The following is a 56,205-nucleotide window of genomic DNA, read 5'->3' on the forward strand; positions in this document are numbered from 1 at the left end:
GGCACGCAGCGCGCCCAGCTCGTACATGCCCCCGATGGGGCCGCCGCCGGCGATGGCCAGCCCGATCTTGCCGTTGTGGCCCCGCCGCCGCGCACTGTGGATCGAAAGCATGTACTACCCGTGGTGACCTTGCCGCCCGAGTGTAGCCGACCCGCCGCCGGGTTGCGGCGCCCGCAGCGGGCCCGGATCATGCCCGGCATGGCCTCAGGAAATCCCTTGATCGAACGCGTTGGCAGGCGCCTGGCCTGGCACCAGGCCCTGCATGATCCGGTGCAGGAGCCCCGCAACCGGCTGCGCTGGCTGCCGGAGCTGCGGCGCTGGCAGGCGGCACGGCTGGAGACCAGCTTCGAGCATTTCCTGAACGACCCAACGCGGCGCGCGGCGGCGATGTTCTTCCTGACCGACGTCTATGGCGACCACGATTTCAGCAAGCGCGACGCCAATGTCGCCAAGGTGATGCCGATGATGCAGCGCCTGCTGCCCGGTGCCGTGCTGGAGACCGTGGCGCACGGGATCGAACTGGGCGTGCTGACGCACGCGCTGGACATGCGGATGGCCGAGGCGCTGCATCGGCTGGCGCCGAATCGCCGCAAGCTGGACGCGGACCTGTACGGGCGTGCCTATCGCGAGGTGGGCCTGCCGCGCCTGCGCGGGCACCAGATCGACCTGATCGCCGAGGTGGGAGTGGGCCTGGCGCGGGCGGTGAAGACGCCCGGCGTCGCCACCCTGCTCAAGCTGTCGCGCGGCCCGGCAAAGGCGACCGGGCTGGGTGAGCTCCAGGGATTCCTGGAGCGGGGATTCGCAGCCTTTGCTGCACTAGGCGACGGCAAGGCTTTCGTGCGCGACATCGAGCGGGCAGAGCGCGCCGTGTCGCAGCGATTGTTCGAGGACGAGCCCGACCCGTTCCGCGACTGACGTTCAGTCGAACTTGTCGCTCAGGACCCGACGGATCTCGGCCTCGATGGGGCCTTTCATCGCCGACAGCAGGAAGCCCAGGTTGGCGGTGACGCGCAGCGTGTCGGCGAGCAGGGCGATCTTTCCGTCCACACCCGAACGGCTGAAGTTCAGCGTGTCGCCGTCCCAGCCGTACTCCATGTCGAAGCGCTCGGACAGTTTCTTTGCCACGTCTTCGACCGCCTTGCGCGCCTGCTTCGGCGACTTGGAATGCGGGTGCAGGATATCGATGCTGGCCATGCGGGGCTCCCTTTGTCCGGCGCTATTCTGCGCAGCGCGATGGGCGTATGCCAAGCCGGGGCTGCCGGATGCGCCTCAACCTGATAGGCTCCCGTGGCGTGCAGAACCTCAGACTTCACTTCGCAAATCGCCCTTCGCCCGACCGGCCGCTCACCACCGGCGTGCACCGCATCGTGCGTGAAGCGGCGGGCACGGTCGGCGTCGGCGATGCGCTGCAGGGTGCGCTGCTCGCGCAGATCTGCGTGGACCGGCGCGGCCTGTGGTTGCAGGTGGCCAACGGCATGCGGGGGGTGCACATCAACGGCCGTCCTGTGAAACGGATGGCGGTGCTGCGTCCGGGCGATGCGGTCTATGTGGAAGGCGTGGAACTGCTGCTGCAGTCGGGCTACCAGTCGGCCGCCGACCTCCGTGAAAGCGACGCCGGCCAGGGCGATGTCCGTGTGGTGCTGCGGGGCCTGGGCGGCAAGTACCACGGCAAGAGTGTGTCCCTCGAGCAGCCGCGCGTGGTCGGACGTGCGCGCGATGCCCATATCCGCGTGGACGACCCGGCGTTCGCCGAGCGCCATGCCCGGCTCGAACTGCGCGGTGAACGCGTCCTGCTGCGCGATCTGGGATCCGCCGATGGCACCCGGGTGAACGGTGTGGCGGTGCGCGATGCGCTGCTCGTGGCCGGCGACCAGATCGTCTTCGATGCCCAGCATCGTTTCGTGCTGGAGGTGCCGTGGGCGCCCAGCGCCAAGTCGGACGAGCCTGCGCAGCAGGACGAAACGGGGCCGACACCCGGCGCCGGCGACACCGCCCCGGCGTCATCGTCATCGGTGTTGCGTTGGCCCTGGCTGCTGCTGGCGGCCTTGCTGATGGCCGGCGCGCTCAGCGCGCTGTTGCTGTTCGGCGCAGGCTGATCTTCTTCCAGACGCGCCACCCCAGCAGCGCCGCCAGGATGCCCGCATACAGCAGCGGCTCGCGGATGTCCGACTTCACCAGCCACCAGAAGTGCAGCACGGCGAGCACTCCGATCGCATAGACGAGCTTGTGCAGCTGGCCCCAGCGCCGGCCGAGCCGACGCATCCAGCCCTGGGTGGAGGTGACCGCCAGCGGCACCAGCAGCAGCCACGCGGTGAAGCCGACGGTGATGTAGGGACGCTTGACGATCTCTTCGAAGATCTGCGTCCAGTAGCCGCGCAGGTCCAGCGCCAGGTAGGCCGACAGGTGCAGCGTGGCGTAGAAGAACGCGTACAGGCCCAGCATGCGCCGGAAGCGCAGCAGCACGGCCTTGCCCGTCAACTGGCGCAGCGGCGTGATGGCCAGGGCCACCATCAGCAGCCGCAGCGCCCACAGGCCGGTACGGTGCTCGACCTCCGCCACGGGGTCCGCGCCCAGCGCGTCGCTTCCTGTCTGCCATACGTCGAAGAACTGCCAGGCCAGGATCGCCAGTGGAGTGAGTGCCAGGGCATGGACCAGGGTCTTGGCGGCAATGAGGCGCGGGGTTGTCTTGGCCATGCGAGGGTCAGGTCGATGTCAGGAGGAGGGCGGGGCGGTGATCGGGTGCGGGAGGGCAGGAATCGGCACGCGGGATGCCATGGGTTGCGAGCCTGCCGGACCGCCCTTTATCGCAGCGCCCCTCAAGGACCTGCGTGCGGGCACGATCGGGCCATCAATACCACTTCTTCAGGTCCAGGCCTGCATACAGCGAGGCCACCTGGTCGGCATAGCCATTGAACATGCGTGTCGGGATGCGCTCGGCGAACAGCTTGCTCTGCTTGCCGGCGATGCGGCGCTCGGTCTTCTGGCTCCAGCGTGGATGGTCGACACTGGGATTCACGTTGGAGAAGAACCCGTACTCCGATGGCTGCAGGTCATGCCACGCGGTTTCGGGCATCTTTTCGACGAACTTGATCTCGACGATCGACTTGATGCTCTTGAAGCCATACTTCCACGGCACCACCAGGCGCAACGGCGCGCCGTTCTGCTGCGGCAGCGGCTTGCCGTACAGGCCGGTGGCCAGCAGGGTGAGGGGATGCATCGCCTCGTCGATGCGCAGGCCCTCGCGGTACGGCCAGTTGATCGAGCGGTAGCGCACACCGGGCATCTGCACCGGATCGGCCAGCGTGGTGAAGGCGACGTACTTGGCCTTGGCGGTCGGCTGGAACTTCTTCAGCACCTCGCCCAGTGGCACGCCCAGCCACGGGATCACCATCGACCAGCCTTCGACGCAGCGCAGGCGGTAGATGCGCTCCTCGGGCGTCAGCCCCTTCAGGAGGTCTTCGAGCGCGATCCGGCCCGGCTTCGCGCATTCGCCGCCCACCACCACCGACCATGGCGAAGTCTTCAATGTCTTGCGTGCGGTGGACGGGTCGGCCTTGCCGGTGCCGAACTCGTAGAAGTTGTTGTAGCTCGCCACGTCTTCGTAACGGGTCAGTTCCTCCGTCGTGCGGAATCCGGACCGGGCCTGCTCGGGCGTCACCGTCAACCTCGGGGGTGGAGGCGGCTCGGCCTCCGCGCAACCGGACAGGGCCAGCGCCGGCGCCATCGCGAAGGCACGCAGCAGGGCGCGCCGCTCCCGGTAGACGGACTCGTCGGTGATCTCGGAGGAGGGGATTCGCAAGGCGTCGCGCAGGGACATGGGGAAACTCCGGAACGTTGCAGGTGTTCTTGGACGCCTGTGCGGCGGGAAAATTCCCGGCCTGTGGACGATCTGCTGCAAGCCTGTACGTCCATGGCCCGGTGCGGGATGCAGTCCGCCCGCATTTCATGCCCCAACTTGCGCATGGTTGCCCATGCAACGGATGCCCTGCGGCATACTAGCCGTTCATTCTTCCAGGTGCCCCATGACGCGCGCGTTCAACTTCAGTGCCGGTCCCGCCACGTTGCCCGAGTCGGTGTTGCGGCAGGCCCAGGCCGAGATGCTCGACTGGAACGGCATCGGCGCGTCCATCGTGGAAATCAGCCACCGCAGCCAGGATTTCATCGCCGTGGCCGCACAGGCCGAGGCCGACCTGCGCGCCCTGGTCGGCATCCCGGACGACTACGCCGTGCTGTTCCTGTCCGGTGGTGCCACCACCCACCAGGCCCTGCTGGCACTGAACTTCGCCGCCCCCGGCCAGGTGGTCGACTACGTGGTGACCGGCCACTGGGGCAAGACCGCGATCAAGCAGGCCAAGCCGTACTGCACCGTCAACATCGCCGCCGATGGCGAAGCCGGCGGCTTCCGCGACATCCCGGCCCGTAGTACCTGGCAGCTCACACCGGATGCGGCCTACGTGCACATCACCGCCAACGAGACCATCCACGGCGTCGAGTTCCGCGACACCCCGGACGTCGGCGCGGTGCCGCTGTTCGCCGACTTCAGTTCGTCGATCGCCTCCGAGCCCATCGACATATCGAAGTACGGCGTGATCTATGCCGGTGCGCAGAAGAACCTCGGCCCGGTCGGCGTGGCGGTGGTCATCATCCGCAAGGACCTGTTCGAGCGCAGCGGGCAGCCGCGGGCCGACATCTTCGACTACCGCTCGCATGCCGAACGCGACTCCATGCTCAACACGCCGCCCACCTGGAACTGGTACCTGGCCGGGCTGGTGTTCAAGTGGATGCTTGCCGAAGGCGGCGTGGCCGAGTTCGCGCGCCGCAACGCGATGAAGTCGTCGCTGGTCTACGGTGCCATCGATGCGTCGGGCGGCTTCTACCGCAATGAAGTAGCCCCGGCCGTGCGGTCGCGGATGAATATCCCGTTCTTCCTGCCCGACGAGACGCTGACCTCGCGCTTCGTGGCCGAATCCAAGGCCGCCGGCCTGCTGGCGCTGAAGGGGCACAAGGCGGTCGGTGGCATCCGCGCTTCGCTGTACAACGCGCTGCCGGTGGACGGCGCGCAGGCGCTGGTCGATTTCATGCGCGATTTCCAGCAACGCAACGGATGAGTAGCGCTGTTGTAGGAGCGACGTAAGTCGCGACCGGACGTTTGACGGTCGCGACTTACGTCGCTCCTACAGAGAGCATTTTCAGGAAACACGAAACATGGCCTCCAAACCCAGCAAGCCCAAGAAAACCGCGCCGGCGAAAGGCAAGACAGCCGACGTCACGACCGCACCCGCTCCCGCCCTCTCCGACGTGCGCGCCAAGATCGACGGCATCGACCGCCAGATCCAGTCGCTGATCGCCGAGCGCGCGCGCTTCGCCCACCAGGTCGGCAAGGCCAAGGGCAAGCTCGCCGCTGCCGTCGATTACTACCGTCCCGAGCGCGAGGCCCAGGTGTTGCGCATGGTGGTGGACCGCAACGAAGGCCCGCTCAGCGACGAAGTGCTGGTGCATGTGTTCCGCGAGATCATGTCCGCCTGCCTGGCGCAGCAGGAGCCGCTGAAGATCGGCTACCTCGGCCCGGAAGGCACCTTCAGCCAGCAGGCCGTGCTCAAGCACTTCGGCCGCTCGGCGCACGGGCTGCCGCTGGCGAGCATCGAAGAGGTGTTCCAGGAAGTGGCCAGCGGCAACGCCGATTTCGGCGTGGTGCCGGTGGAGAACTCGGGGCAGGGCACCATCCAGATCACCCTGGACATGTTCCTGACCTCGGACCTGAAGATCTGCGGCGAAGTCGAGCTGCGCGTGCACCAGTTCCTGATGTCGCGCACGGGCCGCATCGACGACATCGAGCGCATCTACGCGCACCCGCAGTCCTTCGCGCAGACGGCGGGCTGGCTGCGCGCCAACCTGCCGAAGGTGGAGAAGGTGCCGGTGTCGAGCAATGCCGAGGGCGCGCGCCGCGCGCGCGGCAACGACGACGCAGCCGCCATCGGCGGCGAAAGCGCCGCCCACGTGTACGGCCTGAAGAAGGTCGTCATGAGCCCGATCCAGGACGACAAGGACAACACCACGCGCTTCCTGGTGATCGGCCGCAGCATCTTCCCGCCGTCGGGCCACGACCGCACCTCCGTGCTGGTCTTCATCCACGACAAGCCTGGCGCGCTGTTCGACGTGCTCAGCCCGTTCGCGCGCCACGGCATCAGCATGAACCGCATTGAGTCGCGGCCCTCGCATCACGCCAAGTGGGAGTACGGCTTCTTCATCGACCTGGCCGGCCACATCGACGATGAGGCGATGAAGCAGGCGCTGGCCGAACTGAAACAGCATTCGGCGCAGATCAAGGTGCTGGGGTCGTACCCGGTCGCGGTGCCTTGAGCCGGTCATGAGCCTCATCCAGCGCCGGTCTCACCTCGCTCGTCATCCCGGCGAATGCCGGGATCCACTTTGACGTTGCCTTCCGTCCAGGCTGCAAGAGCAAGATGGATCCCGGCTTTATCAATCGCTCGACTGTTGAGGGCCGCCGGGATTACGGCAAGACCTCAGTCATTCCGGTTCCCCCGTTTCCCTGACTTCCAGACCCGCAACGAATTCCGATCAAAATGGCAAGCCACCGCCGTCATTCCGGCGAACGCCGGAATCCATCTTGCTCTTGCTGTGGTCGCGGAAGGCAAAGGCAGAATGGATCCCGGCTTTCGCCGGGATGACGGGAAGTCCTCAGTCATTCTGAATCCCGTACTCCCTTCCCTCACTTCCCAAGCCCGCAACGAACTCCGATGAAACAAGACTGGATCGCCTCCACCGGCCAATCCCTGAGCGGCACCCTCGACATTCCCGGTGACAAGTCGGTGTCCCATCGCGCGGTGATGTTCGCCGCGCTGGCGGACGGCACCTCGACGATCGACGGTTTCCTGGAAGGCGAGGACACCCGCGCCACCGCCGCGATCTTCTCGCGGCTCGGCGTACGCGTGGAGACCCCGTCGCCGTCGCGGCGCATCGTGCACGGCGTGGGCGTGGATGGCCTGAAGCCTGCGGAGGGCGCGCTGGACTGCGGCAACGCCGGCACCGGCATGCGCCTGCTTGCGGGCCTGCTGGCCGCGCAGCCGTTCGACAGCGTGCTGGTCGGCGACGAATCCTTGTCCAAGCGCCCCATGCGCCGCGTCACCGGGCCGCTGTCCTCGATGGGCGCGCGCATCGACACCGAAGCTGGCGGCCTGCCACCGCTGCGCATCCAGGGCGGCCAGCCGTTGGCGGGCATCGACTACACGCTGGAAGTCGCCAGTGCCCAGGTGAAGTCCGCCGTACTGCTGGCGGGCCTGTATGCCGATGGCGAAACCGTCGTGCACGAGCCGCATCCCACCCGCGACTACACCGAGCGCATGCTGAAGGCGTTCGGCGTGGACATCGACTTCTCGCCCGGCTTCGCGCGCCTGCGCGGCGGGCAGCGCCTGAAGGCGACCGACATCGCCGTGCCCGCGGATTTTTCGTCGGCCGCGTTCTTCCTGGTCGCCGCCAGCATCATTCCCGGGTCCGAGCTGCGCCTGCGCGCCGTCGGCCTGAATCCGCGCCGCACCGGCCTGCTGCAGGCGCTGCGCCTGATGGGCGCGGACATCAGCGAAGAGAATGCGAGCGAGCACGGCGGCGAGCCGGTGGCCGATCTGGTGGTGCGTCACGCGCCGCTGCACGGCATCGAAGTGCCGGAAGCGCTGGTGCCGGACATGATCGACGAGTTCCCGGCGCTGTTCGTCGCGGCCGCAGCGGCGGACGGCCCCACGGTTGTGCGCGGCGCTGCGGAACTGCGGGTGAAGGAATCCGACCGCCTGGCCAGCATGGCCAACGGCCTGCGTGCGCTCGGCCTGCGCGTGGACGAGACGCCCGACGGCGCGACGATCTTTCCGGGCCCGCTGCACGGCGGCACCGTGGATTCCCACGGCGACCACCGCATCGCGATGGCGTTCTCCATCGCCGGGCAGGTCGCAACCGGCGAGGTGCTCATCGGCGATGTCGCCAACGTGGCGACCTCGTTCCCGGACTACGACAGCCTGGCGACCGGCGCGGGGTTTGCGTTGCGGAAGGCGTGAGGCTTACGCTTTCTATAGGAGCGACATAAGTCGCGACCGCAGGCCCCGGGTTCCTGTGTGGCTCTCCCGTTCCGCGCATGTCCCGCGGTTGCTTGCCGTGATCTATTGCAGAAGGATCACGGTCGCGACTTACGTCGCTCCTGCAAGAAGCCAGACATGAGAAAGGGGGACGCGTGCGCGCGTCCCCCTTTTTCTTTCCTCGTCAGCTCCCTGTGCGGAGCGGTGCAGCGCTTAGATGGGGTTGAAGTCCACCGGCACCTTCACGCTGGTGGCGATCGCCTTGCCATTGCGCATGGCCGGCTCGAAGCGCCACTGGCGCACGGCGGTCAGCGCGGCGCGATCTAGGTCGCGTTCGCCGCTGCGCTCGACCACGCGCACGTCGATCGGGTGGCCCTGCGCATCGACCTCGGCCAACACCACGACGGTACCGCCGACACCGGCGCGCAGCATCGAGGCCGGATACTTCGGCTCGGCGTTGCTGGCCAGCGGACGGGCATCGCGGCTGATCGACGCCGGACGGGTGGCTGCCGTGCGCTCGGCGCGCTTGCGGTCGGCCGTGGCGGCCGTACGCTCATTGGCTGGCGCATTGGCGGCATCATCCGCCACCGGGGACGGTAGCGCGGCCACCGGCGTTTCGGTGCCGGCATGGCGCGACTGCGTCCACCACACCAGACCTGCGGCCGTGACCGCGAGGGCCAGCAGCATCAGCAGCACCGGCGACGTCGTGCGGCGCGGTTCCACCGTGGTGTCTTCCACGGTATCCGGGGTGCGGTATTCGTTATTTGTGGGCATCGACATGTGAGCCTCCGTTTCGCGTTGTGGGTTCCGCGTTGGAACGGGGCCGAGTCTTTGCGCAGGGATGTTCGCGATCCGTGATCGCGCGATGAAACCAGCGGGTGGAAGTTCAGCTATCGGAACATGGGTTCAGCGATGCATGCGCAATGTAAAAATCAATGGCTGCATTAATCCCAGGGGCCGGGGACACATCGTCCTGCCGGCAAGCGTGCCGATCCGCAGGTGGTGCGCCAGCGTTCGCACCTTTGAACGCGTTGGCGCAAACAACGGCTGCTGCGATCACCGCATCTTGAAATCGATCGGCACCGTCACCGCGCCGCTTACCGCCTGGCCATCGCGCTGGGCGGGCTGGAAGCGCCAGCGGCGCACGGCGTCCACCGCAGCGCGATCCAGATCACGGGAGCCACTGCGCTGGGCCACATCGACAGCGGTCGGCACGCCGTCCGCGCCCACTTCCACCCGCACCATCACCGTGCCTTCCGCGCTATTGCGCATGGCAGACAGCGGGTACTCGGGCGCGGGTGTCTGGCCGGGGATCGGTACGGGCACATCGCCGGGGGCGAGCGGAACACCCGCCGCCGACGGCGTGGCATCGGCCGGTGCCACAGGCATCGGTGTTTCCGACACAGGCGCGGGCATCGGCTTTTCTTCCACCAGCTGCGGGCGCTCCTCGGCGGCCGGTCGTGGTGCGGGTTCTTCCATGCCGCTGGCGCCATCGCCGGTGGAAAGGGGTTCGGGCAGCGCCTCGACCGGCAGCGATTTGCCCGGCACCGTGGCTTCCGGCGTGTAGAAACCGTCGTCGCGGCCCGCCCACCAGACGATCACGAACAGCAGCAGGCCGATGCCGAAGGCGATGGCGGCGTTGCGCAGGGCGGTGCGGGGCAGGCGGAAGGTGAAGTGCGGTTCGTGCGGTTGCTGGGCCGACATGGGGATCACCGGTGAAGTCGCGCCGATTCTTGCACAGCCGCCGTTAACCGCGCGGGCAACCGGTCGCAGATGGGCGATAATGCCGGCTTCCCACGCCAGACTGCTGTTTCCATGCTCGATCCCGTCCTGCTCCGCACCCAGCCCGCCGAACTCGCCCAGCGCCTCAAGGAGGCCCGCGGTTTCGACCTGGACGTGTCCCGCATCGCCGACCTGGAAGCCGCCCGCAAGCAAATCCAGAAGCGCACCGAGGAACTGCAGAACCTGCGCAACACCCGCTCCAAGGCCATCGGCCAGGCCAAGGCCAAGGGCGAGGACGTGTCCGCGCTGATGGCGGAAGTGGCCGGCTTCGGCGACGAGCTGAAGGCCTCGGAAGTGAAGCTGGACGAGATCCGCAGCGAGATCGAAGGCATCGCCCTGGGCATCCCCAACCTGCCGCACGCCAGCGTGCCGGTGGGCAGCGACGAGGCCGGCAACGTCGAGCAGCACCGCTGGGGCACGCCGCGCGCGTTCGACTTCCCGGTGAAGGATCACGTGGAACTCGGCGCCCGCCATGGCTGGCTCGACGCCGACACCGCCGCCAAGCTGTCCGGCGCGCGCTTCACCGTGCTGCGCGGCCAGCTGGCCCGCCTGCACCGGGCGCTGGCGCAGTTCATGCTCGACCTGCACACCAACGAACACGGCTACGAGGAAACCAGCGTGCCGGTGATTGTCAACGCCGATTCGATGCGCGGCACCGGCCAGTTGCCGAAGTTCGAGGAAGACCTGTTCGCCACCCACCTGGGCGAACACAAGCGCTACCTGATCCCGACATCGGAAGTGCCGCTGACCAACATCGTCCGCGACGAAATCCTCGACGATGCCCGCCTGCCGCTGCGCATGACCGCGCATTCGATGTGCTTCCGTTCCGAAGCCGGCAGCGGTGGTCGCGACGTGCGCGGCATGATCCGCCAGCACCAGTTCGAGAAGGTGGAACTGGTCTCCATCGCGCGCCCGTCGGAAAGCTACGACGAGCAGGAGCGCATGACCCGCGCCGCCGAGACCGTGCTGGAGAAGCTGGGCCTGCCGTACCGCCGCATGCTGCTGTGCACCGGCGACATGGGCTTCGGCGCCACCAAGACCTTCGACCTGGAAGTCTGGCTGCCGTCGCAGGACATGTACCGCGAGATCTCCTCGTGCTCCAACTGCGAAGACTTCCAGGCCCGCCGCATGCAGGCCCGCTGGCGCAATCCGGCCACCGGCAAGCCCGAGCCGGTGCACACGCTCAACGGCTCCGGCACCGCCGTAGGCCGTGCGCTGATCGCGGTGATGGAGAACTACCAGAACGCCGACGGCTCGATCACCGTGCCAGAGGTGCTGCGGCCGTACATGGGTGGGGCCGAGCAGATCGCCTGAGTTCCTGATGCCTTCTCCCCGTTGACGGGGAGAAGGTGCCCGAAGGGCGGATGAGGGGCGCTCTTGGCGCAGGACTTTCCGTCCTGTTGGCTGTTGCTGATCGAATGCTGGAGCCGAGTGAAAGCGTCCGGCTTCCCGTCTCCGCTCGCCCCTCACCCGCCTTCGGCACCCTCTCCCCGCGCGCGGGGAGAGGGGAGCTTCAAGCCTTCTTCGCGCGTCCCTTCGTCGCCTTCGCCACCTTGGCGAGCACCGCCGCGCGGCCCAGGTCGCGCAACGCATCCTTGCCGACCCAGCGTCGCGCCGGATCGTCGGTCGCCGCCAGCGCAGTGGCCCGGTCGATCGCTTCGGCATGCAGCGCCGCATTGCGGTGGCCGATGGCACGCAGCGCCCAGCTCACGCCCTTGCTGACGAAGTTGCGCGCATCGCCCGCCGCCGCGTCCACGTGGGCCAGCCCGGCGAGGAAGGGCGCATCCGGCGTGTGGCGGTCGTGCACCGCCAGCCCAGCCAGCAGCGCGAACGCCGCGCGTTTTTTGAACTCGCCGCGCTTGCGCGCCCATGCATCGATCCGTCCCCACGCATGCGGACTGCGGTCGAACAGGTGCAGGCACAGCGTGTCGCAGACCGCCCAGTTGTCGAACTGGCGGCACCAGCGGTCCATCTGCGTGGGGGTGAGGTGCGTGGGATCGGCGATGAAGGCCACCAGCAGGCGGGCTTCGTAGATGCCGCTGTCCCAGAGGGGTTGGGCCATGGCGTGACGACGGCCGATGCGCTTGCCCAGCGCCTGGATCTCGCGCATCGGCACGCCCAGCGCATGCGTGTCGGGAATGCCGTAGCGCGCCAGCCCGGCGCGGTGGTCCGGGCGGGCGGCGGCTTTCAGCAGGGTCAGCGCCTCTGGGGCATCGATCACGTCGGGCGTGGTGTTCCGGGCGGGCATCGGCGGGTGGCGGAAACGGGTGCCGGCAGCATACCGGCCCCGTCCCGCGACCCGAAGGCTCAGGCTGCCTTGCGCAGCGGTGCGGGGATGCTGGCCAGCGCGGTTTCGATGGCTTCGGCCTTGTGCTGCGGCGAATACGCCACGCGCTCGGCGCGGATGAACTCCACATCGGTGATGCCGAGGAAGCCGAACACCTGCTTCAGGTACGGCGCCACGAAGTCGATCGCCGTACCGGCGTATTCGCCACCGCTGGCCTCGGCCACGATCACCTGCTTGCCGCCGGCCAGGCCGACGGGGCCGTTCTCGGTGTACTTGAAGGTACGGCCGGCCACCGCCACGCGGTCGATCCAGGCTTTCAGCGTGGACGGTACGCCGAAGTTGTAGCGCGGCACGCCGACCACGATGACATCGGCGGCCAGGAACTCCTGCATCGCCTGCTCGGCGGCTTGTGCGGCGGCGGCATCGCCCCCACCCAGTACGGCGTTGGTCAGGTGCGGAAGCGGGTTGGCGTCAAGGTCGCGGTAGATGACCTCCAGCCCGGGCACGCTGTCCTGCCAACGGGCTACGATGGCGGCGGTGAGCTGTCGGCTGACCGAATTGGCGGCCAGGGCGCTGCTGTCGATATGCAATAGTTTCATGGTGGTTCTCCGGTCGGGATGCGGCCTCAACCGCGTTGGAGAACACTGTAGGTCGTTGCATTGGTGGGATAAACGTGGTTAAACGTCACTGATCGTTCTAAAGGCGAGACTAATTCATGCAGCACGACCTCAACGACCTCTATTACTTCGCGATGGTGGTGGACCACGGCGGCTTCGCCGCGGCGGAACGGGCGCTGGGCATCCCCAAGTCCCGCCTGAGCCGGCGCATCAGCCAGTTGGAGACCGACCTGGGCGTACGCCTGCTGCAGCGCTCCACCCGCCGCTTCGCGGTGACGGACGTGGGCATGAGCGTGCACCGCCATGCGCAGACGATGCTGGCCGAAGCCCAGGCCGCGCGCGAGGTGGTCGATCGCCTGAGCGCCGAGCCGCGCGGCGTGGTGCGCGTCAGCGTGCCGGTGGCGGTGGCGCAGATGCAGTTGCCGAAGATCCTGCCGGCCTTCCTCGACAAGTACCCGAAGGTGCGGTTGCAGCTGCACGTCAACAACCGTCGCGTGGACATCATCAACGAGGGCTACGACGTGGCCCTGCGCGTGCGCGCCAAGCTCGACGACGACGGCAGTCTGGTGATGCGCAGCTTCGGCCAGATCCAGGAGTTGCTGGTGGCCAGCCCGAAGTACCTCAACCGCGCCGGCCGCCCGAAGGTGCCGGAAGACCTGGCCGAGCACGTCACCTTGAGCATCAGCGAGGACGAGGCGCGCCAGCGCTGGGAGCTGCATGGGCCCAATGGCGAGGTGCGCCGCATCGAGTTGAATCCGCGCCTGGCGGGTTTCGATTTCCCGCTGCTGCAGTCGATGGCGAAGGACGGCTACGGCATCACGCTGCTGCCCGAGACGGTGTGCGCGGACGCGGTGCGCAAGGGCGAGCTGGAGGTGGTGCTGCCGGAATGGAGCCTGCCGCAGGGCATCTGCCATGCGGTGTTCGCCTCGCGCCGGGGCATGTTGCCGGCGGTGCGGGTGTTCATCGATTTCCTGGCCGAGCACCTGCCGCAGCAGATCGAATCTTCGCGGCTGGATTGCGGCGGCAAGTGTTCGGAGGAGAAGGAGAAGGCCATCGCGATGGCCATCGACAACACCAAGGCCGGCAAGGTGAAGAAGGCGTCGTAAGCCACGGGCAGGGTGTTCGTGCGAAAATGCCGTCCGGCCTGCAAGGGGCCGGGCGCGCCGCCGGGGCAGGGTGGCGATGCACCGCGACGGGGTCGCGGGCAGTTCCAGACAACGGAGAGATGGCCGAGCGGTTTAAGGCAGCAGTCTTGAAAACTGCCGTAGGTGCAAGCCTACCGTGGGTTCGAATCCCACTCTCTCCGCCACTCCAGCCACCATGAAATGTAGGATGGGTTGAGCGTAGCGATACCCATCGCTTCGGTGTGTCTGATCGTCCTCGACGATGGGTATCGCTACGCTCAACCCATCCTACGTGTTGGAGGAACCGGTCATGCGTCGTCTCCTTGTGCTGGCATTGCTCCTTCTGCACGGCGCCGCATTGGCGGCCGGGCCGCCGGCCCGCGTCATCGTCGTCGGTACCTACCACTTCAGCAATCCGGGTCAGGATCAGGCCAACGTGGAGTCGGTGGACGTCACGGTGCCCCGGCGCCAAGCAGAACTGCAGGCGGTGACCGATGCCCTGGCCGGGTTCCAGCCGACATTCGTCGGCGTCGAGTGGCCTGTTGAAGCGGCGCGCGACAACTACGCGCGCTATCTCGACGGCACGCTGCCGGCCTCCCGCAATGAGGTCGTGCAGTTGGGATTCCGCTTGGCCAAGCAGGTGGGGCTCGAACGCGTTCACGGGCTGGATGTCCCGGGTGACTTCCCATTCGAACCGTTGAGCGCGTGGGCGCAGGCCAATGGCAAGTCAGGCGATCTGCAAGCACTGATGGCGCAGGCCGAGGGCATCACGGCGCGCATTACCGCACTGCAGACCACCCACAGCATCGGCGGCGTGTTGCGCGAGATGAATACGCCGCAGGCCCTCGACGAAGCCGCGAGCTTCTACGCGGAGTTCCTGCGCTACGGAAGCGACGAGCAACAGCCCGGTGTCGAGCTCAATGCCGCCTGGGCGAAACGCAATTTCGCGATCTGCGCGCGACTGTTGCAAGCACTCAAGCCCGGCGACCGCGCGGTGGTGTTCTACGGGCAGGGACACGTACCTCAGCTGGCAGCCTGTTTGCGGTCTGCGCCAGGCGTCGAGCTTGTCGAGGCGGGGGCGTTTCTTCCGTCCCCTTGACGGGAAGAAAGGTAGGATGGGTTGAGCGTAGCGATACCCATCACCGAGGCTCTCCGAAGTCCGCGTCATCTACTGCGCAGCCCCAATCCTCCGCCAGCACCCCATCGCGCACGAACCGATGGAAGGTCGAGTAGGGCCAATCCTCAACTCGTGCCACGTGCCCATGCTTCACCGGATTCCAGTGGATGTAATCCACATGCCGGGCGAAGTCGATCTCGTCGCGTATCAGATGCTCCCAATACCGTCGTTGCCAGATGCCGCGTTCGCCCTTGTCGACGCGGCTGGCGCGTCGATGTTCGACAAGCGGCAGATTGCGAGAGAACCAGGTCTTGATGAGGCGCCAGCGCAAAGGGAAGTCGGCATCGTCCCATGGTAGGGTCCAGATGGCGTGCAGGTGATCGGGCAGTACGACCATCGCATCGATGAGAAAGGGATGCCGTTGGCGTGTGTACCGGATCGCGTCGCGCAGCAGGTCGATGTGGTCTATCAGAAGCGTCTTGCGGCGGTTGGCGAGATTGACCGTGAAGAAGTAGGTGGCGCCGGGGACGAAAGCGCGTCGGTAGTCGGTCATTCCTTGACCTCGGGGATGGCGTTGATGGGTATCGCTTCGCTCAACCCATCCTACGACTATCCGCTAGCTTTTCGCAGAGTTGCACGTTGCGTCCAGCCGTTAGACTTGGCCATGGGCTCTATCGGACACCACCCCGCATGAAACTCACCCCCACCCCCATCACCGCCGCCATCGCCGGCCTGTTCGCCGGCATCGTGATGCCGTTGATCTGGCCCCGGCTGGGTGACGAAACGTTGAACTGGGTGTTCGCGTTCCTGCTGGTGGTCGCGCTGCCGGTGCATGTGCTGGTCGTGGGTTTCACTTCGTCACGCGAAGCGCGGGCGGTCGGGGCGCTGGATGCCGCGTTGCTCAAGCGCGTGACGATCTGGCTGGTGGCGGCCGTGGCGACGGTCGCGCTGATGAAGATTCTGTTGGCGTAACCGACGGGCCGACGCGTCGGGTGCTGCCAACCGCATGACTTCCGACGCTTAACCCGCTCCCCGCAGTCCGTATCATCGGGCTGAAACAGGAGGGGTCATGCGTCCACTGCTCGGAATCTGCCTGCTCGCCATGCTGCCGTTCACCGCGTCTGCGGAAGAACCAGCGCCGCATCCCATTCCCACCCGCGCCGCGCTGGATGCCGAAGTCGCCGATGCGATGAAGGCCGCGCAGGCCAACGGCCTGGCCATTGCCGTGATCGACGACGGCAAGGTCGTCCACGTGGCCGCCTATGGCCAGCGCAATGCGAAAGGCGACCCGTTGCAGACCGACACCGTCATGTACGGCGCCTCGCTGACCAAGGCCGTGTTCGCCTGGACCGTCATGCAGCTGGTCGACGAAGGCACGCTCGACCTTGACCGCCCTGTCGGTGAGTACTTCCCCAAACCGCTGACCGACTATCCCGCCGAAGACGCCTACGGCCCATGGCCCGATCTGGCCGGCGATCCGCGCTGGAAGACGATCACCGCGCGCCACCTGCTGACCCACAGCAGCGGCTTCGCCAACTTCGCCTATCTCGAACCGGACGAGAAACTGCGCATCCACTTCACCCCGGGCAGCCGCTACGCGTACTCGGGCGAGGGCCTGATCCTGCTGCAGTACGTGATAGAGCGTGGGCTGGGCCTGGACCTCGGCGCGGAGATGCAGCGGCGCGTCTTCGATCGCTTCCGCATGCCGAACACCAGCATGAAGTGGCGTTCCGATTTCGCCGCCAACCTCGCCGATGGCTGGACAGAAGACGGCAGCCCTGAACCGCACGACGAACGTAGCCGCGTGCGTGCCGCCGGTTCGATGGATACCACCATCGCCGACATGGCGAACTTCGCCGCGGCGTACATCAACGGCGAGGGCCTGCGCGCTGACACGTTCGCCGCGATGACGTCGCCGCAACGGCCGATCACGACGGCTTCGCAATTCCCCACGTTGCAGGACGAACTCCCGCCCGCACAGCGCCGCAAGGACCTGGCCGCCGGGCTGGGCGTGGTGGTGTTCGAGGGACCGCAGGGCCCGGGCTTCTACAAGGGCGGGCACAACGATTCCACCGGCAACACCTGGGTGTGCGTGAAGCAGCGCAGGCGCTGCGTGGTGATCCTGGGCAACGACGTGCGCGCCGAGCGCGCATTCCCGCGGCTGGTGGCCTTCGTGCTGGGGGAAACCGGCGTGCCGTGGAACTGGGAATACGGCAAGAAGGCGTTCGTCGACTGACGCCGAGCGTGTCGCGAAGGTCGTTAGACCTTTTTGAGTCACGCGCCACTCTTTTCCGGTGCCGCGTGGGTCTTTTCTGGTCTCGCGATACCCGGACTGTGAGAAGAGAGACGCTTTTTCGGTCTCGCATGGATCTTTTTCAGTGTCGCGCGGATCTTTTCCGGTCTCGCGACACCCTTACTGTGAGAAGAACGGATCTTTTCGGGTGTCGCGATACCCCTACTGTGAGAAGACCGGACCTTTCAGGGTGTCGCGACACTCTTTGTGTGAGAAGAGACATAGGGCGCCGCCTGCGCCCGCCGGAAAGGCAGGCGCAGGGCAGGTGCCGGTCGGTGAGCGTCAGTCCAGCCGCTCCAGCAACACCTTCGCCACGTCGAGCGCCGAGGCCGGGTTCTGGCCGGTGATCAGTTCCCGATCGACCACCACGTTCGACTGCCAAGGCTGGGCATTGCTGCGGTACTGCACGCCGGCCTGTTGCAGCGCGGTCTGCGGGTAGAACTTCATGCGGCCGCCGTTGAGTGCGGCCTTGGCCTGTTCTTCCTCCTCGTTGCTGATCACCGTGACCTGGTAGCCGGCGTAGATCCAGTCGGCCGGCGCCGGGGCGCGGTTGTCGCGTTCCATCCGCTGCACGAAGGCAGCGTTACCCGGCAGCGTGGACAGCAGGGCGATGGGGCCGTGGCAGACCAGGGCGGTGGGCTTGCCCTGCTGGTGGAAGTCGGTCAGCAGGCGACCCAGCGCCGGGCTGGCCAGCAGGTCCTGCATGGGCGCGTGGCCGCCGGGGATGTAGACGGCGTCGAATTCGCCGTAGCCGATCTGTTCCACCCGGGCCAGGCTGAGTACCGGCGACTGGGTGGCGGACGTCAGCTTCAACTGCGTCAGCAGGTCGGCGTGCGATTGCAGGCTGGCGGCGTCGTTGCCGAAGTAGGCCTTGTCCACCGAGGTGCGGTCCACCGTCGGTGCGCGGCCTTCCGGTGTGGCGAAGGTGATCTCGTGGCCGGCGTCGCGCAGCGCCTTGACCGGCTGCATCAGTTCGTTGAGGTAGAAGCCGGTGGGGTAGACCTGGCCGTCGCGCAGGTCGAGGTGGTCGGCATCGGACAGCACCACCAGTACGTGGGCGGCCTGGGCGTTGGCCGAGGTGATGGCGAGCAGGACAGCGGCGGCGAGGGGGGCGAGCAGCTTCATGGGGGGTCTCCGGTGCGGGCGGGAAGCCCGGGATGGCGCGCACTGTATTCCCGGCGCGTGAGGCGATAAATTGGCCTGAGAGGGATTCATCTGTTCTCCGGAGGCAAGAATGGCGCGACGGTTCGATCACCTGGCCGATGTCGAGGCGCTGGTGGCGGTGGTGGATCACGGTTCGCTGACGGCCGCGGCGGTGGCGCTGTCCACCACGCCATCGGTGATCAGCCGCGCGGTCGCCCGGCTGGAGACGCGGCTGGGCAACCAGTTGCTGCGGCGGACCACGCGCCGGACCAGCCTGACCGAGGCCGGCCGCCTGTACGTGGAGCAGGCGCGTGCCGCGTTCCACCTGATCGGCGACGCCGAGCGCGCGGTGCAGGGCGAGGCCGGCACCCTCAGCGGGCAGGTGCGGCTCAGCGTGCCGACCACCTACGGCCACTACCGGCTGCCGTGGCTGCTGCGGGACTTCGTGCGGCAGCACCCGCAGGTGCGGCTGGAGGTGAACATCGCCAACCGCAACGTGGATCTGGTGGCCGAGGGCTACGACCTGGCCATCCGGCTCGGCGCGCTGCCCGACAGCGGGCTGGTGGGCAGGACGCTGGAAGACGCCACGCTCAGCGTGGTGGCTTCACCGGACTACCTGGCTGCGCACGGCACGCCGCAGACGCTGGACGACCTGGCGGCACATGCCTGCCTGCCGTTCGTGCTGCCCAGCAGCGGACGCGTGGCGCCGTGGCTTTTCCGCGTGGACGGCGGTGACGTGGACTGGGTGCCGAGCTCGCGCATCGAGGTGTCCGATGACGTGCTGGGCGTGGTGTCGCTGGCGCAGGCCGGCGTCGGCATCTGCCAGACGTACGACTTCATCATCGATGCCTGCACGCGTCGTGGTGCGGACCTGGTGCGTGTGTTGCCGGAGCTGTCGGGACGCACGCGTCCGTTCTCGTTGATCTACGCGCCGCATCGCCGTCTCTCCGCGGCATCGCGCGCGTTGATTGATGCGCTGGTGTCGGCGACAACGACGCGTGCGTGAGTGTGGCTCGCACGTGATAAGCACGCGCGGTGATGTTGGAAAAAGGCGGATTTCCCGGCGAAATTTAACGTTCTTAACATCGCGTTGACCTTCGCGAACCTGATGCGAACTACAATGCTGCATCGCATCAGTCGATGTCCGCGTCCACATCCGGGGAAGGACGCGCATCTGCAGCGCGCTTGCGCGCAGCGTGTTCCGCACGCGGCAACCCTCTTCCTGCGCCTGCCTTGCAGCGCCTTTCCGATGCGATCGATCCCCGCCTGCGTCCGTTGACGCGTCGCGTCGTGCCTCCGTGCGCGGCACACCACCCACTGGGAGTGCACCTGCATGAGCCTGTTGAAGAAAACCCCCGATCCATTGCTGCTGGCCACCGACCTGGACGGTACGTTCCTGGCCGGCGATCCGGTCGCGCGCAAGCAGCTGTACCACCTGGTCGACGCGCATCCTGGCGTGAAGCTGGCATGGGTCACCGGGCGCGGGCGCGAGGCGATCCTGCCGCTGCTGGCCGATCCCGGCCTGCCTACGCCGGACTACCTGATCTGCGACGTGGGCGCCACCGTGCTGTGCACTGCGGACATGCAGCCAATCCAGCCGCTGCAGTCGGCGATCGAGGCGCGTTGGCCGGGTGAGCACGTGGTCGCCGATGCGATGCGCCGCTTCCCGATGCTGGTGCGGCAGGAAGTGCCGCAGGAACGCCGCTGCTCGTACTACTGCCATCCGGAACAGCTGTCGACCATCCAGGCCGAAGTGGACGCCGTGGCGGCATCGCTGGGCTGCGAGGTGCTGTATTCGGCCGACCGTTACCTGGACATCCTGCCGCGCGACACGCGCAAGGGCAGCACGTTGACGGCGCTGGTGGACGAACTCGATCTGGAACACGGCCGCGTGCTGGTGGCCGGCGATACGCTCAACGACCTGTCGATGTACGGCGAAGGTTTCCCCGGCGTGTGCGTGGGCGATTCCGAGCCCGCGCTGCTCGCCGCCACCGCCGGCATGGACCAGGTGCTGCATGCGGAGGCGCCGGGCTGCGGCGGCATCCTGCAGGCGATGGCGCACTTCAAGCTGCTGCAGGCGGACGAGTACGCGCGCCCCTCGCATGCCACCGGCAAGGCCGAACTGGTGATGGTCTATCACCGCCTGCCGTACGAGGAACACATCGTCGATGGCAAGCGCGTGCGCCGCCCGCACAGTTCGCCCAACGGCATCATTCCCAGCCTGCTGAGTTTCTTCGGCGAGGGCCAGCCCGGCTCGTGGGTGGCCTGGACGGTGGACGATGCGAAGGGACCGCCGGTGGACGTGCACACGCCCGTGGATGCGGCGCGCTACCCCGGCCTCACTGCGACCCACGTGCCGTTGAGCAAGCACGAGGTGGACGTGTTCTACAAACGCTTCTCGAAAGAAGCGTTCTGGCCGGTCATCAACAGTTTCTGGGAGCGCGCGCGCTTCAACGAGGACGACTGGGCGCTGTTCAAGCGCGTCAACCGCCGCTTCGCCGAAGCCGCCGCCGCCGAGGCCGCCCCGGGCGCGACGGTGTGGCTGCACGACTACAACCTGTGGATGGTGCCGTCGGTGCTGCGCGAGCTGCGTCCGGACGTGAAGATCGCCTTCTTCCACCACACCCAGTTCCCGTCGGCCGACATCTTCGCGATCCTGCCGTGGCGCCGCGAGATCCTCGGCAGCCTGCTGGCGTGCGACTACGTGGGCTTCCACATCCCGCGCCATGCGGAGAACTTCACCGACGCGGTGCGCAGCACGTTCCCGGTGGAAGTCACCGCGCGAGCCCAGTGCGCGCCGCGCTTCCTGACCTTCGGCTGCGCGGTGGGCGTGGAGGACATGGCGACCGAGCTGCGCATCGACGGGCGCACCGTGCGCATCGGCGCGCATCCCATCGGCACCGACGTGGGCCGCATCCGGGCGTGCCTGGAAACGGAGCAGGTGGCCGAGGACATCGTGCGCATCCGCGACGAGATCGGCCGGCGCAAGCTGGTGCTGTCGATCGAGCGGCTGGACTACACCAAGGGCATCCTGCAGAAGCTGCATGCGTTCGAGCGCCTGCTGGACGAGTCTCCGGAACTGCAGGGCGAAGTGACGCTGGTACTGGTGTGCGTGCCGGCCGCGAAGGAGATGACGGTATACCGCCCGCTGCAGCAACAGATCGAACAGGCGGTGGGCCGGATCAACGGGCGGCTGTCGCAGCTGGACTGGACGCCGGTGCGCTTCTTCGCACGCGTGCTTCCGTTCGCCGACGTGGTGGCGCACTACGCCGCTGCCGATGTCATGTGGATCACGCCGCTGCGCGATGGCTTGAACCTGGTGGCGAAGGAGTTCGTCGCCGTGCAGGGCCTGGAGGGTGGCGATGGCGTGCTGGTGTTGTCGGAATTCGCCGGCGCGGCGGCGGAACTGAAGGGCGCGGTGCTGACCAATCCGCACGATCCTGCGGATCTCGCGCGCGCATTGCGGCACGCGCTGGCGATGACACCGGGTGAGCGCGAAGACCGCCAGCGCAGGCTGTACGACATCGTCCGCCACTACGATCTGTCGCGCTGGGGCAGGGAGTTCCTCGCCGCGGCGCGGGGCGTGGAGGGTGAGGTAAATGCGGAAACGCGGACGGCCATCGCGGCTTAATGCATTTACCTTTGACTCGTCGCGCGCCTGCATCGATAGTCGTATCACACACGGGACAGGGAAACCCTTACATGCGCAACCTGCTGGTGCGGAGCATGGCCTGGATGCTGATCGCCGCGACGGCGCTGGTGCTGTTCGGCCTGCTGCAGATGCCCGAGCTCTGGCTGGGCGGCGGCAACGGCTGATCCTGCTGCCGCCAAAAGAAAACCCGACCAAAGAGGGTCGGGTCTGAAGGGGGAGTCCCCGGCTCCGGCAGTGCTGCTTGCTCAAGGCAGCGCCCGTTTCCATTGCAGAGCGGCCTTTCGTGGCCTGCGCAGGGCGTGCTGCCGGGGACGCGAGCATCGTCGTCGAAAGCCGTCACATTCGCCGTCGGTCGTCGCCCCGATGTGCTGTAGGAAAAATCCTACCCGCTCTCGCGTGTGCGTTGTCAGGCGAACAGTCCGTTGATCGCGCCATAGCCCATGGCCCGGGGATCGGGCAGGGCGGTGCGGTCATCGCGCAGGAATTCCTCGACCTGCGCCCCCAGGCGTCCGTACATCGACTCGGCCAGCGCCGAGCCGGTGCTGACGCGGCGCACACCGAGACGTTCCAGCGCGGCGAGATCCTGCAGCTGCGGGCGCAGCATCACGTTGAGCGGCATGCCGCAGCGTGCGGCCAGGGTGGCGATGGCATCGGTGTCGACCAGCCCCGGCACGAACAGGCCGTCGGCCCCGGCTTCGCGGTAGGCCCCGGCGCGTGCGAGGGTTTCGTCGATGCGCGCGGTTTCCGCGACCAGTCCGCGCAGGTAGACGTCGGTGCGCGCGTTGATGAAGACGTCCAGCCCCTGCGCGCCGCAGGCGGTCCGGATCGCGCGGATCTTGGCGGCGAGGAGTGCGGGCTCGCCTGCGCCGTCTTCCAGGTTGATGCCGGCAGCGCCGGCCTGCACCACGCGCATCACCGTGTCGGCAGCGGTGGCGGGGTCGTCGGAGTAGCCGCCTTCCACATCGACGGTCAACGGCACATGGAGGACCCGCACGATGCCGCGCACGGCGTGCAGCAGTGCATCGGGCTGCAGGCGGTCGCCATCCGGGTACCCCAGCGCCCATGCCAGGCCGGCGCTGGTGGTGGCCACGGCGGGGGCGCCAAGGTGTTCGATCAGGCGCGCGGTGCCGGCATCCCACGCGTTGGCGAGGCGCAGCAGGCCCTGCTGATGGAGCTGGCGGAAACGGGTGACGGCGTCAGAGGGGGCGGTCATGGGCGGCGGCCGGCATTGGAACGGGCATACAGGGTGCCATGCCGCCGCGCCGGCTACTCGCCGGATGCGGTCGTCAATGCCGTCATCGGGTCCGCGACGTCAGGCGCAGAGCCGCCAGCCATTGAACAGGCGCCAGCGGCCGTCGCCACCCTCGATGTTGATGGCGTAATCGAGCCCTTGCTGGTGGCGCTGGTTGGCCAGCTTGATGGCGTAGCCCAGTGCCGCGCCGCGGCTGGCGAAGTGCAGGGGTGCGGACTCGTTGATGGAAAGCTCGTAACTGCCGTCATCGGCGGCGTCGTGGAACAGGTCGAAAGTCATCATGGCGGCTGTGGGGAAGTGCGCGTGCCTGACACGAAACTACGCAGCGATCCGTGAGGTGGATGCGAATCCGTGCCCGGGGCCGTTCGCCCGGGTTCATCGATGTCGAGCCGGCGTCATCAAACCGTGCGCTGCAGCTGAATGCCCTACACGCCGTCTTCGCAAATGCCAACGTAAAACGGCGGCAGTGGTCGGGCAGGCGGAACCACCCCCTCCGTCCCCCGCGCAACCCTGCTTCCGAGCCGCAAGGCTGGCACCCAGGGCGCCACGAGAGAACCGAACGCAGCGCACCGGACACCCCCTGTTCCTTGCTGCGCCTGGCGGTGGACCGCGAGTCCGACACCGTCGCCGCCCGAAGAGCCAGGCGTGTTCTCGTCCATATGCAAACGGGCCCCGCAGGGCCCGTTTGCATGTGTGTTGAGGCAGTCGCGTTCAGGGCGCCGGAGCGGCATCCCAGGCGCGCAGCCCCGCTTCCACCACGCGCAAGGCATCGTCGACGCGGGCACGGTCCAGCTCGGCCGTGGTATCGCGCGGGCTGTGGATCACCTGCATCACCTTGGGCATCCGGTCCGGCTTGGCGCCGCCGAAGACCGCGAGGATCGGGTCGATCTCGTCGCCACCGACCAGCGAGAACGACACCGCCGGCCAGCCCGCCTTGAGGAAGGCCAGGTGGTCGGTGGGCGGGTATTTGTCGCCGGGCTGGAAACCGAGCTTCTCGTGCTGGCTGGCGGCACGCAGGGCGGCCACCAGCGGCGTGCCGGCGTCCGGCGCCATCATCCACAAGGTGTCGCCCCAGCCGAACACATCGAAGTTGACGTACAGCGCGGGCTTTTCGCGGCCGGGCGTGGCGACCCATGCGCGCGAGCCCAGCAGGCCCTTCTCTTCGAGATCCCAGAACGCGACCTGCACGCGATGGCCGGCGAGGGGTTTGGCCTTCAGGGCCTGCGCCAGTTCCAGCACGGCCGCCACGCCCGAGGCGTTGTCGGTCGCGCCGTGGCCCACGTCAACCTGGTCGTAATGCGCGCCGATCAGCAGCAGCGGCGCACCGTCGGGGCCACCGAGGTCGGCGACCAGGTTGTGGCCGTGGCCGTCCTGCTCGAACGCTTCGCGCTTCCACGCGATGCCCAATGCGTCGAGCCGTCGGCTGATCGCATCGCCTCGCGCCGTGGTGTCGGCGTGCGCGCTGACATCGCCGACTTGCGTGTGCCAGCGGTCGGAGACGCCGTCATCGGCCCAGGCGGGCATGATGGCGGCAAGGGAGAGCAGCAGGGCGGCGCGGAGATGCGGACGACGGATGCCGGACATGTCGGATTCCTTTGGGAAAGCCGGAGTATGCCGCAGCGGATGCGTGTGCCGGATGTGGCTTCCTGCATGCAGGGACCCGACAACCGATAGAATGTTAATTGCGCGGCGATGGACGGCCACCTACGCTCGATCCGTACTTCAAGGCAACCGTTTCCCATGACGATCCGCGTTTTCCTCATCGACGACCATGCGCTTGTACGCACCGGCATGCGCCTCATCCTCGGTACGGAAACCGACATCGAGGTGGTGGGCGAAGCGGACACCGGCGAGACCGCGTTGCCGATGGTGCGCCAGCTGAAACCGGACGTGGTGCTGTGCGACCTGCATCTGCCGGGCTACAGCGGGCTTGAAGTGACCGAACGCATCGTGCGCGCCGACATGGGTGTGCGGGTGATCATCGTGTCGGTGCTGGAAGATGGTCCGCTGCCCAAGCGATTGCTGGAAGCCGGTGCGTCGGGTTACCTCGGCAAGGCGGGCGATGCGGCCGAACTGATCCGTGCCGTGCGCGACGTGTCGCGCGGCAAGCGCTACCTGGGCAGCAACGTGGCGCAGAACCTCGCCCTGCACACGGTGGGCGGCGATGCGTCGCCGTTCGATGCGCTGTCGCCGCGCGAACTTGAGGTCGCCATGCTGCTGACACAGGGCCTGCGCCAGGAAGAGATCGCCAAGCGCCTGAGCCTGAGTGCCAAGACGGTGAACACGCACAAGACGCGGCTGTTCGAGAAGACCGGCGTGCAGGACAACATCGCCCTGGCGCGCCTGGCGGCGCAGTGGGGACTGATGGATCCGTCGCGCGCGCTCTGACCGACCCGCCGGGAACGCCCAACCCGACGAACCGGACCGCAGACGGAACTCCTCGCTGTCTCTCCCCGTCATTCCAGCGAACGCTGGAATCCATTGCCTGTGCGCGCCGCAGCATCCACAGCAACGTCAAGATGGGTCCCAGCGTTCGCGGGGACGACGATCGATAGGGGGCTTGGCTCAGCTCGGCCCGACAAGCCCGGCAAACAAACCCGACCTTAGATGGAGGGTAGACGGACCCGCACCGTCCCCACCTCCGTCATTCCAGCGAACGCTGGAATCCATTGCCCGTGCACGCCGCAGCATCCACAGCAACGTCAAGATGGGTCCCAGCGTGCGCTGGGACGACGACCGATAGGCTTGGCACGCCCAGCGCGGCAAGCCAGCCGGACCGTAGATGGAGCGTAGACAGACCTGCGCAGTCTCCACCTCCATCATTCCAGCGAACGCTGGAATCCATTGCCCGTGCGCGCCGAGGCATCCATCGCAACGTCAAGATGGGTCCCAGCGTGCGCTGGGACGACGACCGATAGGGGGCTTGGCTCAGCTCAGTCCGACAAGCCCGGCAAACAAACCCGACCGTAGATGGAGGGTAGACGGACCCGCACCGTCCCCACCTCCGTCATTCCAGCGAACGCTGGAATCCATTGCCCGTGCACGCCGAGGTATCCACAGCAACGTCAGGATGGGTCCCAGCCTGCGCTGGGACGACGGTGGGTGGTCGCCGAAGACGGCATCAGGTGGGTCGGTCCGCGCCGGATCGGGTGGTTTATTCGAGGCCCGGCTGCGATGACGCGACGTAGCGGAGCCTGAAACGACACTGGCCGCTTGCGCGGCCAGTGTGCTTTCACCTCATCGGGAGCGTGCAGCGCGTCAGACGCTGCGTTCTTCCGAGGTTTCGTCGTCCTGCTTGTCGTCGCGGGCGATGTCATCCGCTGCAGGCTTGACCGGTGTCACCACCGGCTCGAACAGGCTGCGCGTCACCGACGGCGGTGTGTCGGCGTCGGCGACGAAGAACAGCGAACCCGTTGCCGGCACGCTGGCCGGTTTCGGTGCCTGCTGCGGCGCGGGGGCGGCCACGGCCACCTCTGCCGGCGCGGCAGGTTCGCTGGCGGCTTCGTTCACGGCGTCGACCAGATCGATCTGCACGGGCTCGCTGCGCACATCGGTCACCGAGGCCTCGGCTGCGGCGGGGGGCGCTACGATGGCTTCCGCCACCACGACCGGCGCTTCGAGCGCCGGCACGGGTTCGGCGGCGATCTCGGCCTTCACCGTCTCGACGATGACGACGGCTGCCGGGGCTTCTTCCTGCACCGTGGCCGTCACCTCGGGCTGGGCAAGCACGGCCTCGGCCTTCACGTCCTGGATGACATCGGCCGCCAGCGCGGCTTCGACCACGACGGGCGCGGGCACGTGGACGGGCGCCGCCGCCTGGGGCGCCTCGGCTGCCGGGACGTCTGCCATGACAGCCACGGCCGCGACCGGCGCGATGGCAGCCGGCGCGGTGCGCTCACGTACCGGTGCATCGATGGCCTGGGGCTTCGGCTGACGGGGAGCGGCGGCGACCGGCTCTTCGTCATCGAAATCGAACTCGGGCTGCGAACGGTCGGCCACCGGGGCTTCGTCATCGCTGCCGAGGTCGTCGACCGACAGGCCTTCTTCGCCGGCGGCGGCGCCTTCGCCATTGCCACGACGGCGGCGGCGACCGCCACGACGGCCGCGACGGCGGCGGCTGCCACCTTCGCCACCATCACCGGCATCCGCAGCGGCGTCCGGGTTGGCCGGGATTGCCAGGCTATCCGTCACGTCGGTGTCCAGGGCCGGTGCGTCGATCGGCGAGACCAGGGCGGGCTCGACGACAGCTGCCACGCGGGTGGTTTCAACCACGCCTGCCACGGCCGCGGTTGCGATCACGGCATCGTCAGCAACCGGGGCAGCCGATTTGGCCGTCTCCTGCAGGGGCGTGCGTGGCGCGTTGGGCTGGCGCGGTCCTTCCTGCTTGCCGGGTTGCGCCTGCCTGGGTGCCTTCTGCTGCGGAGCATTGCCCTGCGCGTTCTGCTGGCTGCCCTGTGCTTTCTGCGGCTTCGGGGCCTGCTGCTCGTTGCGCGGCTTCTGCTGCTGGGCATTGCCGTTCTGCGCGTTCTGGCTCTTGTTGCCGCGCTCGTCGCGGCGGCCACCGTCCTGCTTGCCGCCACGGCCCTGGTTCTGCTGGCCGCGGGTGTCGCGGTTTTCACGACGACCGTTGTTGCGATCGGTGCGCTGGCGGTTGTCCTGCTGCGGCCGCGCCTGCGGTGCGGGCGTGGTGGCTTCACTGCCGCCGAGCAGTCGCTTGAACCAGCCGATCACGCCGCCGCTGGCGGGTGCCGCCACCGCGACGGGCGTGGCGACCGGAGCCGGTGCGGGGGCCGCCACGGGGGCTTCGCGCTCTTCGCGTACCGGCGCCGGCTGCGCGTGCTTCACGTGCGTGACGGCGGGCGCGGCGGGGATGTTGAGCTGGGCCTTGGTCAGCGCATGCACCGGCAGCTTGCGCTGGGTGCCGCGGTGGTAGCTGGGCTTGCTGCTTTCTTCGCCGAGCTCGTTTTCGCGGATGCGGGTGACTTCGTAATGCGGCGTGTGCAGCGCTTCGTCGGCCACGATGATGACGGGCGCGTCGTGGCGCTGTTCGATCTCGCGCAGCGCGCTGCGCTTCTCGTTGAGCAGGAAGTTGGCGATCTCCAGCGGGGCCTGGATCAGCACCTGCCCGGTGTTGTCCTTCATCGCGTGCTCTTCGGCCACGCGGATGATCGACAGCGACAGCGACTCGACGCTGCGCATGCGGCCATGGCCTTCGCAGCGCGGGCAGACGATCTGGCTGGATTCGCCCAGCGACGGGCGCAGGCGCTGGCGACTCATCTCCAGCAGGCCGAAGCGCGAGATGCGGCCGATCTGCACGCGCGCGCGGTCGTACTTCAGCGCGTTCTGCAGCTTGTTCTCGACTTCGCGCTGGTGCTTGTTGCTCGACATGTCGATGAAGTCGATCACCACCAGGCCGCCCAGATCGCGCAGGCGCAGCTGGCGGGCCACTTCCTCGGCCGCTTCCATGTTGGTGTGGAACGCGGTTTCCTCGATGTCGCCGCCCTTGGTGGCGCGCGCCGAGTTGACGTCGATCGCGGTCAGAGCCTCGGTCTGGTCGACCACGATGGAGCCGCCCGAAGGCAGGCGGACGTTGCGTTCATAGGCGCCTTCGATCTGCGATTCGATCTGGAAGCGGTTGAACAGCGGGATGTCGTCCTTGTACGCCTTCAGCTTGCGCAGGTTGTGCGGCATGACCTGCTGCATGAACTCGCGGGCGGTTTCGTACAGTTCGTCGGTGTCGACCAGGATCTCGCCCACGTCGCTGCGCAGGTAGTCGCGCAGGGCGCGCACGATCAGGCGGCTTTCCTGGTAGATCAGGAACGGGGCCGGCTTGGTCAGCGCCGCTTCGGCGATGGCCTTCCAGACGCTGAGCAGGTAGTCCAGGTCCCACTGCAGCTCTTCGGCGTCACGGCCGACGCCGGCGGTGCGGATGATCACGCCCATGTCGTCGGGGATGGCCAGGGCGTCCATCGCCTTCTTCAGCTCGGCGCGGTCGTCGCCCTCGATGCGGCGCGACACGCCACCGGCGGTGGGCGAGTTGGGCATCAGCACCATGTAGCGGCCGGCCAGCGAGATGAACGTGGTCAGGGCGGCGCCCTTGTTGCCGCGCTCGTCCTTGTCCACCTGGACGACGACTTCCTGGCCTTCCTTCAGCAGCTCGCGGATGCCGGCCTTGTTGTGGTCGACGCCGGCCTGGAAGTAATCGCGGGAGATTTCCTTCAGCGGCAGGAAGCCATGGCGATCGGCGCCGTAATCGACGAAGGCGGCTTCCAGGGAGGGCTCGAGCCGGGTGATGCGGCCCTTGTAGATGTTGGACTTCTTCTGTTCCTTCGACGGCTGTTCGATATCGATGTCGTACAGGGTCTGACCGTCGACGATAGCCACGCGCAGTTCTTCAGCCTGCGTGGCGTTGATCAACATGCGTTTCATTGTGCGTTCCTCGCGCGCTGCTACCGCGCGGAACGCCATGGAGTTTCGCCTCTGGAACATTGCACCGCCCCTTGCGCAGGCGCAGCGGGGCAGATCGGGTTTCCAGCGCTACGACACCACGGCAGGCCGCGGGAGCGCTTCTTCTAATAGGTGTTGCGGGACCGGCGGCAGCTTCCCTGGTGAGGTGGCGCCGCGCGGGACATGTTCAGCTACAGGTACCGTCACGTACCCGGCGGTATCCGGGCCTGCCGATCAGCCGCTAACATGGCCGCCCCTGGGGCGGTGGCCGCGCACTTGCCGGAATCGCGGGGAGACGGGCTTCTGGCCCAACTGCAACTCCCTGCGAAATCAAACCCTTATCTCGCCCGCCGAGTGTAACAGAATGAATGCTTCCAACCCCACCCCCCCATCCGACAAGCCGGCAGCGGGTGCCAAGAGCGCCGTGCGGACGGTCACGGTGCCGGAGGACCGGGGCGGGCAGCGGCTGGACAACTTCCTGCTCGGCCAGCTGAAGGGCGCTCCACGCAGCCTGGTCTACAAGCTGGTGCGGAGCGGCCAGGTGCGGGTGAACGGAGGCCGGGCGAAGGCCGAGCGGAAGCTGGAGGGTGGGGACGAGGTACGGATCCCGCCGGTCAGTCTCGTGGATGCAGGAGACAAATCCGCGCCCCCCGTGGGCTTCCTGAAGCGGATGGAGGCGGCCATCGTGTTCGAGGATGAGCGGCTGCTGGTCATCAACAAGCCCACCGGCGTGGCCAGCCACGGGGGCAGCGGCATTAGCCACGGCGCCATCGAAACCATGCGCGCGCTGCGGCCTCACCAGTCCCTGGAGCTGGTGCATCGCCTGGACCGGGATACCTCCGGCCTGCTGGTGATCGCGAAGAAGCGCTCGGCCCTGTCGGAATTGCAGGCGCTGCTGCGCGAGGACAGCGAGGACGGCACCCGTGCCATCGAGAAGCGCTACCTGACGTTGCTGGTCGGCCGCATGCCAGACGGTGTGATGAGCGTGGACGCGCCGCTGCACATCGGCCTGCGCCAGGGCGGTGAGCGGCATGTGCAGGTGCACCGCGACGGCAAGGCGTCGTTGAGCCACTTCCGCGTGCTGGAAAGGCGGGGAGGGCATTCGTTCTGCGAGGTACGCATCGAGACCGGCCGCACCCACCAGATCCGCGTGCACGCGCAGCACATCGGTCATCCGGTGGCGGGCGACGACAAGTACGGCGACCCGGCCGTCAACAAGCGCCTGCGCGAGCAGGCAGGCCTGAAGCGCCTGTTCCTGCATGCCGCGTCGTTGCAGTTCGCGCTGGACGGCGGCAGGACGCCGTACGTGCTCAGCGCCCCGTTGTCCGACGATCTGACCGAAGCACTGGAACGGCTTGGCTGACCGACCGCGTCAGTGCCAGAGGCCGAGGACGAGGCCGAACAGGGTGAACTGCAGCGTGTGGTAGCCGGCGTCGATCAACCAGAGCCGCGCACCACGCTGCGCGAACAGATAGTTGATGCCGAAGCTGGCCGCTACGAAGCAGAAACCGACCAGCGCGCCGCGGCAGAGTGCGGTTGTCAGCGCTGGCTGCGGTCCGATCCAGGATGCAAACACGCCGGCTGCGAGCAGGGAGAACAGGAACGCGCCGCCAAAGATCTTCGCCGGATGCCCCTGCTTCTGCGGGTCCATGCCCGCGGCCTTGTTCCACGCCTTGCCGAACAGCGGTCCGTACCAGATGCCGCCCAACAGGAAGCTGCAGGCCGCTGCCACCAGCACCGCCCAGACGTTGATCCCTTCCATCGTCATGACCTCGGCCTGCGTCAGCCCGGGCTGCCCTGGGCGAAGCAACGGGTCGGCTTTTCAAGCACGGGCGGGAACGTCACCGGCACGGTGATGGTGTGGCTCACCGGCTTTCCGTTGCGCGTGGCGGCGCGGAACTTCCAGGTCTGCACGGCTTCGAGCGCCGCCTTGTCGAGGGCGGCGTTGCCGCTGCCCTGTGCCTGCGAAACGCGCGATGGCACGCCATCCTTCTCGATGGTCACGCGCAGCACGGTGGTGCCACCCTCGCTGTTGCATTCGGCTTCGGGCGGATACACGGGGGGCGGGGTGTCGGTCGCCGCCAGTTCGGTGGGCGGGATAGCAGGTACAGGCGCTTCTTCCTGTTTCGTGCATGCCGTCAGCACGAGCGCGGTGAGCGGAACCAGGAAGCAGAGGCGGGCGTTGCGCAGGTTCATCAGGATTCTCCCAGCAGGGCGCTGGCCTTGGCCGCGCAGATGAAGTCGTTCTCGCTCAGGCCGCCGACGTCATGCGTGGAGTAGCGCACGACGGCGCGGTTGTAATGCACGCCCAGGTCGGGATGATGGTCCTCGGCATGAGCGATGAAGGCGAGCGCATTCACGAACGCCATGGTTTCGTAGTAGTTGTCGAACGGAAACGTCCGCAGCAGTGCGTGGCCTTCTTCCACCAGTTCCCAGCCCGGCACCTGGGGCAGCAGTTCGGCGACGCGGGCAGGCGGCAGGCGGTGCTCGCTGCCACGCAACGGCACGCAGTGCGCGCGGGCGAGAGGGACAAGGTCGGACATGGGGACTCTCCTGCGTTGCGGCCAGTCTGAACAAAGACCGACGACGGGCCGGTGAACGTGAATGCCTGTCGGGCAGGGGGCTAGAATACCCGCATGATCCAGATTTCCGACAGCGCGCAGGCGCACTTCCGCAAGCTGATCGAACGCGAGGCGCTGCCCGGCCTTGGCGTGCGCCTGAGTGCGGTCCATCCCGGCACGGCGCAGGCCGACGCACGGCTGGAGTTCTCCGAGCCGCGCGACCTGGCCGGCGACGAATGGGCCATCGACTGCGACGGCTTCACGCTCTATGTCGACGCGGGCAGCGTGCACTGGCTGGACGGCGCCGAGATCGACTACGTGATGAAGGGCGCAAGCACGCAGCTGACCATCAAGGCGCCGCGCATCAAGGGCGAGGCGCCCGGCGATGCCGCTTCGATGGTCGAGCGCGTGCGCTGGGTGGTGGACAACGAGATCAACCCGCAGCTGGCGTCCCACAAGGGGCGTGTGGCGGTGGAGGAAGTAGGCGGCGATGGCGTGGTCTGGCTGCGCTTCGGCGGTGGCTGCCACGGTTGCGGCATGGCCGATGTCACCCTCAAGCAGGGCATCGAGAAGACGCTGATGGCCCGTGTGCCTGGCGTGACCGCGGTGCGCGACGCGACCGATCACGGGACCGGCGAAGCGCCGTATATCCCCCGCGGCAACGCCGCCTGACGGAGCCGAGCGCCGGTGACGAACGCCACCGACGTCATCGCGCAGCTGCTGTCGCGCAAGGCAGCCCCCATCGTTGAACGCCACACCGGCCTGCCGTTCGGCTGGGGCCTGTGGTTGCGGGCGCTTCCCGAGAAGCTGGGCCGCATCACGCGCGAGAAGGCCGACGCGGTCGTCACGCTGCTGCTGGCCCGCACACCCCGTCCTCCCGATGCCGTGCCCGCCGCATTGGGCCGGTGGCGTGCGTTCCGCTCGCTGTTCTACCAGGGCTGGGGACCTCCGCCACGCGAAGAGCGCTGGATGCGCTGGTTCGCAGGCTTCACCAGCAGTGCCGTGCATCTGCTGTTCTTCCTGTTCCTGATGTGGGTGGCGCTGGTCCAGATTCCGCCACCGCCACAGGAAGCCGGCGACACCAGTCGCGTGCGGCTGGAGATCATCGGCGACGGCAGTCCGGAGGAAGCGGGAGGCGAGGCGCAGGCGGCCGAACCGGTTTCGCAGCAGGCGGCGCAGGCCGACCCCGCGGTGCAGGCGGCGGCCACGGCGGCCCAGGCACGGCCCGCGCCGTCCGAGGCTTCGCCGCCACCGTCCGAAGCGGCGCTGCCGGACGTTGCGGTGGAGATGCCGCAGATCCAGTCTCGCGATGTTCCACAGCCCGAACTTGCGCACCAGCCCTTGCAGGTCACCGAGGTGCCGGAACCCACCCGCGCGTTCGTGCTGCCACCACCGACACCGCGGCAGCCCGATGTCACCCTGCCGGCCCTGCGCGAGGCGGGCGTACCGGTGCGCGAGATCCCCACACCGGTCGCGGCGCCGGTCGTGCGCCGGGACACGCTTGTGCGCAGCGTGGACGTGCCTGTCGTGGCAGCGCGTGACGTGCAGGTACGCGAGCGCGAGGTGATGGCACCCGCACCCCAGGTCCGCAGCGTGCCGGTGCCTGCACGCGACGTGGCGCCTGTCCCCATCGCCACGCGGGAACGCAGCGTGCGGCAAGCCGAGATCCGCGAGCCGGCACCGAGACCTGCCCCTGCCACCGCCGCACCGGTTCCTGCCACGACGGGCTCCGCGACGACCGCATCGACAACGGCGAGGACAACGGCGCCGAACCCGCCTGCTTCGCCTGCTGCGTCTCGCGGCACGCCCTCCCGCGCATCCACCACGCCCGGCCCGGCGGCCGCCACGAAATCCGGCGGATGGAACACGCCTGCACGCACCGACGACTGGGGAAACTCGACCCGCAATGCAGCAGGCGACAGCGCGGCGGACGGTCGCGATGCGCCAGGCCTCTACAACGCCGACGGCAGCCTGCGGGTGCCTGGCGGCGCGGGCGATGCCACCGCTCAGCGCGGCGCCCCCGGTGGCGAGAACGATCAGTGGACACGCGAGCAGCTGGCGGAGGCGGGCACATGGCTGCAGCGTCCCCCTTACGACTACGAACCGACCACCTTCGACAAGTACTGGGTGCCGAACGAATCCCTCCTGGCCGAATGGGTGCGCCGCAACGTGCGCGAAATGGAGATCTCCATCCCCGGCACGAACATGAAGCTCAAGTGCACGGTGTCGGTGCTGCAGTTGGGCGGTGGTTGCGGCCTGGGCAGCCTGTTCCCCGAACCACCGAAGGCGCGACCGCCGCCGGAGATTCCGGTCAAGCGCACGCCGATCCCGACCGACAGTTGAGAGTGCGGATGAGTCGGGGGGTGTCGGAGCGACGCAAGTCGCGAAGAGGCGTTGCGACCTGCCACCGCGACTTGTGTCGCTCCCGCACCTGATCTTTTTCTTATGTCGCAAAAGAAAACGGAGCCTTGCGGCTCCGTTTCTGCATTCCCGACGAGGGAGCGAAGACTTACTCGTGCACGCCGTGCAGGTCACGCAGCTGCGAGGGGCGCGAACCGAAGTAGGCGGCGAGGTCGGAGATGTCCTGGTCGCTCAGGCCGGCAGCCTGTGGGGTCATCAGCGCATGCTGGCGGTCGCCGCTGCGGTACGCCTGCAGCGCGTGCGCCAGGTAATCCGCGTACTGGCCACCCAGCTTGGGATAGGTGTCGTCGATCGGCGCGTTGCCTTCGGCGCCGTGGCAGTCCACGCAGCTCTGGCCGGTGGCCTGGCCCTTGGCCTTGGACAGTGCTTCGCCCTTGGCGATGTGGCCCTTGGGCAGGCCGGCAGAGGAGCTGGAGCCATGCTCGCCACTGGCGTGGCCGGGATTCTCGGCGGCGGTTTCCGTCGTTTCCACCTTCGAACATGCCACCAGGGCGAGGGCAGCGAACAGGGCGATGGCTAGACGCTGGGCGTGCTTGGCGTTGGGCATGTGGGCTTACTTGACGGTGGAAAGGAAAGCGGCGATGTCGGCGATGTCCTGGTCGGAGAAACTCTGCGACTGGGCCTGCATCGTGGGGTGCTTGCGGTTGCCGTTGCGGTATTCGGTCAGCGCATTGGCAAGATAGTCGGCCGACTGGCCGCCGATGCGGGGCACATGGAAGTTCGGGTAGGCGTTCTTGTAACCCACGATGCCGTGGCAACCCTGGCAGGTGTAGGTAAGCGTGCGGCCGGTGTCGGCATTGCCGACCAGCGGTGCGGGCGCGGCAGCGGGAGCGGCGGCAGGCGCCGCGGCTTCGACCGGGGCCGGCGTGGCCGGAGTGTCCTGTTGGGCGGTCAGGGCGGCCAGCGGGAGGGCGGCCAAGGCAAGGCAAGCGGCGAGCGGCAGCAGTCGCATCATTCTCGGGAAACTCTCAGGTTGCGCGCGCCACGTACCACCGCAGCGCTTGGCTGAATGCAAGTATAGCCTGCGACCGAATGTCGCGCACAGGCACGGTGCTTCCGCGCGGGTGGCGTGAAGTCGCGTGCCGCCGAATGGTTGCCGCCGATGCCTACGTTCCCGCGTTCGCCAGAGAGGGCGCGCGCGGCCAGCAACCTCGACGGAGGGGGATGCGCACTTCCGCACGCCGCTTCGTCCAGAGGCAAGTGTCATTTCCCGAGCACAGGCCCGGACGCAAGTCACCATGACCTTCGGCGCATGGAAGTCGTTCAGGGGTGATATACCTTGATACAACACCACCACAACACCACCACCACGGTACCGCCCCATGTCCCGACCCCGCCCCAATTCCGGTCATTCCTACCTGCGCCTGGCGCTGGTGCCTGTCCTCTGCAGCCTGCTGGTCCTGTCCGCCTGCAAGGGGGGCGGCCCCACGCCCGAGGCGCAGGCCAAGAACGGCGAGGCACCGAAGGAGCCCGACGCCGTCCCCGTGGAGATCGCCAAGGTCAGCCACCGGCCGGTGGCCGCCAGCTACAGCGGCACGGCGGCGCTGGAAGCGCTGGGCGAGTCGCAGGTGGTCGCCAAGACTTCCGGTGTCGCGCTGGCGGTGATGGTGGAGGAGGGCCAGGTGGTCCGCGCCGGCCAGGCGCTGGTCCGGCTGGACCCGGACCGCCTGCGCCTGCAGGTGGCCCAGGCCGAAGCGCAGATGCGCAAGCTGGAGAACAACTACCGCCGCGCGCAGCAGCTGGTGGGCCAGCAGATGATCAGCGCCAACGACGTCGACCAGATCAAGTACGACCTGGACAACGCCCGCGCCATGTACCGCATGGCCGCGCTGGAGCTGTCCTACACCACGGTGACCGCGCCGATTTCCGGCGTGGTGGCCTCGCGCTCCATCAAGACCGGCAACTTCGTGCAGATCAACACGCCGATCATCCGCATCGTCGACGAATCGCGTCTGGAAGCCACCTTGAACGTCTCCGAACGCGAGCTCTCCAAATTGAAGGCAGGCCTGCCGGTGGCGCTGGCCGTCGATGCGATGCCGGGCAAGGTGTTCCAGGGCACGGTGGACCGCATTTCGCCGGTCGTCGACTCCGGTAGCGGTACGTTCCGCGTGGTCTGCTCGTTCGGCAGTGACGGCGTGCTGCAGCCCGGCATGTTCGGCCGCATCAAGATCGACTACGACCAGCGTGCCGATGCGCTGGTGGTGCCGCGCGTCGCGCTGCTCGACGACGGCGACCCGGCCGTGTTCGCAGTGCGCGATGGCAAGGCGGTACGCGTGCCGGTCAAGGTCGGCTACGTGGACGGTGAGTGGATCGAGGTGCGCGAAGGCTTGAAGCCCGGCGACCAGGTGGTGACCGCCGGCAAGGTGGCCTTGCGTGAAGGCAGCGCGGTGCAGGTGATCGGTGCCGAGCCCGCCAAGGTGGCGGCCAAGGCCGAGGACGCCAAGACTGCCGGAACCAAGCAATGAGCGCGCCCGGCCACGTTCCCGGGGAGCACGAACCCCACGCGGCGGGCGGCGATGGCAGCATGGGTGGCGGACTGGTCGAGTTCTCCACCCGCCGCCGCGTCACCGTGGCGATGTTCTGGATCACGATGTTCCTGTTCGGCGTGATCGCGTTGTTCTCGCTGAAGGTCAACCTGCTGCCCGACCTGAGCTATCCCACCCTGACCGTGCGCACCGAGTACACCGGTGCCGCGCCTTCCGAAATCGAAACCCTCATCAGCGAGCCGGTGGAAGAAGCCGTCGGCGTGGTGAAGAACCTGCGCAAGCTGAAGTCGGTCTCGCGTACCGGCCAGAGCGACGTGGTGCTGGAGTTTGCCTGGGGTACGGACATGGACCAGGCCAGCCTGGAAGTCCGCGACAAGATGGAAGTGCTGCAGCTGCCGCTGGAAGCGAAGGCACCGGTGCTGCTGCGCTTTAATCCGTCGACCGAGCCGATACTGCGCCTGGCCCTGGCCAACAAGCAGGATCCGAAGAACGACGCGGACGCCGTGCGCCTGCTCACCGAGCTGCGCCGCTACGCGGACGACGACCTGAAGAAGAAGCTTGAGCCCGTCGACGGCGTGGCGGCGGTCAAGGTCGGCGGCGGTCTCGAGGACGAGATCCAGGTCGACATCGACCAGCAGAAACTCGCCCAGCTGAACCTGCCGATCGATACCGTCATCCAGCGCCTGCAGCAGGAGAACATCAACATCTCCGGCGGCCGACTGGAAGAAGGTTCGCAGCGCTACCTGGTGCGCACCGTCAACCAGTTCGCCACGGTCAACGAAATCCGCGAAATGCTGGTCACCACCCAGAGTGGTGGCGACAACGCCGCGGCGTCGGCGGCGGCACAGATGGCCGCCATCGCGGCCTCGACCGGCTCGGCCGAAGCGATGGCCGCGGCCGCCTCCGTGCAGAGTGCATCGTCAGGCGGCAGTTCGACGGTGGCTGGCGGCATGCCGGTCCGTCTGAAGGACGTCGCCGACGTGCGCCAGGGCTTCAAGGAGCGCGAAGCGATCATCCGCCTGGGCGGCCGCGAAGCCGTCGAGCTGGCGATCTACAAGGAAGGCGACGCCAATACCGTGGCGACGGCGCAGGCGCTGAAAGCCAAGCTGGAGCAGATCAAGAACCAGACCCCGCCGGATGTCGAGCTGACCGTCATCGACGACCAGTCGCTGTTCATCGAACACGCGATCTGGGACGTGCAGAAGGACGCCATGATCGGCGGCGTGCTGGCGATCCTGATCATCTTCCTGTTCCTGCGCGATGGCTGGAGCACGTTCGTGATCAGCCTGTCGCTGCCGGTCTCCATCATCACCACGTTCTTCTTCATGGGCGAGCTGGACCTCAGCCTCAACGTGATGTCGCTCGGCGGCCTGGCGTTGGCGACAGGCCTGGTGGTCGACGACTCGATCGTGGTGCTGGAGAGCATCGCCAAGGCGCGCGAGCGTGGCCTGGGCATCCTCGAGGCCGCGATGGTCGGCACCCGCGAAGTCAGCATGGCGGTAGTGGCGTCCACGCTGACCACGATCGCCGTGTTCCTGCCGCTGGTGTTCGTGCAGGGCATCGCCGGCCAGCTGTTCCGCGACCAGGCGTTGACGGTGGCGATCGCCATCGGCATTTCGCTGGTGGTGTCGATGACACTGATCCCGATGCTGAGTTCGTTGAAGGGTCGCCCCCCGCTGGCGTTCCCCGACGAAGCGGCGCATCCGCAGTGGCGCCCCGATTCGCGCTGGCAGAAGCCGCTGGCAGCCACCGGCCGTGGCGTGGGCGCTGCGGTCCGCGGCGGCTTCTTCGGCATTGCCTGGCTGGTCGTCCGCGCCTGGCGTGGCCTGGCCGCTGTGGTCGGCCCGGTCATGCGCAAGTTCAGCGACCTGGCGATGGCGCCCTACAACCGTGCCGAAGCCGGCTACATGCGCCTGTTGCCTGCGTCGCTGCGTCGTCCCTGGCTGGTGCTGGGCTTCGCCGCCGCCGCGTTCGTCGGCGCGATGCTGCTGGTGCCGCTGCTGGGTGCGGACCTGATCCCGCAGCTGGCGCAGGACCGCTTCGAGATGACGGTCAAGCTGCCGCCGGGCACGCCACTGGCGCGCACCGATGCACTGGTCCGCGAACTGCAGCTCAAGCACGGCAAGGACGAAGGCATCCATGCCCTGTACGGCGTGAGTGGCAGCGGTACCCGTCTTGATGCCAATCCCACCGAGAGCGGCGAGAACATCGGCAAGCTGACCGTGGTGATGGCCGGTGGCGGGAGCGAGGACGTCGAAAGCCGCGAAACCGAGGCCCTGCGTGCGTCCATGAAGGACCATCCCGGTGCCCAGGTCGATTTCAGCCGTCCCGAGCTGCTCAGCTTCTCGGCGCCGCTGGAAGTCGAACTGCGCGGCCAGGACCTGGCCGGCATCGAACAGGCAGGCCAGAAGCTCGCCGCGTTGCTGCGTGCGAATCCGCACTACGCCGACGTCAAGTCGACGGTGGAGCAGGGCTTCCCGGAAATCCAGATCCGCTTCGACCAGGAACGCGCCGGTGCGCTGGGCCTGACCACGCGCCAGATCGCCGACGTGGTGGTCAAGAAGGTGCGCGGCGAAGTGGCCACGCGCTACAGCTTCCGTGACCGCAAGATCGACGTGCTGGTGCGCGCCCGCGAGACCGATCGCGCTTCGCTGGAAAGCATCCGCCAACTGATCGTCAATCCGGGCAGCGCACGGCCGGTGACGCTGTCGGCCGTGGCCGATGTCGTCGCCACCACGGGTCCCAGCGAGATCCACCGCGCCGACCAGGTGCGCGTGGCGATCGTGTCGGCCAACCTGCGCGACATCGACCTGGGCGGCGCGGTGCAGGAAGTGCAGAAGATGGTGTCCGAGAATCCGCTGGGCGCTGGCGTCGGCATGCACATCGGCGGCCAGGGCGAAGAACTGGCCGAATCGGTCAACTCGCTGATGTTCGCCTTCGGCCTGGCGATCTTCCTGGTCTACCTGGTGATGGCGTCGCAGTTCGAATCACTGCTGCATCCTTTCGTCATCCTGTTCACCATTCCGCTGGCGCTGGTCGGTGCCGTGGGCGCCCTGTTCCTGACCGGCTCGGCGGTCTCGGTGGTGGTGTTCATCGGCTTGATCCTGCTGGTGGGCCTGGTGACCAAGAACGCCATCATTCTGATCGACAAGGTCAACCAGTTGCGCGAGGCTGGCGTGGCCAAGCGCGAGGCGCTGGTCGAGGGTGCCCGTTCGCGACTGCGGCCGATCATCATGACGACCTTGTGCACGCTGTTCGGCTTCCTGCCGCTGGCGATCGCGATGGGCGAGGGTGCCGAAGTGCGCTCGCCGATGGCGATCACCGTGATCGGCGGCCTGCTGATCTCGACCCTGCTGACCCTGCTGGTGATCCCGGTCGTCTACGACCTGCTGGACCGCCGCGCCGATGACTACTACCTCGAGCGCGGACGCCGCGCTCGCAAGGGCGCGGCACTGCCACCGGTCGGGGAGGGCGAACCCGCATGAGCGTCGCGGAGTTCAGCATCAAGCGGCCCGTGACGGCGGTGATGTTCTTCATCTCGCTGTTCGTGATCGGCCTGATCGCGGCCATCCGGCTGCCGCTGGAAGCCTTCCCCGAGGTCTCGCCGCCTTTCATCTTCGTGTCGCTGCCATATACCGGCTCGACACCGGAGGAAGTGGAGCGCACGGTGCTGCGACCGGCCGAGGAAGCGCTGTCGACGATGGCCGGCATCAAGCGGATGGAGTCCAACGCGAAAGCGGACGGTGCCCAGATCTTCATCCAGTTCTCGGACTGGGACCGCGACGTCGCCATCGCCGCGTCGGAAGCGCGCGAGCGCCTGGACGCGATCCGCGACGACCTGCCGGACGATCTGCAGCGCTATTTCGTCTTCAAGTTCTCGACCACCGATCAGCCGGTGCTGCGGGTGCGCCTGGCCAGCAAGACCGACCTGACCGGCGCGTACGACATGATCGAGCGCGAGTTCAAGCGCCGCATCGAGCGCATCCCTGGCGTAGCCCGCGTGGAAGTGTCGGGCGCGCCGCCGAACGAGGTGGAGATCGCGATCAACCAGGATCGCCTGACCGCGCACAACCTGAGCCTCAATGATCTGACGACGCGGCTGCAGGCGGTCAATTTCTCCATCTCCGCGGGTGTCATCAGCGACGGCCCGCAGCGCCTGCGCGTGCAGCCCGTCGGCGAGCTGACCGATCTGCAGCAGCTGCGCGACCTGATCGTCGGTGCGGGCAACGTGCGCCTGGGCGACATCGCCGATGTGCGCCTGAAGCCGGCCCGGATGGACTACGGTCGCCGGCTGGACGGCCAGCCCGCCGTCGGCCTGGACATCTTCAAGGAACGCAACGCCAACCTGGTCGAGGTGTCCAGCAACGCGCTGGCCGAGGTCGAATCGATCCGTGCCCAGCCGGAGATGAGCGACATCCAGGTCAAGATCATCGAGAACCAGGGCGACAACGTCACCTCCTCGTTGCTGGAACTGGCGGAAGCCGGCGCGATCGGCCTGGTCCTCTCGATCGTGGTGCTGTGGTTCTTCCTGCGCCACTGGCCTTCGGTGTCGATGGTGACGCTGGCGATTCCGATCTGCTTCGTGATGACGCTGGGCTTCATGTACTTCGCCGGCGTGACGCTCAACATCCTGTCGATGATGGGCCTGCTGCTGGCCATCGGCATGCTGGTGGACAACGCCGTCGTCGTGGTCGAGAGCATCTACCAGGAACGCGAGAAGTACCCGGACAACCCCATCTGGGCGTCGATTATCGGCACCCGCCACGTGGCGATCGCGCTGTCGGCGGGCACGCTGTGCCACTGCATCGTGTTCGTGCCCAACCTGTTCGGCGAGCGCAACTTCCTGAGCATCTACCTGGGCCAGATCGCGATCACCATCTCGGTGTCGCTGCTGGCTTCGTGGCTGGTCGCGGTCAGCCTGATCCCGATGATCTCGGCCCGGTTGAAGACGCCCCCCCAGGTGCGCAGCGAGACCGGCATCATCCCGCGCATGCAGAAGCGCTACGCAGGGTTCCTGCGCTGGACGCTGGAACATCGTGGCTGGAGCGTGCTGGGCATCCTGCTCATCATCGTGGTCAGTTTCGTGCCCATGAAGATGACCAAGTTCGACATGTTCGGCAACGACGGCGGCGGCGAGGCGGAGCTCTACTACCAGTGGAAGGGCGCCTACACCAAGGAGCAGATGTCGGCCGAGATCCTCAAGGTCGAACAGTTCCTGGACGCCAACCGCAAGAAGTACCGCATCAGCCAGATCTATTCGTACTTCAGCGAGCAGGGTTGGGGTGGAACCCAGGTCAAGTTCGACACCGAAAAGGCCAGCGAGACCAAGCCGATCGTCGAGCAGTTGCGCAAGGACCTGCCGAAGTCGGCCCGCGCCAACATCGGCATCGGGGGCGACGGTGGCAACCAGGGCGGCGGCGGCCAACCCGGCCAGAGCGTGTCGTTCCAGCTGGTCGGCGATTCGACCCAGACCCTGGCAGAGATCGCGGACGACCTGATTCCGATCCTGGCCAAGCGCAAGGAACTGCGCGACGTACGCGTCGATGTCGGCGACCAGAACAGCGAGTTGAACGTGCGCGTCGATCGCGAGCGGGCCGCAGCCTTCGGCTTCACGTCCCAGCAAGTGGCGAGTTTCGTGGGCCTGGCCCTGCGTGGCGCGCCGTTGCGCGAGTTCCGCCGCGGCGAGACCGAAGTGCCGGTGTGGGTGCGCTTTGCAGGTGCCGAAGACTACGGCACCGAAGACCTGGCCGGTTTCATGGTGCGTTCGCCGGATGGCCGCACGGTGCCGCTGCTGAGTCTGGTCGACGTGGGCATCACGCCGTCAGCCACGCAGATCCAGCGCACCAACCGCCAGACCACGGTGACCGTGCAGGCCAACCTGGCCGAGAAGGTCACCGTGCCGGATGCGCGCAAGGCGATGGAGGAAACGCTGGAGGGCATGTCGTTCCCCGCGGGCTACAGCTATTCATTTGATGGCAGCGCCTTCCAGGAAGACGACGAGGCGATGGGGCAGATGCTGTTCAAGACCGCCCTCGCCCTTGTGATGATCTACGTCGTCATGGCCGCGGTGTTCGAATCGCTGCTGTTCCCGGCGGCCATCATGAGCGGCGTGCTGTTCTCCGTGTTCGGCGTGTTCTGGCTGTTCGCGCTGACGGGCACCACGTTCGGCATCATGTCCTTCATCGGCATCCTGGTGCTGATGGGCGTGGTGGTGAACAACGGCATCGTGATGGTCGAGCACATCAACAACCTGCGACGACGCGGCATGTCGCGCACGGATGCGCTGGTGGAAGGCAGTCGCGAGCGGTTGCGACCCATCCTGATGACGATGGGCACGGCGATCCTGGCGATGGTCCCCATCGCGATGGCGAACACCCAGATGGCGGGCGACGGCCCGGCTTACGCCCCGATGGCACGGGCCATCGCCGGTGGCCTGGCGTTCTCGACGGTGGTCAGCCTGCTGTTCCTGCCCACGATCTACGCGATCCTGGACGACATGCGCAGTGGCACCTCGCGTGCGATCGGCCGAGCCAAGCAGCGTCGTGGCGATGCGCCTGCGGCGGCAAGCGTGGCAGCCCTGCACGTGGAGTGACGAGAGCGGAAAGCAAAGAGCCGGGCATTGCCCGGCTCTTTTTTCGTCTCAAGTCCAGCTCAGCCGACCAGTTTGCCGAGCATCCTCAATCCCCCGGTCCACACGCCGATGGCAGTGCCCAGGCTGGTGAGGAAGAAGTTCAGCAGGACGCGCGCCACGCGGTTCTTCCACCAGCCACGCATCGTCTGGACATCGTCGCGCAACGCCATGAAGTCGGCATAGGTGGGCTTGCGCAAGGTTGCTTCCACGAAGGCGCTGACGGTACCCGACGCAAGCGCGGGATGCAGCGGCGTGAGCGGCGATGATATGAAGGCCGCGAGAATGCTGAGCGGATGCCCGCCTGCAATCGCACAGCCGATGGCGCCGAGCACGCCGGTGGCCAGCACCCACTGCAGCAGCAGATCCGAACCGACGTCCACGCCACCCTGCCAGAAACCCCAGGCGAAGCCCCCCACGAGGAACACGCCGATCACCAGTTCCATCCACGGCACGCGCGACTTGGGTTTGACGACTTCGAGCAAACGGCGCAGCTCAACCGGGTCGGCGGTGTCGTCCTTCAGGTGGCGGGCCAGGCCGGGCAGGTGGCCGGCACCGACCACGGCGAGGACACGGTAGGGCACCGCCGCGCCGGCGGGCTTGCCTGCGGCCACCTGGCGCAATGCGGAGGCCATGTACTGGTCGCGCTCCGCGATGATGGCCTGGTACAGCTGAGGGCTTTCGGCGGCGAACTCGCCGAAGCTCGACTCCAGCATGTCGCCCTGCTTGAGCTTCTCGATTTCGTCGTCACCGACTTCTTCGTCACCGAACATGCTGGCGAGGATGCCGGCGCCCACCTTGGTGCGCTGCCACCAGCCCAGCGATTGCAGCGCGCGCTTGAAGGTCAGGCCCACTTCGCGATCGATCAGGTGGACGGGCAGCCCGCGCGCCTGTGCGTCGAGTGCGCCGGCCTTCAGCTCTTCGCCCGGCTCGACACCCAGCTGTTCGGCCAGGCGCCGCTGGTAGGCGGCCAGTGCGAGATTCGCGGCGAACAGGTGCGTCTTGCCCTCGCGGACCACCTTCACCAGGTCCAGCCGCGCCAGTGTGTCGGGATCGGTCAACGACTGCAGGCGGCCGGCGTCCAGTTCCACCGCCACGCTGTCGTAGTCGCCGCTGGCCACCGCCGCGCGCACCGCATCGACGCTGGCGCGCGAGACGTGCGCTGTGCCGAGCAGGGTGAAGCGCACGCCGTCGCGTTCGATGATGTCGTGGGGTTGCCCGTGCAGCGGGTCGGCGAGGGCGGTCGTGGTGTCGGTCATGGTGTCATTCGTCTTGCGGGGGCGCGGTGGTACCGGCGCCGAGGGTGCGCTGCATCTGCACGGTATCCAGCCAGCGGTCCTGCTTCCAGGCGATGCCGCGGAAGACGCCGATCAGGGTGAAACCGAATTTCTCGTGCAGGCGGATGGAGGCGGTGTTGGTGGGTTCGCCGATCACGGCGATCATCTGCCGGTAGCCGCGTGTCTCGCAGGCGTCGATCAGTGCCTGCATCAACGCAGCGCCGATACCCTGGCCTTGCCGGCCGGGCAGGACGTAGACGGAGTTCTCGACGGTCTTGCGATAGCCCGCGCGCGCGCGGTAGCTGCTGGCGTAGGCATAGCCGACGAATTCGCCGTCGAGTTCCGCCACCAGGTAGGGATAGCCGGCGTCGAGCACGCCCTGCATGCGGCGCGCCATCTCGGCGTCGTCGGGGACGTCGTATTCGTAGGTGTTGACGTGGTCGCGGACTTCCGCGGCGTACAGGGCGGTGATCGCCGGCACGTCGGCCGGCGTGGCGTCACGGACGGTCAGCGGCACGCGCGGGCCTCAGTCGATGTAGCGCTTGAGCAGGTCGCCGTATGCGTCGATGCGGCGGTCGCGCAGGAACGGCCAGATGCGGCGCACGTGTTCGCTGCGCGCCATGTCGACCTCGGCCATCAGGATGGTCGCTTCGGTGCCGGCTTCGGCGATGAACTCGCCTTGCGGACCCAACACGTGGCTGTTGCCCCAGAACTGGATGCCGGAGGCGCCCAGCGGTGACGCTTCATGGCCGATGCGATTGCAGCTCAGTACGGGCAGGCCGTTGGCGACGGCATGACCGCGATGACTCAACACCCACGCATCGCGCTGGCGGTTCTTCTCGGCCTGCCCGTCATCCGGATCCCACCCGATCGCGGTCGGGTACAGCAGCACGTCCGCGCCAGCCAGCGCCATCAGGCGCGCGGCTTCGGGGTACCACTGGTCCCAGCAGACCAGTACGCCGAGGCGGCCGACCGAGGTGTCGATAGGGGTGAAGCCGATGTCGCCGGGCGTGAAGTAGAACTTCTCGTAGAACCCCGGATCGTCCGGGATGTGCATCTTGCGATACTTGCCCGCGATGCTGCCGTCCTTTTCGTAGACGACGGCGGTGTTGTGGTACAGCCCGGCGGCGCGGCGCTCGAAGAGTGAAGACACCAGCACCACGCCGTGCTGCTTCGCCAGCGCACCCAGGCGCTCCGTACTCGGGCCGGGGATCGGCTCGGCCAGGTCGAATTCGTGCACCGACTCGTGCTGGCAGAAATAGGCGCCGTTGTGCAGTTCCTGCAGCAGCACCAGTCTCGCACCACGCTTGGCGGCCTCGGCCACGCGCGCCTCGATCACCGACAGGTTGGCGTCGGCGTCGCCGTGGTTCTTTTCCTGGATCAGGGCAACGGGCAGGGTGGTGCGGATCATCGTGCGTCGAGGAGCATGGACGGGGAGGGGCGCATGGTACCGCGTCCACCGTGACGGCAGGCAGCCCGCCGGTGAACGCGAGGCTCAGGTGGCGTCGCGCGACGCTTCCAGCTCCGTTTGCCGCCGTCCGAGCGCCGCGCCAGTCATCGCCCATGCAACAGCCACGCCCGCACCGATGAACATCGCTGCGGCCGGGTGTTCGGCCAGGACATCCAGCGCACGCTTGACCCAGCCGCTGAGTGCATCGCCGCCGCGGTAGACCACGGTGTCGATGAAGTTCTTCGCCTTGTACTTCTGTTCTGCGGGCACCACGGTATAGAGCATCTCGCGACCCGGGCGCACGAAGGCGTACTCGCCCGCGCGCCGCACCACCATCACCACCACGAAAACCGCGAACACCGGCGCCAATGCCAGCCAGAGGAAGCCTGCGGCGACGATCATCGGCACCGCCACCAGCAACACGCCCACGCCCAGCCGCTGTGCGATCCGGCCGGTGATGAACAACTGGCTGAGGATCGCCAGTGTCTGCACGACCGTGTCGATCAGGCCGAACACCCGGGTCTGCTCTTCCTTGTCCGCGAAGCGCTCGGCCACCAGCTTGGCCTGCTCGAAATAGAGGAACGTGGTCACTGTCGCCAGCAGCAGCACGAAGAGCGCGATACCCAGCAGGTAGGGTGAGCGGAACACCGCCGTCGCGCCGGCGAAAGGATTTCCTCCCAGTGGTCGCCGTCGCTGGTCCGAAGACATGGCGCCGGCTGGCAGCGGATGGCGATCACGCCAGCGATGCAGCCAGGTGGCGGTGGCAGCGCTGGCGCCGATCAGTACGGCCGACAGCACCATCAGGCCGCCATGCCCCAATGGTTTGACCAGCAGCGTGGTCAGCAGGGGGCCCACCAGGCCGCCCAGGCTGGCGCCACCGGCGATCAGCGCGAACAGGCGCTTGGCTTCGTGGCTGTCCATCACGTCGGCAAGCACGCTCCATGCCAGCGAGATCATCAGCAGGTTGATGACCGATACCCAGATGTAGAACGTGCGCGCCAGCCACACATCGTCGGGCCGCGCGAGCATGGCGCCCCCGTAGCCGAGCAGGCTGGCCACGACCACGCCGAACACCCAGGGCACGATGCGCCGCCGTGACACTTTCGAGGCGATCCAGCCATAGGCCGGGAGCACCGCCAGCGTGGCGACGAACGTACCGGTGAACAGCCATTGCAGGTTGTCCACGCCTCCTGCGACGCCCATCGTTTCGCGGATCGGCCGCAGCATGAAGTAGCCTGCGAACAACAGGAAGAACATCACCAGTCCGGCCATCACGACCGGCGTTTCGTGCGGGCGCACGTTGAACAGGGCGGCGAACCGTGACGCGGCGCCCGGCGCAGGCGGGGAGGATGGCGTCATCGATTCAGGCCAGTGCGGCGATCAGGACGTCACGCTGCGCAGGCGTCAGGTCCGGACCTGTACCGGCCTTGAGATTGTCGCTCTGGCGGTCGGGCTTGCCGGTGGCGGGGATCACCGCCGTGACCGCCGGATGACTCAATGCGAACTTGAGGAACGCCTGCGCCCACGAGGTCACACCGGCGTCTGCCAGCGCCTCGGGCACGGGCTTGTCCTTCACCTGCACGAACAGCTTGCCGTCTTCGAACGCGCGGTTGATCAGCACCGCCACGCCGAGATCCTGCGCGAGCGGCAATACGCGCTTCTCCGCACCGCGGCTGGCGACCGAATAGTTGATCTGCAGGAAGTCGGGCTTCTCGGCCTGCACGACATCCGCGAGTTCGTCCTGCGCACGCTCCACGTAGTGCGTGACGCCCACGTACTTCACCTTGCCCTGCGCCTTCAGTTCGCGTGCCACGGCCATCTGGGTCTTCAGGTCGCCCAGGTTGTGGACCTGCAGCAGCGCCACCTTGTCGGTCTTCAGCCGGCGCAGCGTGTCTTCGAACTGGGCCATGCCGGCTTCGCGTCCGGTCACGCCGGACAGTTTGGTGGCCAGCCAGGCCTTGCTGGTGAGTTCCTGTTCGGCCAGCAGCGCACCCATGACGTCTTCGGCGACGCTGTAGGTGGGGGCGGTGTCGATGAGCGTGGCGCCTGCGGCAAAGAACCGCTTCAGCACTTCACGCAGTGGATCGAGTTCGGCAGCGCTCTGGCCGACTTCGAAACTGCCGGACGTGCCCATGCCGATGACGGGAACCCGCTCGCCGGTCGACGGGACGAGGCGGGTGTTCAACGCGCCGGAAACGGCTTCGGACGAGGGAGCAGCGGGCGCCGCGCCGACCCCGCCCGCCTGCGCCGCGTCCCGGCAGGCGGCCAGGCCAAGGCCGGCCGTGGCCAGCGCAGTGGTCGTCAGGAACTTGCGTCGTGAATACACGGCCGTCTCCTCGATCAATGGGAAACGGTGGTTATCCGGCATCGTGTTGGGCGAGATGTAAACGAAGCGTTCAATCTACGCCCAACTGACGTCACGGTGCCATGAACCGTGACGCGCGGCGATGCTTCAGCCCAGAAGTCCTGCAGGCAGCTGCATGGTGATGCAGTGCAGGCTGCCGTTCTGCCAGATCAAGGCCCGACAAGGCACCTGCACGATCTCGCGATCCGGGTAGGCTTCCGCAAGTATGGCAGCGGCCTGATCGTCGGCGGGATCGCCGTAGGCCGGCATCAGCACCGCGCCATTGATGATCAGATAGTTCGCGTACGACGCCGCAAGCCGGCGGCCGTTGTCGATCACCGGCTGCGCCCACGGCAGCGGGAAGGAACGGTACGGACGGCCATCGGCGGTACGCAGGGCGGCGATGTCGGCTGCCATGGCCTGCAGTTCCACGTGATGCACGTCGTCGACGTCGTCGCAGGCCTGGTAAACAATGGCGTCACCGGGCGCAAAGCGGGCGAGGGTGTCGATGTGAGCGTCGGTGTCGTCACCTTCCAGATAGCCGTGGTCGAGCCACAGCACGCGGTCCTGCTTCAGCCAGCGCGCCAGCTTGTCGGTCAGATCCTCGCGCGACGTGTCGGGATGCCGCTCGTGCAGACACTGCCATGTCGTCAGCAAGGTGCCCGCACCGTCGGTTTCAATGGCGCCACCTTCCAAAGCAAAATCAATGCTTTGGACGAAATAGTTATGAAACAACTGCATGCCCGACAGTTCGCCGACCAGTCGGTCATCGCGGCTGGCTTCGTACTTGCCGCCCCAGCCGGTGAAACGGAAGTCGAGCAGCTTGAAGCGGCCGCCATCGCGCAGGGTGATGGGGCCGGAATCGCGCAGCCAGGTGTCGTCGTATTCGGCCGGGATGAAGCGCACGCGATCCATGGCTACGCGCGCGGAGCGCAGTCGGGCTTCGGCATAGGTCTGCAGGTCGTCGTCGGCGACGCAGATGACCACCGGCTGAAAGCGGGTGATGGCGGCCACCAGGGCGACGTAGGTTTCCTCGACATCGGCAAGGCGGTCGGCCCAGTCCGTCTCGGCGTGCGGCCAAGCGATCAGGATCGCGGACTGGGGCTCCCACTCCGCGGGAAAGCGATAGGCATCGGTCATGGGATTGCGGGGCGCGAAAGTCGCCGGTCAGCGGATGGGGGGCTTGGGGCCGATTTCTTCGGCGGTAGCCTTGTTCAGCACCACGTCGATGACGCGGCTCTTCTCGAAGTAGACCGTGAAACCGGGATAGACCCAGCGATGGATCACCGGCCATTGCCGCTTCTGGCCACCGCGTGGCTCAAGCTTCTGTTGCGGAGCGCCGAAGCGGGCTTCGACGTCGGCTGCCGTCTGTCCACGCACCGGGGCCGCCGCCGCGGGCGTTTCCTGGGCGCGCTCTATCAGCAGGGTATCTGCGAAGGCCGGGCCGGCAAGGCCGAGCAGGGCGATCAACGGAAGTGCGAGGGCGCGACGGCTCATGGTGGGATTCCCCTGGGTGATCTGCCTTTTATAACAAAAGCAGGACAACAAAAAACCGCCCGGAGGCGGCTTTTGATGCATTGCCGGCCGTGGCCGGCAGTGCCGTTCCTCAGCGCTGGCGCGCCTTGAAACGCGGGTTGGATTTGCAGATCACGAAGACCTTGCCGCGGCGGCGGACCACCTTGCAGTCGCGGTGACGGGCCTTCGCCGACTTCAGGGAGGACAGGACCTTCATGAGATGAACCTCGGCGTAAAAGAGTATGGGGTGGAACGAAGCCGGCTATTCTAACGGCAATTCCGCTGGCATATCAAGCGGTTGCACTGAGCCTTCCGTCAACACGGCGCCGAAGGTGTCCCGCGCGCGATGGTCGACATCATAATGCCGCCCCAAACCCCTCAGGAGACCCCATGTCCGATACCTCACCTGTCCTGACCATCGATGGCCCCTCCGGGGCGGGCAAGGGTACGGTGAGCCGGCTGGTGGCTGGCCGACTCGGCTGGCATTACCTCGACTCCGGGGCGCTGTACCGTGCGGTTGGCGTGGCGGCAAGCTGGGCCGATCTGGATATCTCCGATCCTGCCGCCCTGGTCCGGTGTGCCTTCGATACCAGCGTCAGCTTCCGCGAAACGGAGCAGGGCCTCCGGGTCATCGTGGATGACCTGGACGCCACGGACGAACTGCGCCTGGAAACCACGGGTGCCCTCGCGTCCGCCATTGCGGCCATTCCCGAGGTGCGGTCCGCTCTGAAGGAGCGCCAGCGGGCTTTTCGCCGCCCGCCCGGCTTGGTGGCCGATGGGCGGGACATGGGGACCGTCATCTTCCCGGATGCTCCTTACAAGGTGTTCCTGACCGCCAGTGCCGACGAACGGGCGGAAAGGCGCTATAAGCAGTTGAAAGACAAAGGGGTTTCGGTCACAATCGACGGTCTGCTGCGCGAGATCCTCGCCCGTGACGCCCGTGACGCCCAGCGCGCGGTGGCGCCCCTGCGGCCGGCCGAAGACGCCGTCCTCATCGACACCACCGGCCTAGGCATCGATGCCGTCGTCGAACGCGTGCTGGCTTTGGTGCCGGCGCGCGCGGACTAGGCTCCCGCCCAGCAGAAGGTCCGCCCGGAATCCTCCGTGCGGTTCAACAACCACAACACTCACGGCCACACGCAATCCCGCGCCGGCCGACAACGGGTGGATCGCGGTGCATCTTCAGGTGCGCCCGGTCTGTGTCATCAACCGAGTATTTTTCAATGACCGAATCATTTGCCGAACTGTTTGAACAGAGCCAGACCCATCTGGCCAAGCTGAAGCCGGGCGCGATCGTCACCGGCGTCGTCGTGGAAGTCCGCAACGACGTGGTGGTGATCAACGCGGGCCTGAAGTCCGAAGGCATCGTGCCGATCGAACAGTTCCGGAACGACGCCGGTGAAATCGACGTGGGCGTGGGCGACGAAGTCAAGGTCGCACTCGACTCCCTCGAAAACGGCTTCGGTGAAACCGTCCTCTCGCGCGAGAAAGCCAAGCGCGCCATGGTGTGGGACGAGCTGGAAGAAGCCCTGGAGAAGAACGAAACCATCACCGGTCGCATCAGCGGCAAGGTCAAGGGTGGTTTCACCGTCGACATCAAGGACGTCCGCGCATTCCTGCCGGGTTCGCTGGTCGATGTGCGCCCCGTGCGCGATCCCGGCTACCTGGAAGGCAAGGAGCTGGAGTTCAAGCTCATCAAGCTGGACCGCAAGCGCAACAATGTCGTCGTCTCCCGCCGCGCGGTGGTCGAGAGCGAGCACTCGGAAGAGCGCGAGCAGCTGATGGACAAGCTGCAGGAAGGCGTGGTGCTGAAGGGTGTGGTCAAGAACCTCACCGACTACGGCGCGTTCGTCGACCTGGGCGGCATCGACGGCCTGCTGCACATCACCGACATGGCCTGGAAGCGCGTGCGCCATCCGTCCGAAGTCGTGGAAGTCGGCCAGGAGCTGGATGTCCGCGTGCTGAAGTACGACCGTGAGCGCAACCGCGTCTCGCTGGGCCTGAAGCAGCTGGGCGAAGATCCGTGGGACAACATCGCCCGCCGTTACCCGGCCAACAGCCGCGTGTTCGGCAAGGTCTCCAACGTCACCGATTACGGCGCGTTCGTCGAGATCGAGCCGGGCGTCGAAGGTCTGGTGCACGTCTCCGAAATGGACTGGACCAACAAGAACGTCAATCCGTCCAAGGTCGTGCAGGTCGGTGACGAAGTCGAAGTGATGGTGCTGGACGTGGATGAAGAGCGTCGCCGCATCTCGCTGGGCATGAAGCAGGTTGCCGCCAATCCGTGGGAAACCTTCGCGGCCACCCACAAGAAGAACGACAAGGTGTCTGGCCAGATCAAGTCGATCACCGACTTCGGCATCTTCATCGGCCTGGACGGCGGCATCGACGGCCTGATCCACCTGTCCGACATCAGCTGGAACACCACCGGCGAAGACATCGTGCGCAACTTCAAGAAGGGCGACACGCTGGAAGCCGTGGTGCTGGCGGTCGATCCGGAGCGCGAGCGCATCAGCCTGGGCGTGAAGCAGCTGGAGCAGGATCCGTTCGGCCAGTACATGGCGACCCATCCGAAGGGCTCGAAGGTCGAAGGTACGGTGAAGGAAGTGGACGCCAAGGGCGCCACGATCGAACTGGCCGATGGCATCGAAGGCTACGTGATGGCGCGGGACATCAGCTACGACCGCGTGGACGACGCCAGCCAGCACCTGAAGGTCGGCGACAAGGTCGAAGCCAAGTTCATCGGCATGGACCGCAAGGGCCGCACGCTGCAGCTGTCGATCAAGGCCAAGGACGAAGCCGAAACCGCCGAGGCACTGGCCGAGTACAACAAGTCCGCTGCCGAAGCTTCCACCGGTACCACCAGTCTGGGCGCGCTGCTGCGTGCACAGCTGGATGGTGGCAAGTCCGAGTAAGCGGCTCGCGCCGTTGCAGTACCACTAGCAGTACCGTTCCCCGCCGGCCCGGAGTACCCGGGCCGGCGCGGGTTCATCCGTCCGAATTCCGCATGCGATGACCAAATCCGAACTCATCGAGATCCTCAGCCGCCGCCAGCCGCACCTCAAGGCCGAGGACGTGGACCTGGCCGTCAAGGCGTTGCTGGAGATGATGGGCGGGGCCCTCGCCCAGGGCGACCGTATCGAGATCCGCGGGTTCGGCAGTTTCTCGCTGCATTACCGTCCGCCCAGGATGGGACGCAATCCGAAGACCGGCGAGTCGGTCGCGTTGCCGGCCAAGCATGTCCCTCATTTCAAGCCGGGCAAGGAACTGCGCGAACGCGTCAGTGACGTCACCCCCATCGAGGAAAGCGGGGAATAACCCGCCATCGACGCGTGTGTGTCGTTCCGCGTCTACTCCGTTAAGCTAGGCGCATCCCGCAAGGAGTCGCCTGATGAACATGTTCCGCCTGGTCGTCGCACTGTTGTTCCTGGCCTACGGACTCATCATCGGCGTGCTCAACACGCAGCCGATCACGCTGAAACTCCTTTTCACCGAATTCCAGACGTCTTCCGGCGTCGGCATCATGCTGTCCCTGCTGCTGGGGGTGGTGATCGGCGGCCTGATCGTGCTGGCCACCCTGGTCTGGCCTTTGTACGCCAAGCTCAGGAAGGCGACCCGGGCCGCCCAGCCCGCGGCCAACGGGGCGGGGACGTCATCGGCCATCGATGGCGGTGCCTGAACCCATGGCTTTCCTGACCGAATGGTTCTGGTTCTTCCTGTTTCTTCCGCTTGCTGCGCTCAGCGGGTGGATCATCGGCCGTCGCGGCGGACAACGTCACGGCGACACACAGGTCAGTCGACTGTCGAGTACCTATTTCCGGGGCCTGAACTATCTGCTCAATGAGCAGCCGGACAAGGCGATCGAGCTGTTCCTGCATATCGCGGAGCTGGACAAGGAAACCTTCGAGACGCAGGTTGCCCTGGGCCACCTGTTCCGTCGTCGTGGCGAAGTGGATCGCGCCATCCGCCTGCACCAGGGCCTCGTGCAACGGGCTGACCTGAGTGATGCGCAGCGCGTACAAGCCTTGCTCGCATTGGGCGAGGATTACATGCGTTCCGGCCTTCTGGATCGCGCGGAAACCGTGTTCACCGATCTGGCGCGCATCGACCAGCGTGCTCCGCAGGCGCTCAAGCACCTCATCGGCATCTACCAGGCCGAGCGCGACTGGGAGAAGGCGATCGACAACGCGCGACGCTACGAAGAGGTCACGACCGAACCGATGGGCAAGCTGATCGCCCAGTTCGAATGCGAGCTGGCCGAGCGGCAACGGACAGCGAACAGCGTCGAAGCCGCCCGGGCAGCGGTGGCACGCGCCTACCAGGCCGATGCAGGCAGCGTACGTGCCGGCATCCTCGAAGGCCGCATTGAAACCGATGCGGGCAATTCGGAAGCGGCGATTCGCGCGTTCGAACGCGCTGCGCGACATGACCCGGACTACCTTCCCGAGGTGTTGCCGAGCCTGCTGGCAGGCTACGAGCAAGTGGGTGATCTGTCCGGAGCGCGGGCATTCCTGTCGGAGATGTGCGAGCACTACCGGGGAATCGCCCCGGTGCTGGCGTTGACGCGCCTGGTCGAACGGCAAGACGGCGTTGCCGCCGCACGGGCCTACCTTGCACGTCAGCTCAAGGACCGGCCGTCCGTGCGCGGCGAAGCGGCACTGATCGACCTCACGCTGGCGGAAGGTGCGGACGCGTCGGCCACGCTGCATGATCTCAAGCACATCACCGATCAACTGCTGGTGCGGAATCCGAGCTACCGGTGCACCCAGTGCGGCTTCGGCGCCAGGACGCATCATTGGCAATGCCCGAGTTGCAAGGAGTGGGGCACGATCAAGCCACTGTTGAACTACGCGGTCGTCTGATGCCGAGCCTGCCCGTCTGGCTTCTGCTGCTGGCGGCAGCTGCCGCCGTGGGAACCTGGCTGGCGCGCCGATACGCCCTGCGCGGCAACCTCATGGACCAGCCGGGTGAGCGCAGGAGTCACAGCGTCGCAACGCCCCGCGGCGGCGGCATCGCGATTGTGGCCGTACTCGTGGCTGCAGGCCTGTACCTTGCGCTGATTCCAGAGGCTATGGATGTGCTGTGGCTGGGCTTCGTGCCCGGCCTGTTGATTGTCGCCGGGATAGGGTGGTGGGACGACCATCGGCCCTTGTCGCCCTGGCTGCGACTGGCGGTCCAGGCGGTGGCGGCGCTGAGCCTGGCAGCGGCGGCGGGATGGCAAAGCGGGCAGTGGTTGCCGGCTGTGGCGGCTTTTGGGATGACCATGGTGCTGGTCAACGTCTGGAACTTCATGGACGGCATCAATGGCCTGGCAGCCAGCCAGGCTGCATTGGCGGCACTGGCCTATGCCGGCTTGCTGGTGGGGGCATGGCACTGGCTTGCCCTGGCGCTGCTGGCGGCCTGCGTCGGCTTCCTGCCCTTCAACTTCCCCAGGGCGTGGATCTTCCTGGGGGACGTGGGCAGTGGGGCACTGGGTTATGCGTTGGCCGGGCTTGCCACCGCCGCGTTCCTTGCGCTGCCATCGGCCAGCGTCCCCCTATTGCTGCTGCCCCTGTGTGCTTTTCTCGTCGACGCAGGCTTCACGTTACTGGGGCGCATGCTCCGGGGCGAACAATGGTGGACACCGCATGTGAGCCATCTCTACCAGATCGGCGCGCGTCGATTAGGGCACGCGGCCGTAACCGTGATTTACATGGTGTTCGGCGGCGTTACCTTATTGTTAATCTAT

Annotated in this window: 52 protein-coding genes and 1 tRNA gene (2 of these 53 only partly in view); 26 read left to right on the plus strand and 27 right to left on the minus strand. The window is 67.0% G+C overall.

All coding sequences use genetic code 11. From position 1 onward, the window contains the following. A protein-coding gene (locus AC3DET_RS10910; RefSeq protein WP_488391588.1) for a patatin-like phospholipase family protein crosses the window boundary here: on the minus strand, nt 1-111 show its beginning. 1,134 nt of this gene lie to the left of the window's left edge; only the first 111 of its 1,245 coding nucleotides appear in the window; the start codon lies at nt 109-111; its stop codon lies beyond the left edge, outside the window. A 105-nt stretch (nt 112-216) separates the two neighbouring features. Here AC3DET_RS10910 and AC3DET_RS10915 point away from each other — a divergent pair, with 105 nt between their 5' ends. Continuing rightward, nucleotides 217-915 (plus strand): DUF8198 family protein, encoded by a 699-nt coding sequence (locus AC3DET_RS10915; RefSeq protein ID WP_337732084.1) that lies wholly within the window; start codon nt 217-219, stop codon nt 913-915. Nucleotides 916-918: 3 nt separating this feature from the next. Here AC3DET_RS10915 and AC3DET_RS10920 read toward each other — a convergent pair whose 3' ends face one another. After that, nucleotides 919-1,194, minus strand: coding sequence for a polyhydroxyalkanoic acid system family protein (locus AC3DET_RS10920; RefSeq protein WP_192202621.1), 276 nt, complete (start codon nt 1,192-1,194; stop codon nt 919-921). A 98-nt stretch (nt 1,195-1,292) separates the two neighbouring features. Between AC3DET_RS10920 and AC3DET_RS10925 the strand changes: the two genes are divergently transcribed. Next, complete coding sequence (locus AC3DET_RS10925; protein WP_337732083.1) at nt 1,293-2,096, plus strand: FHA domain-containing protein; 804 nt, start codon at nt 1,293-1,295, stop codon at nt 2,094-2,096. On the opposite strand, the gene msrQ is transcribed toward AC3DET_RS10925, so the two are convergent. Further along, nucleotides 2,065-2,694 carry a protein-methionine-sulfoxide reductase heme-binding subunit MsrQ gene (gene msrQ, locus AC3DET_RS10930; protein WP_488391589.1) on the minus strand — a complete coding sequence of 210 codons (630 nt, stop codon included), beginning with the start codon at nt 2,692-2,694 and terminating at the stop codon, nt 2,065-2,067. The two genes, AC3DET_RS10925 and msrQ, sit on opposite strands and share 32 nt — an antisense overlap. 154 nt (nt 2,695-2,848) lie before the next feature. Continuing rightward, nucleotides 2,849-3,817 carry a protein-methionine-sulfoxide reductase catalytic subunit MsrP gene (msrP, locus tag AC3DET_RS10935; RefSeq protein ID WP_446539268.1) on the minus strand — a complete coding sequence of 323 codons (969 nt, stop codon included), beginning with the start codon at nt 3,815-3,817 and terminating at the stop codon, nt 2,849-2,851. 205 nt (nt 3,818-4,022) lie between these two features. On the opposite strand from msrP, the gene serC reads away from it, so the two are divergent. The 3 genes from serC (at nt 4,023) to aroA (ending at nt 8,063) form a co-directional block, all read left to right on the plus strand. Further along, nucleotides 4,023-5,108, plus strand: a complete 1,086-nt coding sequence (gene serC, locus AC3DET_RS10940) for a phosphoserine transaminase (RefSeq protein ID WP_488391590.1) — start codon at nt 4,023-4,025, stop codon at nt 5,106-5,108. 97 nt (nt 5,109-5,205) lie between these two features. Beyond that, a complete protein-coding gene (gene pheA, locus AC3DET_RS10945) occupies nt 5,206-6,360 on the plus strand; it encodes a prephenate dehydratase (RefSeq protein WP_337732079.1) in 1,155 nt (384 codons plus the stop codon). A gap of 398 nt (nt 6,361-6,758) precedes the next feature. Next, nucleotides 6,759-8,063, plus strand: a complete 1,305-nt coding sequence (gene aroA / locus AC3DET_RS10950; RefSeq protein WP_488391591.1) for a 3-phosphoshikimate 1-carboxyvinyltransferase — start codon at nt 6,759-6,761, stop codon at nt 8,061-8,063. Nucleotides 8,064-8,294: 231 nt separating this feature from the next. Here the strand turns inward: aroA and AC3DET_RS10955 are convergent, their stop codons facing one another. Then, nucleotides 8,295-8,861, minus strand: coding sequence for an energy transducer TonB (locus tag AC3DET_RS10955; RefSeq protein ID WP_488391592.1), 567 nt, complete (start codon nt 8,859-8,861; stop codon nt 8,295-8,297). 276 nt (nt 8,862-9,137) lie between these two features. After that, nucleotides 9,138-9,785: an energy transducer TonB gene (locus AC3DET_RS10960; protein ID WP_488391593.1), complete on the minus strand. Its 648-nt coding sequence runs from the start codon at nt 9,783-9,785 to the stop codon at nt 9,138-9,140. 111 nt (nt 9,786-9,896) lie between these two features. Between AC3DET_RS10960 and serS the strand changes: the two genes are divergently transcribed. Beyond that, nucleotides 9,897-11,177 carry a serine--tRNA ligase gene (gene serS, locus AC3DET_RS10965; protein ID WP_488391594.1) on the plus strand — a complete coding sequence of 427 codons (1,281 nt, stop codon included), beginning with the start codon at nt 9,897-9,899 and terminating at the stop codon, nt 11,175-11,177. A 199-nt stretch (nt 11,178-11,376) separates the two neighbouring features. On the opposite strand, the gene AC3DET_RS10970 is transcribed toward serS, so the two are convergent. Further along, nucleotides 11,377-12,111, minus strand: coding sequence for a DNA alkylation repair protein (locus AC3DET_RS10970; RefSeq protein ID WP_488391595.1), 735 nt, complete (start codon nt 12,109-12,111; stop codon nt 11,377-11,379). Between the two features lie 59 nt (nt 12,112-12,170). Further along, nucleotides 12,171-12,749: an FMN-dependent NADH-azoreductase gene (locus tag AC3DET_RS10975; RefSeq protein WP_488391596.1), complete on the minus strand. Its 579-nt coding sequence runs from the start codon at nt 12,747-12,749 to the stop codon at nt 12,171-12,173. 116 nt (nt 12,750-12,865) lie between these two features. Here AC3DET_RS10975 and AC3DET_RS10980 point away from each other — a divergent pair, with 116 nt between their 5' ends. The 3 genes from AC3DET_RS10980 to AC3DET_RS10990 all read left to right on the plus strand — a co-directional run bounded on the left by AC3DET_RS10980 (nt 12,866) and on the right by AC3DET_RS10990 (nt 14,990). Continuing rightward, the gene (locus AC3DET_RS10980) at nt 12,866-13,873 is read left to right on the plus strand and encodes a LysR family transcriptional regulator (RefSeq protein WP_225591123.1); all 1,008 of its coding nucleotides are present in this window, start codon (nt 12,866-12,868) and stop codon (nt 13,871-13,873) included. A gap of 113 nt (nt 13,874-13,986) precedes the next feature. Continuing rightward, nucleotides 13,987-14,076 (plus strand) — tRNA-Ser (locus tag AC3DET_RS10985). 77 nt (nt 14,077-14,153) lie between these two features. Further along, nucleotides 14,154-14,990: a DUF5694 domain-containing protein gene (locus AC3DET_RS10990; RefSeq protein ID WP_488391597.1), complete on the plus strand. Its 837-nt coding sequence runs from the start codon at nt 14,154-14,156 to the stop codon at nt 14,988-14,990. 40 nt (nt 14,991-15,030) lie between these two features. Here the strand turns inward: AC3DET_RS10990 and AC3DET_RS10995 are convergent, their stop codons facing one another. Continuing rightward, complete coding sequence (locus tag AC3DET_RS10995; protein WP_488391598.1) at nt 15,031-15,561, minus strand: REP-associated tyrosine transposase; 531 nt, start codon at nt 15,559-15,561, stop codon at nt 15,031-15,033. Between the two features lie 137 nt (nt 15,562-15,698). Between AC3DET_RS10995 and AC3DET_RS11000 the strand changes: the two genes are divergently transcribed. Both AC3DET_RS11000 and AC3DET_RS11005 read left to right on the plus strand, forming a co-directional pair. Then, entirely contained in the window at nt 15,699-15,980 is a 282-nt protein-coding gene (locus tag AC3DET_RS11000; RefSeq protein WP_446539247.1) for a hypothetical protein, read from the plus strand. A 97-nt stretch (nt 15,981-16,077) separates the two neighbouring features. Continuing rightward, nucleotides 16,078-17,244 carry a serine hydrolase domain-containing protein gene (locus tag AC3DET_RS11005; protein WP_488391599.1) on the plus strand — a complete coding sequence of 389 codons (1,167 nt, stop codon included), beginning with the start codon at nt 16,078-16,080 and terminating at the stop codon, nt 17,242-17,244. A gap of 339 nt (nt 17,245-17,583) precedes the next feature. Here the strand turns inward: AC3DET_RS11005 and AC3DET_RS11010 are convergent, their stop codons facing one another. Then, nucleotides 17,584-18,426 (minus strand): type 1 glutamine amidotransferase domain-containing protein, encoded by an 843-nt coding sequence (locus AC3DET_RS11010; RefSeq protein WP_488391600.1) that lies wholly within the window; start codon nt 18,424-18,426, stop codon nt 17,584-17,586. A 109-nt stretch (nt 18,427-18,535) separates the two neighbouring features. Here AC3DET_RS11010 and AC3DET_RS11015 point away from each other — a divergent pair, with 109 nt between their 5' ends. Together AC3DET_RS11015 and ggpS are read left to right on the plus strand one after the other, a co-directional pair. Further along, entirely contained in the window at nt 18,536-19,450 is a 915-nt protein-coding gene (locus AC3DET_RS11015) for a LysR family transcriptional regulator (RefSeq protein ID WP_488391601.1), read from the plus strand. A gap of 327 nt (nt 19,451-19,777) precedes the next feature. Then, a complete protein-coding gene (gene ggpS / locus AC3DET_RS11020; RefSeq protein WP_488391602.1) occupies nt 19,778-22,075 on the plus strand; it encodes a glucosylglycerol-phosphate synthase in 2,298 nt (765 codons plus the stop codon). A 427-nt stretch (nt 22,076-22,502) separates the two neighbouring features. Here the strand turns inward: ggpS and AC3DET_RS11025 are convergent, their stop codons facing one another. From AC3DET_RS11025 to AC3DET_RS11035, 3 genes are all read right to left on the minus strand, one after another. Beyond that, complete coding sequence (locus tag AC3DET_RS11025; RefSeq protein ID WP_488391603.1) at nt 22,503-23,309, minus strand: isocitrate lyase/PEP mutase family protein; 807 nt, start codon at nt 23,307-23,309, stop codon at nt 22,503-22,505. Nucleotides 23,310-23,408: 99 nt separating this feature from the next. Beyond that, on the minus strand, nt 23,409-23,630 hold the full coding sequence (locus AC3DET_RS11030; protein ID WP_337732063.1) for a hypothetical protein: 222 nt from the start codon (nt 23,628-23,630) through the stop codon (nt 23,409-23,411). 429 nt (nt 23,631-24,059) lie between these two features. Then, complete coding sequence (locus AC3DET_RS11035; RefSeq protein WP_488391604.1) at nt 24,060-24,932, minus strand: M28 family metallopeptidase; 873 nt, start codon at nt 24,930-24,932, stop codon at nt 24,060-24,062. A gap of 156 nt (nt 24,933-25,088) precedes the next feature. Here AC3DET_RS11035 and AC3DET_RS11040 point away from each other — a divergent pair, with 156 nt between their 5' ends. Beyond that, the gene (locus tag AC3DET_RS11040) at nt 25,089-25,736 is read left to right on the plus strand and encodes a response regulator (RefSeq protein WP_488391605.1); all 648 of its coding nucleotides are present in this window, start codon (nt 25,089-25,091) and stop codon (nt 25,734-25,736) included. 870 nt (nt 25,737-26,606) lie between these two features. Here AC3DET_RS11040 and AC3DET_RS11045 read toward each other — a convergent pair. After that, the gene (locus AC3DET_RS11045) at nt 26,607-29,777 is read right to left on the minus strand and encodes an Rne/Rng family ribonuclease (protein ID WP_488391606.1); all 3,171 of its coding nucleotides are present in this window, start codon (nt 29,775-29,777) and stop codon (nt 26,607-26,609) included. A 382-nt stretch (nt 29,778-30,159) separates the two neighbouring features. Here AC3DET_RS11045 and AC3DET_RS11050 point away from each other — a divergent pair, with 382 nt between their 5' ends. Further along, nucleotides 30,160-31,158 carry an RluA family pseudouridine synthase gene (locus AC3DET_RS11050; RefSeq protein WP_488391607.1) on the plus strand — a complete coding sequence of 333 codons (999 nt, stop codon included), beginning with the start codon at nt 30,160-30,162 and terminating at the stop codon, nt 31,156-31,158. Nucleotides 31,159-31,167: 9 nt separating this feature from the next. Here the strand turns inward: AC3DET_RS11050 and AC3DET_RS11055 are convergent, their stop codons facing one another. The 3 genes from AC3DET_RS11055 to AC3DET_RS11065 are packed head-to-tail and all read right to left on the minus strand — an operon-like array spanning nt 31,168 to nt 32,338. Continuing rightward, nucleotides 31,168-31,563, minus strand: a complete 396-nt coding sequence (locus AC3DET_RS11055) for a DUF1761 domain-containing protein (protein WP_446539238.1) — start codon at nt 31,561-31,563, stop codon at nt 31,168-31,170. A 14-nt stretch (nt 31,564-31,577) separates the two neighbouring features. Beyond that, complete coding sequence (locus AC3DET_RS11060; protein WP_488391608.1) at nt 31,578-31,991, minus strand: energy transducer TonB; 414 nt, start codon at nt 31,989-31,991, stop codon at nt 31,578-31,580. Continuing rightward, entirely contained in the window at nt 31,991-32,338 is a 348-nt protein-coding gene (locus AC3DET_RS11065) for a 4a-hydroxytetrahydrobiopterin dehydratase (protein ID WP_337732056.1), read from the minus strand. The genes AC3DET_RS11060 and AC3DET_RS11065 overlap by 1 nt, the downstream gene beginning before the upstream one ends. Before the next feature lie 93 nt (nt 32,339-32,431). Here AC3DET_RS11065 and AC3DET_RS11070 point away from each other — a divergent pair, with 93 nt between their 5' ends. Beyond that, nucleotides 32,432-33,028 (plus strand): NfuA family Fe-S biogenesis protein, encoded by a 597-nt coding sequence (locus AC3DET_RS11070; protein WP_488391609.1) that lies wholly within the window; start codon nt 32,432-32,434, stop codon nt 33,026-33,028. Nucleotides 33,029-33,043: 15 nt separating this feature from the next. After that, entirely contained in the window at nt 33,044-34,699 is a 1,656-nt protein-coding gene (locus AC3DET_RS11075) for a hypothetical protein (RefSeq protein ID WP_488391610.1), read from the plus strand. A gap of 166 nt (nt 34,700-34,865) precedes the next feature. Here the strand turns inward: AC3DET_RS11075 and AC3DET_RS11080 are convergent, their stop codons facing one another. Together AC3DET_RS11080 and AC3DET_RS11085 are read right to left on the minus strand one after the other, a co-directional pair. Continuing rightward, on the minus strand, nt 34,866-35,324 hold the full coding sequence (locus tag AC3DET_RS11080; RefSeq protein WP_446539234.1) for a c-type cytochrome: 459 nt from the start codon (nt 35,322-35,324) through the stop codon (nt 34,866-34,868). 6 nt (nt 35,325-35,330) lie between these two features. Then, nucleotides 35,331-35,729 (minus strand): c-type cytochrome, encoded by a 399-nt coding sequence (locus AC3DET_RS11085; RefSeq protein ID WP_277729986.1) that lies wholly within the window; start codon nt 35,727-35,729, stop codon nt 35,331-35,333. Nucleotides 35,730-36,099: 370 nt separating this feature from the next. Here AC3DET_RS11085 and AC3DET_RS11090 point away from each other — a divergent pair, with 370 nt between their 5' ends. Genes AC3DET_RS11090 through AC3DET_RS11100 form a run of 3 tightly spaced genes read left to right on the plus strand, consistent with a single transcriptional unit; the run spans nt 36,100 to nt 43,855 of the window. Further along, nucleotides 36,100-37,242, plus strand: a complete 1,143-nt coding sequence (locus AC3DET_RS11090) for an efflux RND transporter periplasmic adaptor subunit (RefSeq protein ID WP_488391611.1) — start codon at nt 36,100-36,102, stop codon at nt 37,240-37,242. Continuing rightward, nucleotides 37,239-40,748, plus strand: coding sequence for an efflux RND transporter permease subunit (locus tag AC3DET_RS11095; RefSeq protein WP_488391612.1), 3,510 nt, complete (start codon nt 37,239-37,241; stop codon nt 40,746-40,748). The genes AC3DET_RS11090 and AC3DET_RS11095 overlap by 4 nt, the downstream gene beginning before the upstream one ends. Beyond that, the gene (locus AC3DET_RS11100) at nt 40,745-43,855 is read left to right on the plus strand and encodes an efflux RND transporter permease subunit (RefSeq protein ID WP_488391613.1); all 3,111 of its coding nucleotides are present in this window, start codon (nt 40,745-40,747) and stop codon (nt 43,853-43,855) included. The genes AC3DET_RS11095 and AC3DET_RS11100 overlap by 4 nt, the downstream gene beginning before the upstream one ends. 59 nt (nt 43,856-43,914) lie before the next feature. Here the strand turns inward: AC3DET_RS11100 and AC3DET_RS11105 are convergent, their stop codons facing one another. From AC3DET_RS11105 to ykgO, 8 genes are all read right to left on the minus strand, one after another. Then, nucleotides 43,915-45,150, minus strand: a complete 1,236-nt coding sequence (locus AC3DET_RS11105) for a TraB/GumN family protein (protein WP_488391614.1) — start codon at nt 45,148-45,150, stop codon at nt 43,915-43,917. A gap of 4 nt (nt 45,151-45,154) precedes the next feature. Continuing rightward, nucleotides 45,155-45,685, minus strand: coding sequence for a GNAT family N-acetyltransferase (locus AC3DET_RS11110; protein ID WP_488391615.1), 531 nt, complete (start codon nt 45,683-45,685; stop codon nt 45,155-45,157). A gap of 9 nt (nt 45,686-45,694) precedes the next feature. After that, nucleotides 45,695-46,579, minus strand: coding sequence for a carbon-nitrogen hydrolase (locus AC3DET_RS11115; protein ID WP_488391616.1), 885 nt, complete (start codon nt 46,577-46,579; stop codon nt 45,695-45,697). An 84-nt stretch (nt 46,580-46,663) separates the two neighbouring features. Then, nucleotides 46,664-47,977, minus strand: a complete 1,314-nt coding sequence (locus AC3DET_RS11120; RefSeq protein ID WP_488391617.1) for an NTP/NDP exchange transporter — start codon at nt 47,975-47,977, stop codon at nt 46,664-46,666. A gap of 4 nt (nt 47,978-47,981) precedes the next feature. Continuing rightward, a complete protein-coding gene (locus AC3DET_RS11125; RefSeq protein WP_488391618.1) occupies nt 47,982-48,944 on the minus strand; it encodes an aldo/keto reductase in 963 nt (320 codons plus the stop codon). A gap of 126 nt (nt 48,945-49,070) precedes the next feature. Next, on the minus strand, nt 49,071-50,102 hold the full coding sequence (locus AC3DET_RS11130) for an agmatine deiminase family protein (protein ID WP_488391619.1): 1,032 nt from the start codon (nt 50,100-50,102) through the stop codon (nt 49,071-49,073). Nucleotides 50,103-50,129: 27 nt separating this feature from the next. Then, nucleotides 50,130-50,459: a hypothetical protein gene (locus tag AC3DET_RS11135; protein WP_192202582.1), complete on the minus strand. Its 330-nt coding sequence runs from the start codon at nt 50,457-50,459 to the stop codon at nt 50,130-50,132. 109 nt (nt 50,460-50,568) lie between these two features. Further along, nucleotides 50,569-50,694, minus strand: coding sequence for a type B 50S ribosomal protein L36 (ykgO, locus tag AC3DET_RS11140; protein ID WP_010342887.1), 126 nt, complete (start codon nt 50,692-50,694; stop codon nt 50,569-50,571). 173 nt (nt 50,695-50,867) lie between these two features. Here ykgO and cmk point away from each other — a divergent pair, with 173 nt between their 5' ends. From cmk to AC3DET_RS11170, 6 genes are all read left to right on the plus strand, one after another. After that, entirely contained in the window at nt 50,868-51,545 is a 678-nt protein-coding gene (gene cmk, locus AC3DET_RS11145) for a (d)CMP kinase (RefSeq protein ID WP_337732045.1), read from the plus strand. Nucleotides 51,546-51,700: 155 nt separating this feature from the next. Then, complete coding sequence (gene rpsA, locus AC3DET_RS11150) at nt 51,701-53,392, plus strand: 30S ribosomal protein S1 (RefSeq protein ID WP_337732044.1); 1,692 nt, start codon at nt 51,701-51,703, stop codon at nt 53,390-53,392. Between the two features lie 97 nt (nt 53,393-53,489). Further along, on the plus strand, nt 53,490-53,795 hold the full coding sequence (locus tag AC3DET_RS11155) for an integration host factor subunit beta (RefSeq protein WP_192202580.1): 306 nt from the start codon (nt 53,490-53,492) through the stop codon (nt 53,793-53,795). Nucleotides 53,796-53,868: 73 nt separating this feature from the next. Then, nucleotides 53,869-54,156 carry a LapA family protein gene (locus tag AC3DET_RS11160; protein WP_192202579.1) on the plus strand — a complete coding sequence of 96 codons (288 nt, stop codon included), beginning with the start codon at nt 53,869-53,871 and terminating at the stop codon, nt 54,154-54,156. A 4-nt stretch (nt 54,157-54,160) separates the two neighbouring features. Continuing rightward, nucleotides 54,161-55,339: a lipopolysaccharide assembly protein LapB gene (lapB, locus tag AC3DET_RS11165; protein WP_192202578.1), complete on the plus strand. Its 1,179-nt coding sequence runs from the start codon at nt 54,161-54,163 to the stop codon at nt 55,337-55,339. Beyond that, nucleotides 55,339-56,205 carry the 5' portion of an MraY family glycosyltransferase gene (locus AC3DET_RS11170; RefSeq protein WP_488391620.1) on the plus strand. 105 nt of this gene lie beyond the right edge of the window, so only the first 867 of its 972 coding nucleotides appear in the window; the start codon lies at nt 55,339-55,341; its stop codon lies off the right edge, out of view. Before lapB ends, AC3DET_RS11170 begins: the two co-directional genes overlap by 1 nt.

The organism is Pseudoxanthomonas sp. 97-1-1, from assembly GCF_057773125.1.

Coding starts and splice junctions, on each gene's coding strand:
- AC3DET_RS10920 (WP_192202621.1), bottom strand. CDS start 1,194: ATGGCCAGCATCGATATCCTGCACCCGCATTCCAAGTCGCCGAAGCAG.
- msrQ (WP_488391589.1), bottom strand. CDS start 2,694: ATGGCCAAGACAACCCCGCGCCTCATTGCCGCCAAGACCCTGGTCCAT.
- msrP (WP_446539268.1), bottom strand. CDS start 3,817: ATGTCCCTGCGCGACGCCTTGCGAATCCCCTCCTCCGAGATCACCGAC.
- serC (WP_488391590.1), top strand. CDS start 4,023: ATGACGCGCGCGTTCAACTTCAGTGCCGGTCCCGCCACGTTGCCCGAG.
- pheA (WP_337732079.1), top strand. CDS start 5,206: ATGGCCTCCAAACCCAGCAAGCCCAAGAAAACCGCGCCGGCGAAAGGC.
- aroA (WP_488391591.1), top strand. CDS start 6,759: ATGAAACAAGACTGGATCGCCTCCACCGGCCAATCCCTGAGCGGCACC.
- AC3DET_RS10955 (WP_488391592.1), bottom strand. CDS start 8,861: ATGTCGATGCCCACAAATAACGAATACCGCACCCCGGATACCGTGGAA.
- AC3DET_RS10960 (WP_488391593.1), bottom strand. CDS start 9,785: ATGTCGGCCCAGCAACCGCACGAACCGCACTTCACCTTCCGCCTGCCC.
- serS (WP_488391594.1), top strand. CDS start 9,897: ATGCTCGATCCCGTCCTGCTCCGCACCCAGCCCGCCGAACTCGCCCAG.
- AC3DET_RS10970 (WP_488391595.1), bottom strand. CDS start 12,111: ATGCCCGCCCGGAACACCACGCCCGACGTGATCGATGCCCCAGAGGCG.
- AC3DET_RS10975 (WP_488391596.1), bottom strand. CDS start 12,749: ATGAAACTATTGCATATCGACAGCAGCGCCCTGGCCGCCAATTCGGTC.
- AC3DET_RS10980 (WP_225591123.1), top strand. CDS start 12,866: ATGCAGCACGACCTCAACGACCTCTATTACTTCGCGATGGTGGTGGAC.
- AC3DET_RS10990 (WP_488391597.1), top strand. CDS start 14,154: ATGGGTATCGCTACGCTCAACCCATCCTACGTGTTGGAGGAACCGGTC.
- AC3DET_RS10995 (WP_488391598.1), bottom strand. CDS start 15,561: ATGACCGACTACCGACGCGCTTTCGTCCCCGGCGCCACCTACTTCTTC.
- AC3DET_RS11000 (WP_446539247.1), top strand. CDS start 15,699: ATGAAACTCACCCCCACCCCCATCACCGCCGCCATCGCCGGCCTGTTC.
- AC3DET_RS11005 (WP_488391599.1), top strand. CDS start 16,078: ATGCGTCCACTGCTCGGAATCTGCCTGCTCGCCATGCTGCCGTTCACC.
- AC3DET_RS11010 (WP_488391600.1), bottom strand. CDS start 18,426: ATGAAGCTGCTCGCCCCCCTCGCCGCCGCTGTCCTGCTCGCCATCACC.
- AC3DET_RS11015 (WP_488391601.1), top strand. CDS start 18,536: ATGGCGCGACGGTTCGATCACCTGGCCGATGTCGAGGCGCTGGTGGCG.
- ggpS (WP_488391602.1), top strand. CDS start 19,778: ATGAGCCTGTTGAAGAAAACCCCCGATCCATTGCTGCTGGCCACCGAC.
- AC3DET_RS11025 (WP_488391603.1), bottom strand. CDS start 23,309: ATGACCGCCCCCTCTGACGCCGTCACCCGTTTCCGCCAGCTCCATCAG.
- AC3DET_RS11030 (WP_337732063.1), bottom strand. CDS start 23,630: ATGATGACTTTCGACCTGTTCCACGACGCCGCCGATGACGGCAGTTAC.
- AC3DET_RS11035 (WP_488391604.1), bottom strand. CDS start 24,932: ATGTCCGGCATCCGTCGTCCGCATCTCCGCGCCGCCCTGCTGCTCTCC.
- AC3DET_RS11040 (WP_488391605.1), top strand. CDS start 25,089: ATGACGATCCGCGTTTTCCTCATCGACGACCATGCGCTTGTACGCACC.
- AC3DET_RS11045 (WP_488391606.1), bottom strand. CDS start 29,777: ATGAAACGCATGTTGATCAACGCCACGCAGGCTGAAGAACTGCGCGTG.
- AC3DET_RS11050 (WP_488391607.1), top strand. CDS start 30,160: ATGAATGCTTCCAACCCCACCCCCCCATCCGACAAGCCGGCAGCGGGT.
- AC3DET_RS11055 (WP_446539238.1), bottom strand. CDS start 31,563: ATGACGATGGAAGGGATCAACGTCTGGGCGGTGCTGGTGGCAGCGGCC.
- AC3DET_RS11060 (WP_488391608.1), bottom strand. CDS start 31,991: ATGAACCTGCGCAACGCCCGCCTCTGCTTCCTGGTTCCGCTCACCGCG.
- AC3DET_RS11065 (WP_337732056.1), bottom strand. CDS start 32,338: ATGTCCGACCTTGTCCCTCTCGCCCGCGCGCACTGCGTGCCGTTGCGT.
- AC3DET_RS11070 (WP_488391609.1), top strand. CDS start 32,432: ATGATCCAGATTTCCGACAGCGCGCAGGCGCACTTCCGCAAGCTGATC.
- AC3DET_RS11080 (WP_446539234.1), bottom strand. CDS start 35,324: ATGCCCAACGCCAAGCACGCCCAGCGTCTAGCCATCGCCCTGTTCGCT.
- AC3DET_RS11085 (WP_277729986.1), bottom strand. CDS start 35,729: ATGCGACTGCTGCCGCTCGCCGCTTGCCTTGCCTTGGCCGCCCTCCCG.
- AC3DET_RS11090 (WP_488391611.1), top strand. CDS start 36,100: ATGTCCCGACCCCGCCCCAATTCCGGTCATTCCTACCTGCGCCTGGCG.
- AC3DET_RS11095 (WP_488391612.1), top strand. CDS start 37,239: ATGAGCGCGCCCGGCCACGTTCCCGGGGAGCACGAACCCCACGCGGCG.
- AC3DET_RS11100 (WP_488391613.1), top strand. CDS start 40,745: ATGAGCGTCGCGGAGTTCAGCATCAAGCGGCCCGTGACGGCGGTGATG.
- AC3DET_RS11105 (WP_488391614.1), bottom strand. CDS start 45,150: ATGACCGACACCACGACCGCCCTCGCCGACCCGCTGCACGGGCAACCC.
- AC3DET_RS11115 (WP_488391616.1), bottom strand. CDS start 46,579: ATGATCCGCACCACCCTGCCCGTTGCCCTGATCCAGGAAAAGAACCAC.
- AC3DET_RS11120 (WP_488391617.1), bottom strand. CDS start 47,977: ATGACGCCATCCTCCCCGCCTGCGCCGGGCGCCGCGTCACGGTTCGCC.
- AC3DET_RS11130 (WP_488391619.1), bottom strand. CDS start 50,102: ATGACCGATGCCTATCGCTTTCCCGCGGAGTGGGAGCCCCAGTCCGCG.
- AC3DET_RS11135 (WP_192202582.1), bottom strand. CDS start 50,459: ATGAGCCGTCGCGCCCTCGCACTTCCGTTGATCGCCCTGCTCGGCCTT.
- ykgO (WP_010342887.1), bottom strand. CDS start 50,694: ATGAAGGTCCTGTCCTCCCTGAAGTCGGCGAAGGCCCGTCACCGCGAC.
- cmk (WP_337732045.1), top strand. CDS start 50,868: ATGTCCGATACCTCACCTGTCCTGACCATCGATGGCCCCTCCGGGGCG.
- rpsA (WP_337732044.1), top strand. CDS start 51,701: ATGACCGAATCATTTGCCGAACTGTTTGAACAGAGCCAGACCCATCTG.
- AC3DET_RS11155 (WP_192202580.1), top strand. CDS start 53,490: ATGACCAAATCCGAACTCATCGAGATCCTCAGCCGCCGCCAGCCGCAC.
- AC3DET_RS11160 (WP_192202579.1), top strand. CDS start 53,869: ATGAACATGTTCCGCCTGGTCGTCGCACTGTTGTTCCTGGCCTACGGA.
- lapB (WP_192202578.1), top strand. CDS start 54,161: ATGGCTTTCCTGACCGAATGGTTCTGGTTCTTCCTGTTTCTTCCGCTT.